We start from the raw sequence: 44670 nt of genomic DNA, 5'->3' as shown, positions 1-44670 counted from the left end.
AAGCTTATGCGGTGCAAAAACTTTTGTATTTGTCATATTTTTTTAGGGTATGTAGAACTTAATCTTTCATACCGGGTTTACTTTTGTAATTCAGGCTCCTTTTCTATGTTTGTTAAAGTCCCGGCTTTTGGAACATCAGCTGCCTTTCTTTTCTCCTGTAGAAATATGCATGATCACTCAGCACTTCTTCCGGAGCAACCTGTGTCTCATTAATTTCTTTTACCATCTTGCACATTTCTTCTGCATCAAGTCCTTTTGATTCAGGCACAACAATTACCTCATGTATACTGCTGGGCAGGACAAAGTAATCTTCCTTAAGCATTTCGCCTATCATATCTAGAATATGAGGATAGAAAACACAGGCGGCGCCACAATATCGAATAAAATTTGTCAGCACATACATGGTGTCTTCCGGCTGCTCTCCTATTTGGCTCAGAAGATTTTCCTTCTCATCCCTCCTTTTTACGGAATCTCCTTCCTCCCCGGCTGCTTCCTCCAACATTTCTTCTATTGCATAATGCATAGTGAAAAACTCTGCCGGCAAAAGCACGGACGCATTCTTAATCGCCGCCGGATAAAGCTGCTCACGATTGATTCCCCACATTTTAAGATGAGCATTGCTGATCTGTACCGTAGCTGTTCCTTCCTCGTCCAACTGCAGCAATATATAAAATACCATAGATAAATCCAGAATCTCCACAGACGGAATATGTTCCAGCATTCTTTTATTTTTTTCGGTGTGAATGAGCCTAAATACCACCCTGTCCTTAATCACGTCATATTCCTGAAGCTGGTGATAGCCCCAAGGTTCTTTTCCTTCTATTGACCCATAGAAATCCAGGATCTCCTGAACCAGCCCTCCAAGCTGTTCTCCTTTCTGAAATCTGTAAAAAAGGCCCTCCAGATAAATGGCCGGTGAAGCGCTTAGCTCCTTTGTCTCAAACAGGATTCCTTTTTTCTCCCTGCCGTTATTCTTCTGGGCAGTGTAAACTTTAGCCTTGACCCCCTCCTTTAATTTTTTATTCAGTTGTCCTTCCACAGCGCACAAAAATTCCTGATATTCCATAATATTCCTCTCTTCATTTGCGCACTCATCATAGCTTGAGAAAATTGACACGAACCGTGCCGGATGACTAAAAATCATTTGATTTGAAAATATTTGGTAAAATGATTATACATAAATCACATCAAAAATACAAGCCCCCGCCTGCAAAATATTGTTGCCAAAAAGGGGGTCTGACCCTTTTGGGCACCGAATTCTGAATTATCAGAAAATGGAGCGCAAAAGGGTCAGACCCCTTTTTACACTATACGCGGGAGAGGTATTCTCCCGTTCTTGTGTCTATCTTCAAAATATCACCTTCATCCACAAATAACGGGACCATAACAACTGCCCCAGTCTCTACTGTAGCCGGCTTTGTGGCTCCCTGTGCCGTATCACCCTTAAATCCGGGCTCAGTCTCTGTGATTGTCAGCTCAACAAACAGTGGAGGTTCTACTGAAAATACATTTCCATTGTGAGAGCAAATTTTAACTGTTTCGTTCTCTTTTACAAACTTAAGTGCATCACCGACAACCTCTTCATCCAGTGCAATCTGGTCATATGTCTCAACATCCATAAAGTTGTACAGGTCACCATCCCGGTAAAGATACTGCATGTCCTTTCTATCAATGTGCGCCTTCGGAAACTTTTCAGTTGGTCTGAAAGTCTTCTCTACAACACCGCCGCTAATTATATTTTTTAACTTTGTTCTCACGAAAGCTGCACCTTTGCCTGGCTTTACATGCTGAAATTCCAAAACCTGATAGATATTGCCGTCAATTTCTACGGTTATACCATTCTTAAATTCTCCTGCTGAGATCATTGTAATCCTCCTTCAATTGTGCAATCCATGCACTTGCCTTTTTTACACTGTTTATAATTCTATAATAATTTTGCAAATTTTTCAACCTTTTTTTACTTTAGATCACACTTCTACTTGTAGAAATGAAGGACGATTTTCTCCAAATAGCGCTTGAGTACAATCTGAATCTCCTCCTTTGGATAAATCGGTCTTACCAGAATATTCCTGATACCGCTCCTTTTCGCACCCCAGATATCCGTAAAAAGCTGATCCCCAACAAAAATCGTGTTGGAACAGTTTGTCCCCATGGCCTCCATTGCCTTTTCATAATTTCCCACAGAAGGCTTATGGGCATTACAAATATAATGAACCTGAATGTCTTTATTAAAGTTTTTGACACGGGGTTCCTGATTATTGGACAGGAGACAGGCAGAAAACCCGATATCCTTTAGCCTGGAGAACAGCTTCTTTGCACGGCTGTCCGCTGGAGCCCCATGGGGAACAAGGGTATTATCGATATCAAATATCACTCCTCTGTATCCTTCTTCATATAGCTTTTCATATGGGATGACATAAGCTGACATCTGATAGTCATCCGGAAAAAATCTTTCAAACATTATTCTGCATCCATTCCCAGCAATTTAGAAATCAGTTCCTCACAAATCTGCAATACAGCCTTATTATCTGTCTGGATTACAATATCTGCTGCCGCCTCATACTTTTCACGCCGCTTCTCCATCAGTTCCGCAATATACTCCACGTTGTTGTTGCCCTGGAGAATCGGACGGTCTTCGCTGTCCTTTACCCGCTCATATACTGTCTTAGGACTTGCTGTGAGCAGAACAACACGGCCATTTTTCTTCATCTCTGCAACATTTTCTTCCCGCAGGGCAGCGCCGCCTCCGCATGAAATAATTACGTTTTTCTGTGACTGCAGTTCAATCAGAAGCTCTGTCTCCTTCGCTCTGAAATAAGATTCTCCATATGTAGCGAAAATATCCGGGATACTCATCTCTTCTCTCTCAGCAATCATCTGATCCATCTCTGCAATCTTCATGGCAAACATGGAGCTGAGATAATCTGAAACAGTTGATTTTCCCGCGCCCATGAACCCGATTAAAATAATATTATGAGAAAACAACTTCCTTGCCTGAACCTGCTTGCTAACATGCCCAATCCGCTCGAATACATCATAAATTTCCTTCTGATATTTATTGCCCTCAAGCTTTTCTTTCAGCTTTCTCTCCTGTTTTTCTTCCTGCAAGGGCTGCAGGATAGGCATGCCATATTTCTCTTTATAGACCATAATCTTCTCTGCAATCACATTGTGCTCCATCAGCGCATCTATAATCTTATCATCGCACAGCGCAAGCTGCTCACGGTACATCTCTAGGTCATTCATCTTACACTTTCCACCTTTTTGTATTTATCTGGTACCTGTGGATCCCAAAGTCATGCTTTTTTATGCAAGCATGAAACGCACGACCTTTTGACCCCTGATACCTACGGATTGCTACGCACTTTGTGCTCCCGCAATCCGAAAAACATTCGAAATTCGCCCTGCTCGGGCTACTTTCTCATATTTTTCGGATCCCAAAGTCATGCTTTTTCATGCAAGCATGAAACGCATGACCTTTTGACCCTGGTATCATATTATAACAATTTTCTGCTGTGGGGGCAAGTGCCGGAATAGTCTTCTTTTCAATCATAATTAATATGTACATCGAAATTCTTAGGCTTTCTCTAATGCTGCCTTTACATCTCCTCTGAAAAGTTCCCATGCCTCTTCGTTTTCCACAAAATATTTCGGACAGTTTTTCCCGGTGACATCATAATGTCTTATAACCTCCTGTTCTGTAAGCCCATACTTCCTGCACAGCCACGCAGTGAGCTGAACCAGGGATTTGTAAGTCTCATCTGTAAATTTGCCGGATTCGTCCGGATGGCAGCTTTCAATGGACACAGTATCATGGTTTCGGCCGTTAGATGCATAGGCCAGTTCCCAGGTGGGTACACACTGTATGATTTCTCCTTCTAGCCCTACCACAAAATGGCTGCTGGCTGAGGTTTCATGACTATCTTTTAATCCATTGAAATAATCCCGGTTCTCCTGAGCGGTACTTCCGGGGTTTGCTGTATAGTGTATAACGATTCCAGTGATTGAATCCGACTTTATTCCAGGTCTGGAATATTCGTTGACATCCAAAAGCTGTACATCAATAGCAGGCTTGGAGGCATCTGCCTCCAAGCCTGTACTTTTTCCTCTGCCGCCTGCAGCACAGGAATATATTCCCATCACGATTGTCACAATTGCCAGAACTATTATTCCGCCATATATCCATAAAGAATCCTTGTGTACTTTTAACCACCTTTTTGTAATCCTGCGTCTTTTCGTAAATTCCCGTTTTCTCATCTGTTTTTGACTTGTATTTTTACTCATCTACGCTGTAATTTGGTGCCTCTTTTGTAATGTGAATATCATGAGGATGGCTCTCCTTCAGTGATGCAGCAGAAATCTTTACAAACTGCCCATTTTGTTTCAAGTCCTCTATATTCTTAGTGCCACAGTATCCCATACCGGATCTAAGACCGCCCATCAGCTGAAACACAGTATCTTCTACAGTTCCTTTATACGGTACACGTCCCTCTACCCCTTCCGGAACCAGCTTTTTTGCCTCCGACTGGAAATATCTATCCTTGCTGCCGTTTTCCATGGCGGCAATAGAACCCATTCCGCGATACACTTTATATTTTCTTCCCTGATACAGTTCAAAAGTTCCCGGACTCTCATCACACCCGGCAAAAATACTTCCCATCATACAGAGATCTGCACCCGCCGCAATCGCCTTTGTCATGTCGCCGGAATATTTAATACCGCCATCTGCAATAACCGGAATGCCGTATTTTTTTGCTGCTTCGTAGCATCTCATAACAGCCGTAATCTGAGGAACACCAATACCTGCTACTACACGTGTTGTGCAGATGGATCCCGGTCCAATTCCTACTTTTACGGCATCCACACCTGCGTCAATGAGAGCCGTTGTGGCCTTTTGGGTTGCCACATTCCCCGCAATGACTTGCAGTTCCGGATATTTTTCCTTAATCATACGCACAGTGTGCAGTACATTTTTAGAATGTCCATGAGCAGAATCCAGCACAACTACATCGACTTTTGCCTTCACAAGCTCACCGGCACGCTCAAGGCAATTTGCTGTAATTCCAATTGCTGCGCCGCAGAGGAGACGTCCCTGGACATCTTTTGCAGATAACGGATACTTAATCTGCTTTTCAATATCCTTGATTGTAATCAAACCTTTCAAGTTGCCTTCATCGTCTATAATAGGAAGTTTTTCCTTTCTGGCATTGGCAAGAATTTTCTTTGCCTCTTCCAGTGTAATACCTTCTTTCGCTGTGACCAGTCCCTCAGAAGTCATACGTTCTTTTATCTTTTTCGTGAGATCTTCTTCAAATTTCAAATCACGGTTTGTAATGATTCCGACCAGTTTTTTTCCTTCTGTAATCGGCACACCTGATATGCGGAACTTGGACATCAGATTATTGGCATCCCCCAGTGTATGCTCCGGTGACAAATAAAAAGGATCTGTAATAACCCCGTTCTCAGAACGCTTTACCTTGTCGACCTCTTCTGCCTGCTCCTCAATTGACATATTTTTATGGATAATGCCTATACCTCCCTGACGAGCCATGGCGATTGCCATGCGGTGTTCTGTCACTGTATCCATCCCCGCACTCATCATCGGAATATTCAGCTTAATCTTTTTTGTCAGATACGTTGACAAATCAACCTGATTCGGAATAACCTCTGAATACGCCGGAACCAGAAGCACATCGTCAAATGTAATACCTTCCCCGATTATTTTTCCCATATTCTTTCTCCTCTCTTTAATAATGTACAAATGTTTTAAACCCTATGGTACAGAAATTAGAGAAACTTGTCAAGCAAAAAGTCCCGATGCAGTGAAATCTACTGCATCAGGACTTTCTATTATGACGGGAAACTTATTACATCATTCCCATTCCACCTGCACCGCCTGCCGGCATTGCTGGTGTGTCTTCTTTTATATTAGAGACTACAGATTCTGTTGTGAGTAATGTGGCTGCTACACTCGTGGCATTCTGCAATGCACTTCTTGTAACCTTTGCCGGATCAAGGATTCCTTCCTTTACCATGTCTACATACTCTTCTTTCATAGCATCGAAACCTATTCCTACTTTGGACTCTTTTACTTTATTAATAATAACCGCACCTTCCAGGCCTGCATTTGATGCAATGTGGTACAGTGGAGACTCCAGAGCCTTCAGAATGATATTAGCTCCTGTCTTTTCATCTCCTGACAATGTCTCTGTCAGCTTTGCAACCTCTTTTGCAGCATGAATGTAGGCAGAACCACCACCTGCAATAATTCCTTCTTCTACAGCCGCTCTCGTTGCATTTAGAGCATCTTCCATGCGGAGTTTTGCTTCTTTCATCTCTGTTTCAGTTGCAGCACCTACACGGATAACAGCTACACCGCCTGCCAGTTTTGCAAGTCTCTCCTGTAACTTTTCTTTATCAAATTCAGATGTTGTCTCTTCGATTCCTTTTTTGATCTGAGAAACCCTGTCTTCGATTGCTTTCTTATCTCCATAACCGTCTACAATCACTGTATTTTCTTTCTGGACTTTGATGGATTTTGCACGGCCAAGCTGCTCCATTGTAGTTTCTTTCAGATCCATTCCCAAATCCTCGGAAATCACCTGTCCGCCTGTCAGGATTGCGATATCCTGCAGCATCTCTTTTCTTCTGTCACCGTAGCCCGGTGCCTTTACAGCTACTACATTGAAAGTACCACGAAGTTTATTGACAATCAGAGTGGTCAGTGCCTCACCCTCAATATCCTCAGCGATAATCAGAAGTCTTGCGCCTGCCTGCACAATCTGTTCTAAGAGAGGAAGAATTTCCTGAATGTTAGAAATCTTCTTGTCTGTAATCAGCACATAGGGCTCTTCCAGATTTGCTTCCATCTTCTCCATATCTGTTGCCATATATGCGGAAATGTAGCCGCGGTCGAACTGCATACCTTCTACCAGTTCCAGTTCTGTCAGCATTGTCTTGGACTCTTCGATTGTGATAACACCGTCATTGGAAACCTTCTCCATAGCATCTGCCACCATTTTCCCAACGGAATCATCACCTGAAGATACAGCTGCAACTCTTGCAATCTGCTCGCTGCCTGTTACCTTGCTGCTCATCTTTGCAATTGCATCTACCGCAGTCTCTGTAGCTTTCTTCATACCTTTGCGGAGAATAACAGGGTTGGCACCTGCTTCCAGATTCTTCATTCCTTCATGAACCATAGCCTGTGCCAAAACTGTTGCCGTTGTTGTTCCGTCGCCTGCTACATCATTTGTCTTGGAAGCTACTTCCTTGATCAGCTGTGCTCCCATGTTTTCAAAACCGTCTTCCAGTTCAATTTCCTTTGCGATTGTCACACCATCATTGGTGATAAGCGGTGAGCCGAAGGATTTGTCAAGCACTACGTTCCTTCCCTTTGGTCCCAATGTAACTCTTACTGTATCAGACAGCTGATTAACACCTTTCTCCAATGCTGCTCTGGCTTCTGTTCCGTATTTAATTTCCTTTGCCATGTCTGTCACTCCTATTCTTCTATTCTACAATTGCTAAAATGTCACTCTGCTTTACAATGATATACTCCACGCTTTCCAACTCTACTTCTGTTCCCGCATATTTGGAGTAGATGACTTTGTCACCGGTTTTCACCTGCATGGTCACTTCTTTTCCATCCACATTTCCACCAGGTCCAACTGCAATAACTTCTGCCTCCTGCGGCTTTTCTTTAGCTTGTCCCGGCAGAACAATGCCTGATTTTGTTGTTTCTTCTGCTTCTAATTGCTTTAACACAATTTTGTCACCCAATGGTACTAATTTCATTGTAATTCCTCCTTGATTTTTGTTTCTTATTAGCACTCTTTTCTTTTGAGTGCTAACTTCATAGATATAAAATAGCACTCTGTTTTCGATTTGTCAACAGAGTTTCTAAATTTTATATTTACTTTATAAAACTCATCCTTTTATAAATCTGCTCCAAATTTTCTCTTTACCGGACGTTTTATTTCTGATACATTATAAAACCCGTTTTCAATTTTAAAAACTATCATATTTCCGTGTTCAGACTGAAAACGCTCTCTGACCGAACCTGTACAGTATAAGAGTTCTTTTTTTGTAGAAACATAGCATTGATATTTTGCATCCAGCGAAATCGCAGTCAAGTCATCTTCCTTTAACTGCAAGTATATGTAGTCATCCTCCAAATCATACTTAAAAACCTGGCAGTGACGCGCCGTATCATCAAAAATTACATCCGCCGATATTACTTTTTCCATTTGTAAGTCTACCGGATTTCCTTCATACATCTTCCTTCACCTCCGCTTATTATCCTAAGAAAGGGTATCAGATATCTGATACCCTCCTGCTTACTTATCCAACTTTGGCATCCCTGCAAACGGCTGCTCTATTTCTGTAAACGTTCTTTTTTAATCTTTTCTAGTTCAGTAAAAACATAGTCATTCAGAACCTTGATGTAGGTCCCTTTCATCCCTGAAGAACGTGACTCAATGACTCCCGCACTCTCAAACTTTCTGAGAGCATTTACAATCACAGATCTGGTAATGCCTACGCGGTCTGCAATCTTACTTGCCACAAGAATTCCTTCCACTCCGTCCAGCTCATCAAAAATATGAATAATCGCTTCCAGTTCTGAGAATGACAGTGTACTGATTGCAGACTGAACGATGTGTTCTTTTCTTGACTCTTCTGCACTCTCTTCATTCACGGAGCGCAGCATCTCAAGTCCGACTACAGCGGTTCCATACTCACTTAATATAATATCATCAATCTCATAAACAGCATCCTGCTTATAAATAAACAATGTGCCAAGACGCTCTCCTGCAATATCAATTGGGGTGATGATGGCCTGATAGCCTTTTACAGCCTCCGGGGAGAATCCAAGTGTCTCCAGATTCACATTTTCTTTTGTAGATAATATATTCAGCAGGCGTTCGTTAAGTATTGCATCGATATGTGCTCCCACAGATTCTGCCAGCAGCTCTTTAATTACATTCACCCAGCTGCATTTACTTATGCCAAGTATCTTTCCCTTTTTACTTACTACAAGAACATTCGATTCCAATATCTCTGTGAGAACGTCACAAATATCATTAAAAACAACTTTACTGGAATTATTGTTATGCAGTAACTTATTGATTTTTCTTGTCTTATCCAATAACTGTACGCTCATTGATTTCCTCCATACCTTATTGTGTATACAACTCGTTCCAAACCCTTTGATATAGACATGTTATCATACAATTTTATAAATATCAATGACATTTTATCAACTTTTTTTCAGGTTTCGGACATATCCGCATTTTTCGTTGGCACATACCAGTTTATTGCCCTTTTCCACCAGGTAGCTTCCACACTCCGGGCACTTTTCTTTTGAGGGCTTCTGCCATGACATGAACTCACATTCCGGGTTATCTTCACACCCATAATATCTTCTGCCTTTTTTCGTTTTGCGGATTACTACTTCTTTTCCGCAAAGCGGGCATGGTACTCCTATTTTTTCCAGATAAGGCTTTGTATTCTTGCACTCCGGGAAGCCTGGGCATGCAAGAAATTTTCCATGAGGGCCATACTTTATAACCATATGGCGGCCACATTCTTCACAGATCACATCCGTAACCTCATCTTCTATCTTTACGCTCTCCAGTTCCTTCTCGGCAATTTCCACCGCCTCGTTCAAATCCGGATAAAAGTTTCGGATGACTTCTTTCCACGGTATCTTTCCCTCCGCCACCATATCCAAAAGGCCTTCCATATTGGCAGTAAAGTTCTCATCTACAATACTTGAAAAAGAGTGCTTCATAATATTATTTACTACTTCTCCGATTTCTGTGATATAAAGATTTTTTGCCTCTTTAGTCACATAACGGCGCCCCAAAATCGTAGAGATTGTGGGTGCATACGTACTCGGCCGTCCAATCCCCAGCTCTTCCAGCGTCTTCACCAGAGTTGCTTCAGTAAAATGTGCGGGAGGCTGAGTAAAATGCTGCTTTGCATCAAACTTGTCTTTGGCAAGCTGGGTATCCATATTCAGCCCGTTTACTAAAACGTTGCTTTCTTCTTTTTCTTCGTCCGCCTCTGTATAAACCGTACGAAAGCCCTCAAATATTATCTTGGAGGTTGCAACCGTAAACCTGTACGCCCCGGCGCCGATCTTTACAGAAACCGTCTCATATTTTGCAGGCTGCATCCTGCTGGCTGTGAATCGTTTCCATATAAGCTGATACAGGCGGAACTGATCTCTGGAAAGGGAGTCTTTCAATGATGCAGGAGTTCTGCTAATATCTGTCGGACGGATTGCCTCATGAGCATCTTGAATCTTTTTCTCGGTCTTTTTGGGACCTGAGCCTTCCGATAGGTACTCTTTCCCATAATTATTTTCAATGTATTGTCTGGCACTCTCGTCTGCTTCCTCTGAAATTCTTGTGGAATCCGTACGCAGGTAGGTAATTACACCCACTGTTCCATTGCCCTTAATGTCTATTCCTTCATAAAGCTGCTGCGCAATGCGCATAGTCTTCTGTGTTCCGAAATTCAAAGCTTTTGCTGCTTCCTGCTGGAGTGTACTTGTTGTAAATGGGAAGGGTGCCCTGCGTATGCGTTCTCCCTTTTTAATATCTGTAATTTTATAATCTTCTTTGTCTATAGCCTTGATAATCTTATCCAGTTCTTCTTGGGAAGCAATGGCTTTTTTCTGCTTATCTGTGCCATAGAATCTGGCCGTAAGGGGACGCTTTTCCCCTTTCACCTTTAATATAACATCTAATGTCCAGTATTCTTCCGGTATAAATGCATCGATTTCGGCTTCTCTGTCAGCCACGAGGCGCAAGGCCACAGACTGTACTCTTCCGGCGCTTAAGCCCCGCTTTACTTTGGCCCAGAGAACAGGACTGATACGGTAACCTACCATTCTGTCCAGAACACGGCGGGCCTGCTGGGCATCCACCAGATTCATATCTATCTCGCGCGGTGTTTTTAAAGAAGACTTCACGGCTTTTTTTGTGATTTCATTGAATGTGATACGGTTCATCTTCTTGTCATCCAGTTTCAAGGCCGCTGCCAGATGCCAGGAAATTGCTTCCCCCTCCCGGTCAGGGTCAGTTGCAAGATAAACTTTATCCGCTTTCTTGGCTTCTTTGCGCAGGTTGGCAAGAATATCTCCCTTCCCACGGATGGTAATATACTTTGGCTCAAAGTCATTCTCTATGTCTATTCCCAGCTGGCTCTTAGGCAAATCACGGACATGCCCATTCGATGCTGCCACCGAATACCTACTCCCCAGGAACTTTTTAATTGTCTTTACCTTTGCCGGCGACTCTACAATAACCAGATAACGTGCCATAAAAACCTCTTTCCTCCACTCAACCAAATGCCTCTGTCTATTTTCCATTACAGCCGAGCCAAAATAAGCTCCGGTCTGTAGCTGCACTGTAACAGCCTTTTAACGGTACTGCCGTCATAAGGTCACATAATAATTCTTTGATATCTCCTTGACGTATCCTTGTAATTCCAGCGATACAAGCTTCTCCAACACTTCTCCCGGCGGCAAATCCGTCTCTTCGGCGAGCTGGCTCAAATTCTTTGGATACGGGCAAAGTCGACTATACACCATATTTTCTCCAGTTTCAAGCACTTTTTTATTTTTGTCAGTATTCTCGCCTGAAGAAATGGGGAGGATTCCCAGTTCGTCCAACAGCCTTTCGGGAGATAAAAGAATGCCGGCCCCCTGCCTTATCAGCTGATTGCATCCCCGGCTCAGGCTGCTATTTACAGGACCCGGAAGGGCATAAATATCTCTTCCCTGTTCCAATGCCATATCCGCCGTAATCAAGGAACCGCTCTTCTCTCCGGCCTCCATGACAAGAACAACATCCGACAGTCCGCTGATAATTCTGTTTCTCCTCGGGAAATTGCAGCCCACGGGAGGCGTTCCCGGGGGAAACTCTGACAGAATCCCCCCCTGCTGCCTCAAAATATCTGTGTACAGCCCGATGTGCTCCCTTGGATAACAAATATCCACACCGCAGCCCAGCACAGCATACGTGCTCCCTTTTCCCATCAGTGCCCCGCGGTGTCCGGCACCATCGATCCCCCTGGCCAGCCCGCTGATAACGGATACATCGCACTGTGCCAGTTTTTCTCCATACTCTAATGCATATTTTTCTCCATAATGTGTGCAGCGTCTTGCTCCCACAATTGCCACAGTCTTTTTTGTCCTCTCCGGTATACTTCCCTTGACATAAAGGGCATACGGAGGCGTGGGGATTTCGCAAAGTTTTTCCGGAAATTCCTCAGAAAACCAGGGGATAAAACGGATAGATTTCTTCTTCAAATCTTTATAAAGCATATCCGGATCCAATGTTTTCTTCGCCTGCATAATTGTATTGACATCTTGTTCGTTTAAGAACTCCATTTTATTTAATTTCATTTCTTCTATATAAAATATGTCCTTCGCAGTTCCCAGGTATTCTCTCAAAAAGTACTTTTTTCTATCATTTACGCGTGCAATCTGTGCAAACCAGTATTCATATTTCATCTGTTCACCTTCCCCAGTATTTTTTGTCTATTGTCCGGTATCCTATAGCCTCTTTAATATGTTTTACGCAAATGCTTTCTGCCTGATCCAGATCAGCAATTGTCCTTGATACTTTCAGTATCTTGTGATATGTCCTTGCAGTGAGCCCGAGAGCTGTAAATGCCTGTTCTATAAGCCGGCTCTCTTCCTTTCCAAGCCTGCAGTATTTATCAAGTTCCTTCACTTGGAGCATGGCATTTGTAGCAATTTTGGTACCCTTATACCGGTCATTTTGGATATCTCTTGCCCTACATACTCTTTCTCTTATTTGGGAAGAATTTTCTCCCTTCTTCTCTCTCGAAAGTGATTCATATGTTACCTTGGGTGCTTCAACACAAATTTCAAGGCGGTCCAAAAAGGCTTGGCTTATTTTTCCCAGGTAATTTTGAATTTGGCCGGAGGTACAGGTACACCGCTCCATGTCTGGATAACATCCGCAGGGACAGGGGTTTAAGGCCGCCACAAGCATGAAATTTGCCGGGAACACGTAATTTCCATGCGTTCTCGATATGCGGATTTTATGTTCTTCCAGAGGCTCCCGCAGCACTTCTAATACTGCTCTCTGGAACTCAGGCAGCTCATCCAGAAAAAGCACCCCCCTGTGAGCCAGGCTGATTTCCCCCGGTGTCGGTATCAGCCCCCCTCCAATCAACGCAGCCCTCGTCGCTGTATGATGTACATTTCTAAACGGCCTTTGCTGAATCAAAGGCGCTTTTGCATCAATCCGTCCCATAATGCTATATATCTTCGTAATCTCCATGCTTTCTTCCATGGTCATAGGCGGCAAAATACCGGGAATCCGCTTTGCTGCCATAGTCTTTCCACTGCCGGGCGGCCCTACGAAAAGAAGGTTATGCCCTCCCGCAACTGCCACTTCCACAGCCCTTTTTATTGTTTTCTGTCCGCAAATGTCACTGTAATCCGGCATCTCTTTTATGCAGGAATTTACTTTATCCTCCGGATAAGGCTCCGGCTCCAATGCAATACTCCCTGACAAAAATCCCAGCACCTCCGCCAAACTTCCTGCCCCTATTACCTGTATTCCTTCCACCAACGCTCCCTCCGCTGCATTTGCTTTTGGTACAATGCAGAGCGGAATCCCGGCATCCCTGGCTGCCAACACAATGGGAAGGATTCCCGGCACCTCCTGAATCCCCCCGTCAAGTCCCAATTCTCCTATAATGAGAGTGTTTCTGACACTTCTTTCCCTGATTTGCCCCAAAGAAGCTAGAATAGACACTGCAATGGGCAAGTCAAAAGCAGCCCCTCTTTTTCTCACAGTAGCGGGTGATAGATTAATCACTGTCTTCTTTGCCGGATAGTCCATGCCTGAATTTTTAATGGCCGTCCTCACCCTTTCCGCTGCTTCCTTCACCTCTGAAGAAAGGTATCCCACCATATGGAACCCGGGCAGCCCGTTGCTCACATCTGCCTCCACATTGACAAACTCTACCTTCAGCCCCTGGATAGAAGCCGATAAAACTGTGCTGAAACTCATTCATGCACCCCTTTCCTGATTTTTTATAACTATTGGCAGGGCAGAATTGAACTTGGCCTCCTGAATAGCTACAATTTTTTTCGGAGGACAAATGTACTTCTGCCTGAGCAGAACTCAAATGAGGTTCATCAAAAATTAGTGAGTACTACATCCAGGCGATGCCCTCTCTGTCCTCATAAATCGTTTGAAAAATATAGCCGAATCGGCTTGATTTGATAGCTCCGGAAAAGATTTACCGGAAGAACGACGGGCATGTTTGCATGAAACAGCATGACCTTTTGCCCTCTGATACCTACGGATTGCTCCGCACTTTGTGCTCCCGCAATCCTAAAAACATTCGAAATCCGCCCTATTCGGGCTACTTTCTCATGTTTTGCGGGTCCCAAAGTCATGCTTTTTCATGCAAGCATGAAACGCATGACCTTTTGACCCTGGTATCATATTATCTCACAAAAACAATAGTGTCAAGTTCCCTCCGGCAAATCTTCCAGCCTGCCTCCATGTCCTTTTTTTCGATGGAAAAGCACAATTTCTGCAATTTCCACATAGACTATATCAAATGTGCTTAGAGGTGCTCTTCTTGAAATCCTTTCCAAATCCCCTCACTCCAGCGGAAGAAAAATATTACATGCAAAAATATACAGAGGGTGACCTTCAGGCAAAACATATCTTAATCGAACGAAATCTGCGGCTCGTTGCACATGTCATTAAAAAATATCAGTACCTGGATGAAGATCCTGAAGACCTGATATCAATCGGAACAATAGGTCTGATTAAAGCTGTCGTAACCTTTAACCCACAAAAAGGAAACCGGCTTGCCGCCTATGCATCCAAGTGTGTAGAAAATGAGATCCTTATGTACTTAAGAGCCAGAAAAAAAACCAATAAGGAGATATCTTTATACGAGCCTATCGGAACTGACCGAGAAGGCAATGAAATTAAATTGTATGACATTATTGAAGCAGATGAAACAGATGTACCTGAAAAAATTTACCTCAAAGAAAATATACAAAAGCTGTACGAAAAAGTGGAAAATGAACTCTCCCCTCGAGAGCGGCTCGTCCTGAAAATGCGATATGGACTGTATAACGGGGAAGAATACACACAGCGGGAAATCGGAAGGCAGCTTGGCATTTCCCGCTCCTATGTTTCCCGTATAGAAAAGAGTGCTGTGGAAAAATTGCGGGAATTTTTCTAAAAAACCCCCGCTATTCTTTCCTCCGCAGTATATCCCCCCACCGGGCTTTTTCGCTTAATTCAATACGCAGCACCTGTTTGGGATGAGGTGCGCTTTCCTGGGATTCTCCATTTTCGTTGACAATCCGGCGCACCTCTGCCTCTATGTTAGAGCCATCCGGCTTCATAATTTCAATCTTTTCGCCTACAGAGAATTTGTTCCGTTGTTCTAGCTGGTACAGACCAGCTTTTTCCCCACCGACTATCCCCAGATACGTATACTCTTTCACATAAGTGTTATTGTCATATATCTGTGTGGTTTCATCCGGTTTTCCAAAGAAAAATCCTGTAGTAAACTGACGGTAGGTACAGTTGGATATTTGCTCCAGATACCATGACATATTTTTCCGGTAAAGCTCCGGATCCTGTTTATAATCGTCAATAGCTTTTCTGTATGTCCTGGCCACTGTTGCCACATAAAGGGCTGTCTTCATGCGGCCCTCCACCTTCAGACTGTCAATACCTGATTCCAGCAATTCCGGAATATGCTCTATCATACAGAGGTCCTTGGAATTGAAAATATAGGTTCCCCTCTCATTTTCATATACCGGCATATATTCGCCGGGCCTGGTCTCCTCCACTACCGAATATTTCCAGCGGCATGGATGTGTGCATGCCCCCCGGTTGGCATCTCTGCCTGTAAAGTAGTTGCTCAGCAGGCATCTGCCGGAATAGGAAATACACATTGCCCCGTGGACAAATGTCTCTATCTCCAGGTCTTCCGGAATATTCGCACGGAGTTCCCTTATTTCTTCCAGGGAAAGTTCTCTGGCGGTTACAACGCGGCTGGCGCCCTGTCGGTACCAGAAATTGTAGGTTCCATAATTGGTGTTGTTTGCCTGTGTACTGATATGCCTTTCAATCTCAGGGCACACCTCCTTTGCAATGTCAAAAACTCCCGGATCGGCAATAATCAGAGCATCTGGTTTGATTTCTTTAAGTTCCTGAAAATACTCATGAACCTCTTCCAGATCCTGATTATGGGCCAGAATATTTGCCGTGACGTATACTTTCACATCGTGTTTATGGGCAAATTCTATCCCCAGCCTCATATCTTCCATAGAGAAGTTCTTTGCCTTGGCCCTGAGCCCAAAGGCCTCCCCGCCGATATATACAGCGTCTGCCCCAAAGTTAACTGCTGTTTTTAGTACCTCCAAACTGCTTGCCGGAATTAAAAGTTCTGGGTGTCTTCCCATTTCATTTCTCCTTTCACGGCCGAATGGCCATACAGGTATGCCCTAGGGTATTTCTACTTCTTTGTACTGACGGCAACACCGTCTCCCAGGGGGAGGATCGATGTTACCAGATCCTCATGGTGCTTCAGCTCATACAAATATTCCCGCATGCGTGCGTGGATGGTACGGTTTCTACGCTCTACCGCAAAGCGGGATTCTATAATATCCCCGTCCTGCAGTACATTATCGGACACAAGGGTTCCTCCGGCTTTCAGCAGCCGCAGAACCTCCGGCATATAGTGAATGTACTGACCCTTTGCCGCATCCATAAAAATAAAATCATAGCTTCCTGTCAGACCTTTAAGCACCTCCAGTGCATCCCCTTCCAGCAGAGTAATCTGATTTTCTCTGCCGGCTCTGCGGAAATTTTCTCTGGCGACAGGGATTCTTTTTTCATATTTTTCAATCGTTGTAATCTTATACCCTTCAGGGGCATATTCACTCATCAATAACGCAGAGAAACCTACGGCAGTCCCCACCTCGAGGATGCGCATAGGTTTTTGTATCATTAAAAGCACTTTTAGAAAGCTTTGCATTTCTTTTCTGATAATCGGAACATTCGTATCCAATGCTTCTCTTTCTATTGCCTCCAATATTTCGCTGTTCTCTGTTTCTAGTGAATTGATGAATGTAGTAATACGTTCATCGACTATCATATTTTACCCTTCTACATCCATAATAATCGGAATTACCATAGGACGTCTCTTGGTCTTTTTCCAAATATAATCATTCAGTGTATCACGAATCACCAGCTTAATCTTATTCCAGTCTGCATGTTTGCCTGACAGACACTTATCCAGAGCATCGGATACTACTTTCCGGGAATCCTCCATCAAACCTTCTGACTCGCGCACATAGACAAAACCTCTGGACACAATATCCGGGCCCGCCAACAGGCGGTTTGTCCCCTTTTCCAGGGTCAAAACTACGATTAAAATTCCATCCTCTGCCAAATGTTGTCTGTCTCTGAGCACAATATTTCCTACATCACCCACTCCAAGACCGTCCACCAGAATAGCTCCTGTGTGCACCTTATCTACAACCTTCGCCTCATCCTGGCTGATCTCCATCACATCTCCTGACTGGATAATGAAGATATTCTCCTTGGGAATTCCAAGTGACTCAGCAATGCCCGCATTGGCTTTCAAATGCCGGTATTCACCGTGAACCGGGATTGCATACTTAGGCTTTACAAGCGAATATATCAATTTCAGTTCTTCCTGGCAGGCATGGCCTGATACATGGACATCCTGGAAAATTACATTTGCTCCTTTTTCCGAAAGCTCATTGATTACACGGGAAACAGATTTTTCATTTCCCGGAATCGGATTGGAGCTGAAAATAATTGTATCATTTGGCTGAATTGTCACCTTGCGGTGTATATCTGCCGCCATGCGTGACAGAGCCGCCATAGACTCTCCCTGGCTTCCTGTGGTGATGAGTACCATCTTCTCCGGAGGATAGTTTCGCATCTGATCGATTTCAATCAGAGTATTCTCCGGCACGTTCAGATAGCCCAGCTCGGATGCCGTAGAAATAATATTTACCATGCTCCGTCCTTCTACCACTACTTTACGCCCGTACTTATAAGCAGAATTTATAATCTGCTGCACCCTGTCCACATTGGATGCAAAGGTAGCAATAATAAGACGGGTGTCCTGATGTTCCGTAAAAATCTGGTCAAAAGCCTTCCCTACAGTCTTCTCAGACGGAGTAAAACCTTTGCGCTCTGCATTTGTACTGTCTGACATTAATGCCAGCACACCTTTCTTTCCAATCTCTGCGAAACGCTGCAGATCAATTGCATCACCAAATACGGGTGTGTAATCCACCTTAAAGTCACCTGTATGCACCACAGTTCCTGCCGGTGAATAAATTGCCAGTGCGGATGCATCCTGAATACTGTGATTCGTCTTAATAAATTCAATTCTGAATTTTCCAAGGTTGATGGATTGTCCGTGACGCACAACTTTTCTCTTTGTGCTCCGCAGCAGATTATGCTCCTTCAGCTTATTCTCAATAATTCCCATAGTCAGCTTTGTTGTATATATCGGAATATTAATTTCCTTTAGCACATAGGGAAGCGCCCCTATATGATCCTCATGTCCATGAGTAATGACAAATCCTTTTACCTTGTCTATATTATCTTTCAAATATGTCACATCCGGTATCACCAGATCGATACCGAGCATGTCGTCCTCCGGGAACGCAAGCCCGCAGTCTACAACAATAATACTGTCCTCAAATTCAAAGGCAGTAATATTCATCCCTATCCGTTCTAAACCGCCGAGAGGGATAATCCTTAATTTTCCTTCATTTTGTTTTTTCAATAATTCTACACCTCCATGTGTTTTATGTACCTGCTTTCGCGCATGAAAAAAACAGCAATCCTCCGTCCATCAATCACGTTCTCTCTTTTGAAAACAAAAACGGATTATTTGCTTTTATTGAGGCAATCTTTACACAGTCCGTAAAATTTCAACTTATGGTCCAGTACATGAAAACCTGTAGCTTCTTCAATATGGCTTTCCAGTTCATCCAGAAGGTCATCCTCAAAAGGAAAAACCGTCCCGCATGCTCTGCATATCAGGTGATGATGGTTGTGTTTCATTTCTCCTTCAAACATATGTCCGATCTCATATCTGACACATCCATCATCCAGGTTAATACTATCCACAAGTTGAATTTCAAGAAGCAGCTGTAAAGTACGATAAACAGTAGCCAGTCCAATCTCGGGATACTTTTCCCTTATCAGCTCATAAATATCTTCGGCTGTCATGTGGCTGCCGCTCTTGTCTGCCAGGACCTGTAAAACAAGTATTCTCTGCTGCGTTACTTTCAGTCCCTTTTCTCTCAGCTTTTCATTCAGCAGCTCCTGTACTTTTTTCTGTTCCATCGCTATACTCCACTTCATTTGCAGCAAGTTAATTTATTGTAAAAATCCTAAGACTTTACATTTCAATATCTACATCTTCCAACAACTCTTCAAAAACATCGGCAACCGCCATAAGTTCTGTGTCGTCGTCGACAATCTCATATACACTTTCCTCGTCACCGGGGAAAGATGTATCCTTCAAAATCATACACTCTGCGTCGTCTTCTTCCGAGTCTGTAACCAGTATGTATACATTCCCGTTAATCTTTGTCTGTTCCAGCACAAAGAATTCTTCAGATTCACCTGTATCTTCAAAGGTAAATTTAATTTTTTCCATAAAAATCCTCTTATTCTTCCGGCTCTTTCCTGCTTTCCTGCTTTAAATACTCAGAATCCAGATAAGCCTGCAGGATAAATACCGCAGCAATCTTGTCAATATACTTCTTGCGGTTCTCCCGTCTCACATTGCCCTCAATCAAAACCCGCTCTGCCTCCACAGTTGTCAGCCGTTCATCCCACATGATGACTTCCAGCCCGGTCCGCCTAATCAGCATATCGCCAAATTCCAGAGATTTCTGTGCGCGCTCTCCAATATCATTATTCATGTGCTTTGGAAAGCCAAGCACAATCTTATCTACATCATATTCAGAAATCAGCTCCTCTATACGCGCCAGAGTGCGCCGAAGCTTATTCTCCTCTTTTCGCTGAATTGTTTCAATTCCCTGGGCAGTAAGACCCAGCGCGTCACTAATTGCCACGCCTACAGTCTTTGTGCCATAATCAAGTCCCATAATCCGCATAAATATTATTCCCACGAATTATGGCTTATATACGCCTTTAATAGTTCTTCTACAAGCTCGTCCCTCTCCACCTTCATCACAAGGCTTCTCGCTCCGTTATAGCTTGTGATATAAGTCGGATCACCGGACATGATATAACCGACAATCTGATTCACCGGATTATATCCTTTCTCCTTCAATGCCTTAAACACGATCTCCAGAATATCCCTGGCGGAAATCTGCGGGCCCGGCTCAACCTGAAAGAATTGGGTGTTGCTTAAATCGCTCATTACTTCTCCTCCGTTTTGTATGTTTTCTTATGTTTGTTATAGTTCGGCCTAAGCATGATTCGGCTTATGGCTGAACTGTAACAAGCAACCCATGTTATCTGCCTATCTTCAATTCTAATATAAACCTATCTAAAATTCAATGAATAATTTGTAAATCATTTTCAATTTGCACTTTTACAATATGATTCTGTAGGTTTTCTTTTGTCTTCACTGCAACTTTCATGTATTCCCGCGTGTGTCCAATCTGCATGGTTTCTCCTCCGATTTCCACGCTTTCTTCCACAAGCACCTCAACTTCCTTTCCAACAAAGTTTTTTTCGTATGCCTGCCGGCCTTCCTCATTGAGGGCAAGAAGAATATCACTTCTCTTGGACTTTATCTGTTCAGGGATCTGTTCCTCCATAACCGCAGCTTTTGTGCCCTGTCTTTTAGAGTACTTAAACACATGGGCCTCATAAAACTCCACTTTTTCAATAAACGCTTTAGACTCTCCAAATTCCTCATTAGTCTCCCCAGGGAACCCGACTATCACATCTGTCGTAAGTGCCGGATTTTCAAAATATTTTCTGAGCAGGGCACATTTTTCATAGTATTCTCCGCTTGTGTACCGGCGGTTCATCCTTTTTAGCACAGCGTCACATCCACTTTGCAGTGACAGATGAAAATGCGGACACATCTTCGGCAGAGCTGAAATAGTACGTGCAAACTCTTCTGTAATAATCCGGGGTTCCAGTGACCCCAGACGGATTCTCCTGATCCCCTCCACATCATGCACCGCCTGTATCAAGGACAACAGATTTTCTTCGCCCTCCTCAAAATCGATACCGTAGGAGCTGAGATGAATTCCTGTGAGAACCACCTCCTGATATCCATTCTGTGCAAGCCGCTTTACTTCCTCAATCACATCCTCCTTAACGCGGCTCCTGACCCGCCCTCTCGCATAAGGGATAATGCAGTAAGAGCAAAACTGGTTACATCCGTCCTGTACCTTGATATAAGCTCTTGTATGCTCTCCCGTTCTTGACAGGTGCAGATTCTCATACTCTTTTGTGTTGTTGATATCAATAAGGGTATCCTTATCATATTCTTCCAAAATCGAAAGTAAATCCTGCTTTTTATTATTTCCTATCACAACATCTATGCACGGATCAGGCACCTCTTGAGTCTGCACATAGCAGCCTGCGGCAACAACAAGTGCCTGAGGGTTCATTTTCCTTGCCCTATGAAGCATCTGTCTGGATTTACGGTCAGCAATGTTAGTCACGGTGCAGGTATTAATAATATAGATATCTGCCCCCTCTTTAAAGGGGACAATCTCATATCCGGCTGTTTCCAACATTTCCTGCATGGCCTCCGTCTCATATGCATTTACTTTGCATCCAAGATTATGCAGTGCTACTTTTTTCATAATAATTCTCCTGTTTTTTAAAGCTTTGTTCCTTGACTTTTAAACTCTCTTCCCGTAAAATATACGTAAGGCAAAATGCCTCGACCAACACACATTAAGGAGGGAATATACAATGAAAACAGTACAGATTTCTTTAAATTCCATCGATAAGGTAAAATCATTTGTAAACGAAATCACAAAATTTGACAATGACTTTGATTTAGTCTCCGGAAGATATGTAATAGACGCCAAATCAATCATGGGTATTTTCAGTCTGGATCTTTCAAAACCAATTGAATTAAACATCCACGCTGAGGATAATGTCACAGACACAATTCTTACCGCATTAGATCCATACATTATCAAATAGGACAGCTTACAAGCAATAAGGCCGCACCAGCGGCCATACTACGGCGCGGAGTCTGGCAAGCCAGGCTCTTCTTTATTTCCGCGAGCAACGAGCCAAGCGGAAATGCTTGTATTTCCATTTGGCGACTGCCGCGAGGGTCAAATACCCCGCAGCTTGCTGCGCTGCAAGTTTGATGCCCCGTCAGCTTGCTACGGGGTCTTTGACTGTTCTACTGTTATAATTTCGGCAGACTCAATGGCAGTCTTAACCAGTTCATCAATCTTCTCTTCCAAATTTCTTTCGGACTTCTCAATTCTTTCCAGGTTTGGCTTTGTCACCGGATGCTTTGCAACAAATATGGTACAGCAGTCCTCAAAGGGCTGGATTGAGGTCTCAAATGTATCTATTTTTTCTGCAATTTCCACAATCTCACGTTTATCAAAGCCTATTAGCGGACGGTAGACCGGAAGTGTACATACCGAATTCGTAGCTGCAAGGCTCTGCATGGTCTGGCTGGCCACCTGTCCGATACTCTCCCCTGTGATGAGCCCCAGGCAGTGATTTTCTTTAGCAAAATACTCGGCTATCTTCATCATATAGCGGCGCATAATAATCGTTAACTCCTCATGCGGACACTTTTCATAAATATAGAGTTGAATATCTGTAAAGTTTACTACGTGAAGCTGAATCGGCCCTGCATATCTGGAAACCAGCTTTGCCAGGTCTACTACTTTCTCCTTAGCGCGTTCACTGGTATACGGCGGCGCGTGGAAATATGTTGCATGAAGCTGCACGCCGCGTTTTGCAATCATGTAGCCTGCAACCGGACTGTCAATACCTCCCGAAAGAAGCAGCATAGCTCTCCCGTTTGTCCCTACCGGCATCCCGCCGGGGCCGGAAATAGTCTCTGAGTACAGATAGATTTCTTCCCGAACCTCCACATTCAGCCGAATCTCAGGATTGTGTACATCCACTTTCATCCCAGGAAATGCATCCAAAATCACGCCACCCAACTCAGAATTAATCTCCATTGAAGTCATGGGATACTGCTTCTTACTTCTTCTGGCTTCCACCTTAAAGGTCAGATTTCCCTCCGGATACATTCCTTCCATGTAGGATACAACATCTTTTGAGAGCTGTTCAAAGCCCCGGTCCTCCACCCGCACAACCGGGCAGATGCCTACAATGCCAAACACCCTCTTAAGGGCTTCCACAGTCTCCTCGTAATCGTACTCACCAGTACATTCCACATACACTCTTCCCTGTGCCTTATGGACATAGAAATCGCCGTCTACGTCTTTTAGCGAAAAACGAATCTGCCGGACAAGAGCATCTTCAAACAGATATCTGTTTTTTCCTTTTATACCGATTTCGCCGTATTTTATTAAAAATGAATGAAATCTCATGTATGGTCTCCTTTTGTATAACTTCTACCTTCTGGTATATTTCCGCAGCATCGGAATACAATTATATAACGTTTCTAACGTATAGTCAATTTCTTCCTTTGTTGTGAGCTCCGACATGCTAAACCGAAGTGTCGCATCCAGATATTCTTTTGCTGCCCCGATGCCCTTCAACACTCCGCTGACCGACGGATGGTTGGAAGAACATGCGGAACCGGAAGAGACATAAATCCCTTTATCTTCCAGTGCATGCAAAAGCACTTCACTGCGGATTCCGGCAACCCCTACACTGATAATATGAGGTGCACTATTCTCGTCTGTCAGGCCATGAACGGTTGTATTCTCAATTTTAGAAATTCCTTCTAGAAAATAAGATTTCAGATCACGCATTAAAGCCACCTTCATATCCATATCCTGGTAAATCATCTCCGCCGCCAGGCCCATGCCCGCAATACCCGGTACATTTTCTGTCCCTGAGCGGATATTCTTCTGCTGCTCTCCTCCAAAAACAATCGGTCGTATCTTTGTTTTTTCATTAATATAAATAAATCCTATACCCTTTGGCCCATGAATCTTATGTCCGCTGACGGAAAGCATATCTATCCCCTGCCTTTTGGGGTAAATATGATATTTTCCAAATCCCTGCACTGCATCTGAATGGAACAAAATGGACGGATTATAGCTTTTTACAATCTGTACAGCCTCATCCACCGGCTGCACAGCCCCCATCTCATTATTGACATACATAATAGAGACGAGGATTGTATCTTGGCACAGTGCTTCCTTTAAAGCATCCAATTTTACTCTTCCGTTTGCATCCACCGGAAGGTAGGTCACCCGGAAGCCTTCCTCCTCTTCCAGATACCGCATTGTGTTCAAAATAGCAGGGTGCTCAATGGCCGTGGTAATCAGATGGCTGCCGGCCCGTCTGTTTGCTCTTGCAGAGCCGATCAGTGCCAGATTGTCGCTTTCTGTTCCGCCCGAGGTAAAAAAGATTTCTTTTGGGTTCACTTTTAATATCTTTGACAACCTATCCTTTGAGTCCTTTATATAGTGCTCCGCCTCCACACCCTTTCTGTGCATAGAGGACGGATTACCGTAGTCCAGGCACATCACTTTATAAACCAAATCCCCGACCTCCGGATAACACCTGGTAGTCGCTGAATTATCCAAATATACTTCCATAATACCAACTTTCCTTTATACTTTCTTACTACTAAATTATGCTCAGGGCGAGACAGTGACACTTTCCAGCTGGTACATTAAAATAGACAACATGGCAAGTCCTGCCGTTTCAGTCCTCAAGATTCGCTTTCCCAAGGTAACCGGATGAGCGCCTGACTGTACCGCCTTTTCCACTTCCTCTTCTTCAAATCCGCCCTCGGGGCCTATAAAAACACCTATATCCTGCCCCGGGCGTACAGCAGAAATGATTTTCCCGGTTTTTTCCATTCCTTCCGCTTTTTCATAAGGTATGAGCACAATATCCATTTTTCGCCCATACTGCAAGGCTTCCCCGAAAGTCATAACCGGCATCACCTCTGGAATCATGCTGCGGCCCGACTGTTTTGCCGCACTTAATACGATCTGGTTCCAGCGTTCTATTTTCTTTCCGGCCTTTTTTGCATCCAGTTTCACAACAGTACGTTTTGTCATAGCAGGGATAATCTGATACACACCAAGCTCCACAGCCTTTTGAATTATCAGTTCCATCTTATCACTTTTAGGCAGACCCTGAAACAGAAATATCCTAGAAGGAAGTTCTGTCCCTCCTTTCCCGGACGATACAATGCTAAGGAGAGCACACTTTTCTTCATACCGGCCGACCTCACAGAGATACTCATTTCCCTGTCCATCACTTATTTTTACCTGTTCTCCCGGCTTCATGCGGAGTACATTTCTCATATGGTTTACGTCTGCCCCCTCCACACATACAACTTTATTCTTAATCTGGCAAGGATCTGCAAAAAAATGATGCATCTTTGTTCTCCTTTTACTATTTACTATCTAATTCTTTCTTGCAGTCACAGACACCCATTCGCCCTGATATGTCACTTCCAAGACCTCCAGTCCTGCCTTCTCTATTGCATCCGCAACTATCTTTTCTTTATCATCAATGATGCCGCTTGTAATGTAAATGCCGCCTGTTCTCATCTGATTTACAATAACCGGTGTCAACTCTATCAGCACATCTGCCAGAATATTTGCCACAACAATATCATACTGGGCATAACCCGCCTTGTCCTGAATTGCTTTATCATCAATAATATTTCCGATCAGCACTTCGTACCTTTCCCGCGAAATCCCATTGACTTCCATATTATCATGAGTAGCATTGATTGCACAGGAATCTAAATCTGTACCCACCAAATAGGCTGCTCCAAATTTCAGTGCCAGCATACCCAAAATCCCACTGCCGCATCCTACATCCAGAATCTTATGTCCGGAAGTTACATATTTTCGGAGCTGACGGATACAAAGTTGAGTCGTCTCGTGCATACCCGTACCGAAAGCAGTCCCCGGATCTATGTGAATCACCAGTTTATCACTGTCCGCAGGTGCCACATCTTCCCAGGAAGGAATAATTAGTATATCGTCTACATAAAACTGGTGAAAATACTGCTTCCAATTATTTACCCAGTCCACATCCTCTGTTTGAGATTCTTCAATCAGGCACTCTCCCACATCCACATAATCAGACATTTCTTCCAACTCTCTTCTAATGTCAGCTAGAGTCTGTCCTATGTCGGCATCCGCTTCTGTATAAAAACTTAAATAAGCTACTCCGTCATCCTCTTCTGTTTCGGGAAGGATATCCACAAACATCTGCTCTTTATCGGATCGAGTAAGGGGAACCTTATCCTCGATTTCCACACCTTCAATGCCCAAGTCCATCAGCATGCTGCTGACAATGTCTTCCGCCTCCGTCGTCGTCTTTAGACGAAATTTATTCCATCTCATTTCACTTTTCCTCCCGAAACAGCCTTAAAATTTACTATATAACTTTTTTGTCTTGTGTCATTTAAAATCATTCCTTATGCATTTAGTAACTTATATGTTTGCTAACTTATATCACGTCCAGTGTATCACCGGCTTTGATCACTCCACCTTTGATCACTTTTGAAAACACACCTTCACGGGGCATAATACAATCACCCATTTTCTGAAATATGGTACATCCGTGATGGCATTCTTTCCCAATCTGAGTCATTTCAAGAATTACGTCATTACACTTAAGACGTGTACCTATGGGAAGTGCCTTGAAATCAATTCCTGCTACTACAAGATTTTCACCGAATGCACCGTCCTCCACCTGGGCCCCTCTTTTGCGGAAATCTTCAATCTTATCATAAGACAGCAGACTCACCTGTCTGTGCCACTTTCCCGCATGGGCATCTCCCTCTATACCAAAGTCTTCTATAAAGACTGCTTCATCTATATTCTGCTTCTGCGTCCCTTTTTCAGGGCTTGTACAGACTGCAATTACTTTTCCCATAATCAACCTCCAATACTTGACATTTGCTTTAGCTCCAAATTATCTTCTGTATTCTCTTCTGCATTTTCTGCGGCAGAAAACCGATGACACCGGGGCTTTTCAAATATTACTTTTTTTATTACATCTTTCAGTTCTTTATCCGCTGCACCGTCCCGCAGCAGTTTTCTCAAATCTTCCCCTGTGGAATATTGTAAACATGGTTTTAAGAATCCTTCCGCCGTCAGACGTACTCTGTTGCATTCTCCGCAAAACTGGTGGGAAACTGCACTGATAAATCCTACCTTCCCGCAAAATTCCGGAAACCCAACGTAAACGGCAGGTCCGTTGCCAAACCTGCCGGATAAAGCTTCTGGCTTCCCATAAGCTTCTTCCAGCTTCTCCAGTACTTCCTGCTGGCTGCTGCCCGGATAGGATTTGCCAAGCCCTATAGGCATCATTTCTATAAAACGGACATCCACATGCTTCTCTGCAGCCAGCCCGGCCAGCGGAATCCATTGTGTTTCATTAATCCCCGGGAGAATGACACAGTTCACCTTCACAGAGATATTTGGATACTTCAAAACTGTCTTCAGCCCGAATAAGGCTTTATCAAGTTCATCCCGCCTTGTGATTGCTTTGTATTGGCTGGAATCCAGCGTATCCAGACTGATGTTCACGGCATCCAGCCCTGCTGCTGCAAGATCTTCTATCTGCTCTGTCAGAAGCACTCCATTTGTCGTCAGTGTCACCTGCTCAACCCCCTCAAGCCCTTTTAGCCTGCACAGAAGCTCGCTTAAGTTTTTTCTCACCAGGGGTTCTCCTCCTGTCAATTTAATCTTCGATATACCTTCACCGGCGCATATCCGGCATATTCTTATAATTTCATCGTAGGTCAGTATCTGATTGTGAGCTACCTGTTTAATTCCGTCTTTGGGCATACAGTATACACAGCGCAGATTGCACCGGTCTGTCACTGACACTCTTAAGTATTCAATTTTTCGATTGTATTGATCTTTCACGACCACACTCTCCTGTCATGCCCTTCATAATCTCCAATCCATGTGGAAGGGACTGTATAATACACTCCAGATTCTCTTTCACTGCCTTTGGACTTCCCGGGAGGTTCACGATCAGTGTCTGGTTCCTGATGACAGACGCCGCCCGGCTCAGCATTGCCCTGGGGGTAATCTGAAGGGAGGCATAGCGCATGGCCTCGGCAATTCCCGGTGCATTCCTGGTGGCAACTGCCAGAGTCGCTTCAGGGGTGCAATCCCTTGGGGAAAATCCAGTCCCTCCTGTAGTCAGGATCAGATCCATATGCTTTTTATCGCAGAGCTCTATTAATTTTTCTTCAATCATCTGCTGTTCATCAGGGAGCAGGACCACCTCTGCCGCTTCATATCCAGCCTCCTCTATCATCTCTAGGATGAGAGGTCCGCTTTTATCCTCTCTCTCCCCAGCATAGCCTTTATCACTCAGCGTTATAATCGCTGTTTTCCATCTTTTTTTCATGGCAATAATCACCACTCTTCCCGCCGGTCTTCCGGCACAGGTAAATTTCCTTGATTTCCATAGACTTGTCCAATGCCTTACACATATCGTATACCGTTAAAAGTGCCGTACTGACCCCCGTCAGGGCCTCCATCTCCACTCCGGTCTTTCCTGTTACCCTTACTGTACAGTAACACTGTATTGCATATTCTCCCGGCAGCATATCAAAAGTCACTCTGCACTTTGTAATGGGAAGAATGTGGCACATAGGAATCAGCTCCGCTGTCCTCTTTGCACCCATAATCCCCGCTGTGGCGGCAACTCCCAGCACATCACCTTTTCCCACGGTGCCCCCACATATGGCATCATAAACCTCTTTATTTACAACAATCCTGCCTGTAGCCGTGGCCGTACGAACAGTGTCCGCCTTCTCGGTCACATCCACCATGACAGCCTTTCCGTTTTCATCAAAATGCGTTAGTCCCATAAATGACTTCCCCCTTGTTATATGTCAATATAACTTGCTCTCTTATTCTAGCACACAGGAACTCTTTTTGTAAATCCGAAAAGCTTTCTTGAATATATTTTCAGCATTTGATTTTTGTTTCTATTCCTCTCCTTGTCTCTCGTATAATCACTTTTCTGAGCATCCAAATACACAGTATGTTAGGCAGTGCCATAAGGGCGTTGAACAAGTCCGACACTGTCCAGACAGCATCCAGTGACATGACTGCTCCAAAGTATACCGCTGCTATGTATGCAATCCTATATGGAAGGATTTTTTCTTTTCCCCAGAGATACTGTGCCGCACATTCCCCGTAATAGCTCCACCCTATAATAGATGCATATGCGAAAAGCACCAGTGATATGGATAACAGCAGGCTTCCGTTCACAGGCAGTCCGGCGAAAGCCAGAAAACAGAGCTGATCGTCCGCTGCTTTTGCATACATCTCCGGTTCCCGAAGCATACTGCTTACAATGGCAATCCCGGTAATCGCACACATTACAACAGTGTCCCAGAAGGGGCCTGTCATGGAAATCAATCCCTGCTTCACCGGAGATTCTATTCTGGAAGCGGCTGCAGTCATAGGGATAGAGCCCAAGCCCGCCTCATTCGTAAAAAGTCCCTTCGAAATTCCCGTCCGCATTCCCACCATCACAGCAGTTCCTGCAAGTCCGCCGACAACCGATTTTGAAGTAAAAGCAGAACGTACAATGACTGCAAACGTCGCTCCAAGATAAGCTCTATTTATCCAGATCAAAAGCAGGCAGCCCCCAAAGTAAAAAAGGCTCATGAGCGGAACCAGATATGTACACACCTTAGAAATTTGCTTTGCCCCTCCAAGTATTACAGCCCCCACCAGAAATGCCGCCACAATTCCGATTATGGAAGAAGATGCCGGATACTGCACCTGAACTGCCGCACGTATAGAATGAGCCTGGACACTGCTGCCCATTCCCAGGGATGCGAGAATAGTACTCACTGCAAATATCACTGCCGCACTTTTTTGATGGAGCACCTTTTCCATAACATACATAGGTCCGCCCGTATAAGAACCATCCGTACCCTTCACTTTATATTTTGCAGACAAAAAACATTCCGCATAGCAGGTTGCGATGCCAAGTACCCCTGTCATCCAGCACCAGAACACCGCTCCCGGGCCTCCGATTGCTATCGCCGCTGAAATGCCTATAATATTCCCGGTCCCTATAGTTGCAGCCAACGCCGTGGCCAGGGCCGAAAAAGGTGAAATACCATTGTCCCCCAGTTCTTTTTTCGAAAGGCTGAGTCGGATTCCTTTAGGAATCCTTCGTTGGATAAAACCAAGCCGGATAGTAAAATATAAATGGGTACCCAGAAGAATTACCAACATCGGAAATCCCCATAAGTACCCAGTAACTGATTTTATAATTTGTAAGAATGATCCCATATTTAACTCCGTAAATAAATATCAATAATATATATATGATAATCTTTCTTACTTTATCATTATATTACTCAAAAGCTTTAGCTTGCCGCTTTCTCAAACTGTGAATTATACAATTCTGCATAGAATCCGTTTTTCCGGATGAGTTCTTCATGATTTCCCTGTTCTACGATATCCCCGTCCTTCATAACAAGTATCAGGTCGGCATCCCGTATGGTAGAGAGCCGGTGCGCGATTACAAAGCTAGTTCTTCCCTTCATCAGAGTATCCATGGCTTTCTGTATCTGTACTTCAGTCCTGGTGTCTACAGAACTTGTGGCTTCATCCAGTATCAGTATCTTCGGATCAGCCAGGATAGCTCTTGCGATAGTCAGCAGCTGCTTCTGGCCCTGAGATATATTGTTTGCTTCTTCATTCAATTCCATATCGTATCCACCGGGAAGTGTCTGGACAAAGCGGTGAACATGGGCTGCCTTTGCTGCCTCAATGATTTCATCCTCTGTTGCATCCAGTTTTCCATAACGTATATTGTCTCTTATGGTTCCGTGGAACAACCATGTGTCCTGAAGCACCATTCCAAACATCTGGCGCAGTTCCCCCCTGTTAAAGTCTCTTATATCATGTCCGTCTACAAGTATGGCTCCGGCATTAACATCATAAAAACGCATCAATAATTTTATCATTGTTGTTTTTCCGGCTCCTGTGGGCCCTACAATAGCAATCTTCCGGCCTTCCTGCACCTTTGTCGAGAAATCATTGATAATGATTTTGTCTTCATTGTATCCAAAATGCACATGGTCGAATTCTACATTGCCCTGGAGGCCTTCTACAGACACTGGATTTTCTACCGTCTGGTCTTCTTCCTTTTCTTCCAGGAATTCAAACACACGCTCGGATGCCGCTGCCGTGGACTGCAACAGGTTTGATACCTGTGCCAGCTGCTGAATTGGTTGGGTGAATCTCCTTACATATTGAGTAAAGGACTGGATGTCCCCGACCTCAATTGTTTTCTTAGCTGCAAGATAACCTCCCAGAATAACCACCACAACATACCCAAGGTTCCCTATAAATTGCATAATAGGCATCATGATACCGGATATAAACTGAGATTTCCATGCAGAATCATATAGCTTGTTATTCGTTTCTTCAAATTCTTCCAATACATCTTTTTCTTTATTAAAGGCCTTGACGATACTGTGCCCTCCATAGACTTCTTCCACCTGACCGTTTACCTCTCCCAGATATTCCTGTTGTCCGCGGAAATACTTCTGGGAATGTTTCATAACCACGGAAATAAACACTACGGAAAGAGGAAGGATAAGGAGTGTCACAACTGTCATCAGTGGGCTGATTGTCAGCATCATCACAAACACACCTATGATAGAGGTAGTGGATGTAATCAGCTGCGTTGCACTCTGATTCAGGCTCTGTCCCAATGTATCAATATCATTTGTCACACGTGAAAGCACTTCACCATGTGTCCTTTTATCAAAATAATTCATGGGAATCCTGTTGATTTTCTCGGAAATTTCCTTCCTCAGCCGGTATGTCATCCTTTGTGATATTCCTGTCATCAAATACCCCTGTACGAACGAACATAAGGCGCTGACAAGATAGAGACTCAGAGTATAAATGAGGATCCGTCCGATTTTTCCAAAATTCATGCCATCTCCGCCGGATACTTTGCTCACCAGACCATTAAAAATTTCTGTTGTTGCCTTTCCAAGAATTTTAGGACCGACAATATCAAAGACTGTTCCTCCAATAGCAAATATGACAACAAAAATCAACTGAATTTTGTATTTTCCCATGTAGGCGACCAGTTTTTTCAAAGTCCCGGTGAAATCCTTTGCCTTCTCTCCCGGAGCCATTTGCCCCATAGGACCGCCCATTCTTCTTTTGGGCGCTTTTGTCTCTCTACTCATGGCTGCCGTCCCCCTTTCCTGCATGGTCTGTACAGACATCTTCCATCCCCGCTTTTATTTCCTCTTCTGAAAGCTGAGATTCTGCAATCTGCCGATATACTCCACAATTTTTCAGTAGTTCCTGATGTGTCCCTATTCCGGCAATTTCACCGTCATCCAGAACAATAATCTGCTCCGCATGCAAAATAGTGCTGATACGCTGTGCAACAATCAACACAGTGCTATCTGCAGTCTTCTCCTTCAGAGCTTTCCGCAGGGCAATATCTGTTTTATAGTCCAATGCAGAAAAACTGTCGTCGAAAATAAAGACATCGGGATGTTTTGCAATGGCCCTTGCAATAGATAAGCGCTGTTTCTGTCCTCCGGATACATTGTTTCCGCCCTGGGAAATTGGGCTTTCGTATTTTTTGGGTTTCCCTTCGATAAACTCTACAGCCTGTGCTATCTCGGCCGCTTCTATCATCTCGCTTTCATTCCCCTGTGGGTTGCCGTACATAATGTTTGAAGCTACGTTTCCGGAAAATAGGACTCCCTTTTGCGGGACATACCCTAATTTATCGCGCAAATCATGCTGCGTTACATGGCGGATATCAACTCCATCCAGTGTGATGCTGCCTTCTGTCACATCATAAAATCTGGGAATCAAATTTACCAGCGTTGATTTGCCGCTTCCTGTACTGCCGATAATTGCCGTTGTCTGACCCGGCTCCGCCTCAAAATCAATATTGTGGAGCACATCCTCATTTGCCCCCGGATAGCGGAAACATACATGGTTAAACCTGAGAACTCCTTTCGTTTTTTCCGGTAATTCTTTATGAGTTTCAGGGTCACGGATTATTGTCTCGCTTTTCAGCACTTCCTCAATACGGTTTGCTGATACTGCCGCTCTGGGAAGCATAACAGAAATCATACTTAAGATCAGGAAACTGAAAATAATCTGCATGGTGTACTGGATAAACGCCATCATGTCTCCAACCTGCATCTCGCCGTCATTGATTCCATGTGCTCCTGTCCAAACAATCAACACAGCAATTCCGTTCATAACCAGCATCATAATCGGCATCATAAAAGTCATCGCGCGGTTTACAAACAACTGGGTTCTTGTCAGGTTTCTATTTGCTGTGTCAAAACGCTCTTCTTCATGTTTTTCCGTTGAGAAAGCACGGATAACCGGAAGGCCCGTCAAAATCTCTCTCGTTACCAGATTCAATTTATCTACTAAATTCTGTAATATCTTAAACTTGGGCATTGCCACTGCAAAGAGAAATATAACTACCAGAGAAATTAGCACAACCGCAAGCCCGATAATCCATGACATGGAAACATTGGTATGGAACACCTTATAAATACCGCCTATAGCCATAATCGGCGCATACAGTACCATACGCAGCAGCATAACCGTCAGAAGCTGGACCTGTTGAATATCGTTCGTACTCCTTGTAATCAGTGATGCTGTAGAGAACTTATCAAATTCATTGTTTGAGAACCCTACAACTTTCTTAAATACTCTGCTCCTCATCCTGCGTCCCGTAGAGGCTCCCACCCGGGATGCCATAAAACCAACCAGAATATTGGCAATCATTCCAAGAAGCGCCAGACTTATCATCTTGCCCCCTGTTGACAGCAGATAGTGATTCTGCAGCTTATCTGTGTCCATGTTCAGATTCTTATATGCATCCTTAATGTATACAGTTGCTGCCTGGTCTATCATCGCATCCGGCATATCAGACAGTTTGTCTTCTATCTGCTCTACCACTTCCGTACGCTGTCCATCGGGAATCATTTCAAATAACTCATACATATCCGCAGCGTCAACTTTTTTCAGCTGGTCATCTATCTGAGCCTGGGCTTGTTTCTCAGCCTCCGCCTGTTTCTTGGCAAGTTCGGGGCTTACCGCCAGGGCAGCTTTCTGCTCATCGGTCATCTGGGCTGCAGCCTCATCCACCTTTTTCTGTGCCTGCTCAGTAATAGATGTCTTTATATTCTTCTTCATGGAGTCTTCCAGCTTCGCCGTCATATCACTTCCGGACTCAATTCCGGTCACAAACAACATTGGTTTTCCAAGAATATCGGATAATTCGGAAACTTTATCTTCATCTTCCGCCACTTTATTTTTCAAAACATACACAGAGCCATCATAGTCATAACCTGTGTCTGTCAGTTCATATGCATCTTTTACTATATCAGCATCCTTACTTTCAACAAACAGCAGGAGCTTATCCATATCTTCCCGGGCCAACGCATCCGGTATTGATTCATCGATGCCTCCCTGCTGAATTCCCACATTTACAATGTCAGAAGTATAGCCGGGAAGCGATAAATCGCAATATGCCTGTATAATGAGCACTGCCAGGATCGCAATCATAGCTTTCCAGTTCTCCCCAATATACTTAAATAAATTCTTCATAGTATATCCCTTTCTGTATTAATATTCTGTCTAATATCCTATGTTGGAGAGCCGCCTGCCACTTTCAGATTCTCCTCCACCTGTAAGAGCAGCCTGCGAAATAGCATTATCTCCTCCTGGCTCATGTCTCTGAACAGGATTTCATCCATTTTCATCGCTACTTCTTTTGTATACTTGACGCACTCTCTCCCCTTTTCCGTCAGGCTGAGGCGCATGATTCTCTGATCCTTGTCATCCAATCTGCGTTTAATAAACCCCATCTTCTCCATCTTCTGGATAGCCGTAGTGATAGATGGCGGTGTAACATTCATTAAAGCTGCCATCTCCCGCTGAGACATTTGCCCTTTATGATCTAACATAAACAGAATCCCAGCCTGACCTGGTTTTAAATCATACTGCTCAAATAGAATTCTTACCTTATCCATACTCATGTGCATAATCCGGCTCATGAGCCCTATAGTGGGAACACGATTAATATCGCAATCCATTATTTCCTCCTTCCACAACCTCTGAATTTCAAAGTCTCTAAGCATTTCGCCAAAGCAAACTAATTAGATGTCTAACGGATATATTAGTAGTATTATATAAATATGTCAACACTATTTTTTATTTTTCACATTTTTTTAACAATACTGCCATTATTTTAATTAGTTTGGTAAACTAATCTCATGCGAGTGCAGAGATAAGAAATTTCATTAAAAAGGAGAGTCCGGCTCACCAGGCTCTCACAAGTGTGCAGTCTCATTGACTTTCAGCAAACTACAGTCATTACTGCATGAACGGGCTTTTTCTTTCGCTTTCCAGCCAGGAAACCAGCTTTCCCCAGGTTTCAATGGTTTTCTGGAACTGCATGGCATGCAGCTTAACATTTTGATGGTAACAGTCCAACTCTCTTGAAATATCCATAAAGTCTTCACACCTCAGATAAGAAGTAATCTTCGGCAGTGTTGCGGCCAGCTGAAGACGCATATCTTCAATCTGACTTTCATATGTATCGCGCTGTGTAAGGTAAAGTAACAGCGGTTTATAGCGAACCCAGCCTACACAGGCCCTCCGAAAACGCTCAATTACAAAATCCATATCTGTGCAGACCGGTCTGAGGCGAATGGGCAGCACGCCGTCCATTAGCTGGTCATATGCAGCAAATCCGTCATGGAAGGTATAGCAGGGAATTCTAAGAGCTTTACTGTCTCCCAGCAGGGTGCTTAAAAAAGTATCCTCCCCCCGTGCTCCAGGGGGATTGTAGAATGGATGTACCCGGGTACTGTCTTTTAAGTTGATGCACAGATTAGAACCCGAAATAAATCTGCACTGATTGACCAAAGGAATCTCTTCATACCCTCTGCCCGTCAATATCGACGGTTCTGCATAAGTGACACCGCCCTGGCGCATCAAAGCCTCCAGCGACTCCCAATTAATAATGTCATTGCTGATTGCCTCAATAAAAACCCGAAAATCTTCTTTTGTTAATTGATTATTAAATTCAATAGAAGGGATTGGGGAAATGTAACCGCAATGATATCCGTTGGTAATGTTTGCTCCGGTATCCAGCATATATCTGAGATGAGAGCGCAGAACATGCTGACCACTCCAGACTGCCCAGTCACGGGTATTCGTAACTGCCATAGGATATTCATCATCATCCAGAAACAACAGGTAATCCATTTGCTTCTTCATGGCCCAATAAAGCACCATATTTCGCTGCCCCGCATATCCTCCCCGGAAGAACAGCTGTGCTTCTTCCGGGGATAGAGCCCCCGTACTTACCAGGTTGCGGATTTCACTGCTCATTGTTGTTTTTCCCAGAAAATATGTACCGTCAAAATCCTTCAGCAAGCGCTGCGGAATGTTGGTATAGTCTGTCACCTTGGTGTTAGCATACTTTAAGTCATAAGCTACAAACAAGTTCAGACTGATGTTCTCATTTTGTGCCACTCCGCCTTCACGCCAGCTCAGTATATTCGTTTTCAAAACCTTCCGAAAGGTTTTCCGTCCTGTTGCAAATCCAATTCCTACTTTTATCGTTTCTTCATTTGGCAATTTACCCACTCCTTTTCCGAAACTTTGTTTGTTACCAGTGAATAATATACACTATTTCCTGCATACTATTATTTTAATTAATAATTTTTATTATATCAACCATTTGTTTGTGTGTCAAATTATGGATATTCTTTGTCATTAAACTTAACGTTTTTCATCAAATTCATAATATTTTTTGTGTTTTTTCTTTACTAGTCTGTCAATTATAGTATAATAGAACATATGAAACCACATCAAGTTGACAAATTTTAATTCTAAACTTTACAACAATGAAGGAGGCCGCGCTATGGCGAATGATTTAGAAAAGAAACTAGAACAGGTAAAAGGAAGGCTGAAAGAAGCAGCAGGAAAAATCACAGACTCTGAGACTTTGGAGCTGAAAGGAAAGGTAGAACAGATTGCATCAAAACTATCTGAAACAGCTTCCGATACAGGAAAGGAAATAAAGCAAAAAACAGCAGCAGAATTAAATGATCTGCTGGAAACCTTGGAACAGAAACTAGACAAAGCGAAAAATAAAGATAATAAATAGTGAGGTGATTCCTTTATGGGCATTCTAAGTTGGATTATCATTGGGGCCCTGGCAGGCTGGATTGCCAGTATGCTGACCGGCAATAATAGGAAGATGGGTGCTTTCGCCAACATAATAGTCGGCATTATCGGCGGCTTGCTGGGAGGCTTTATCATGGGCATTTTCGGAGGTACCGGAGTAACCGGCTTCAATATATGGAGCCTACTCGTTTCCGTTTTGGGAGCAGTCATCCTGCTTGCCATTATCAATGCAATAAACAGAAGAAAATGAGGGCTTTTGCAAATTCATTGATTTTTAGTCAAGGAGCGCAGCTCCATAGATGATTCCTCATCTATTTTGCAACGCCCCCAGTACAAGTATAGCCTGCCGCCTGCACTTATTGGGATGTGGACGGCAGGAGCTTGCTGAGGATACAGGCGAATGCCGCCAATTTATTTCCAAATCCTCTTCGCATCCTGATTTTCTGTCAGACATTGGTCAAACAATTTTTCCAGTTTTTCAGTGTAGTCATCCGCCGGATCTTTATATTTCAAAACTTTTACAACAGACAACTCAAAGTCATTTTCCCCATATTGAGTCCAAAGCTCCTGCAAATTCTTATTCGGGTGCCTGCCGGAAGATAATTTGAAGCTATTGCTGTTGAAACTTGCTTTCGTATCTTTGGAAATGCCAAGAAAAGATTCGCCTGTTGATTTGCACCGGTAGGAAATAATCCCCATCTCCGGCCGCCTCAACTTATACTCTTCTTTAAGTAATTTTTTTCTGCCTGTGTCCATTCTTCTCACCTCATGAATTATTTATTCCCGCGAGCAACGAGCCACGCGGAAATGCTTGCATTTCCATTTGGCGACTGCCGCGAGGATCAGTATACATGATATAGTTATGGAAAGCAATCCACGCACCGTAGACTCAATCGAAAATGGAAATATCAAGTTTTATTTGCAAACTCTCTGGTTGCTTTCTTGATTTCTTCTGTATGGCCGGTCATTAAATGCCCACCTGTTGCAAAGGGAACAAATTTATGCTCTGGGAAGCGGTGCAGCACTTTCTCAGCATCCTTAAAACTTGCCAGCTTATCGTCCTCAGCATGAAAGATAAGTACAGGCACCTGTAAAGATTCAATTTGATAGCTGTCATAGTTTCTGGCCATATCCAGATTAGTAACAGACGCATCCAGTACCACACCGTACTTTCTGTCACTAATTGGAAGCATGCTGTAAATTGTCGATGGGTTCATTCCCATGATTGGTCCGAACAGAGGACTCAGCAGAAACATTGCATAATCATTACACAAAAACCTAGGCGGACCTGCATATTTCCCATATTTCTCCGGTTTTTCAGCAAAAGGCATTGCGGAGCAATATAAAATCAACCCTTTTGTCCGTTCCGGATAATCCAGTGCAAAGCGAATTGCAGGGCTTCCTCCGGCGGATGTTGCCAGCACAAATACTTTTTCAATTTCCAGATTATCCAGCAATTCTGCAAATGCAGCTGCCTGCTCGGCAGGCGTACCCTCCCCTAAAACATCACTTCCCAGATATCCGAACCTCGATGGTGCCAGTATTCTGTAGTCAGACCGGAAAGGCCTGCAAGTATCAAAGGCCTGGTCATACCCTCCGAAAATGCCATGCACAGACAGGATAACCTCACCCTGCCCTTTATCCACATAAGTCATTTTTCCATAACTAAGCACAGCCGTTTTTGCTCCATAGGAGGCAATCCTTTTCCTGCCTCTGACAACTGAAAGTGAACATCTTATCCCCTGTATCAACAAATACAGAATAAAAACAACGATTATTATAAATACCCACATATATCTATACCAAACCTTTCCTGTCAAATACCGTTAAAACAACAGTTGCCAAAATCATTACAGTTCCGTCATTGTCTTGACTTCACTTCACTTCACTGTATTATAGTAAATGTTTTAATATGATGGTGGTCAGAAATGCAATTGTCGCACTTGTCAACGTACCAACGAGATATTTTTCTGCAAAATCTTTATCCTCAAGTTGTTTATAACGGGCGATACTTTTTGCAGTCAATACAAATCCTATTGCTCCCAACTGTCCGCATAAAACTAAGGACGAAATCATAACTCTTTCAAGCTTCCCGATGATCCGGCCTATTTGAGGGTCGTTATTATCACCAATATTGCTGTCTTGAGCATTAATATATAAGAACAGTTTTTTTATGAAAACAGCAGCCGGATCCCATATTATAACAAAAATCAAAAAATAAATAATCAAATTCTCAAATAGATTCCACTGCATCAAGTTCCTGAAGATAAAGCTAATATGTGTATTTAAGCTAAATATGAAACTTACTGAGACAATAATCAAAATATGTAATATTTGATCCACAATGAAAGATGTGAATTTATATGTTCTATTTGTATATTTCCTGTCCAGTGACGTCCTGAGCCAGTCGATCAGAAAGTGAGCCATTGTAATAATTATATAGGTTGGGACGGCATAATTAAACTTCACAAAAGGAAAAACGGCCATAAAAAATATTCCTGCATAAATTAGCGAATGACTTGCAAGGAGTCTAAAGTTATTTATCTTCTTCTGAGCCAATCCCACAGGCTGAAAAGTAAAATCAGCAAGGAAATGTGCTATAAGTAAAATATATATAATCATATCCGCCCTCTCATAAATATTTATCCATAAGCAGTAATGCTGCTATAGTAGAATTTCGTGCTTCATATATATTTGCTGTTTTAAAGGTCTTCTCAATACTTTGTCTGCTTATATTCAAAATCTCAGACAGCTGTGTCGTCATTCCTCGCTTTTTCCCGGCAGCTACATAAAAATCTTCTTGATTATTTGCCGCCTCTATTGGAAAGGGCTCTAAGTTTGCAGATTGGGCCATGACAAAGGGATATTTCTTAAATGCCCTTCTCTTTTTGTAATTCGTGTAATAATTAAGCTTGTCCTTTGATGTGACAAGTTCAAAAATCAAATTAATTTTGCTGTCATCAACAACCTGCTGAAAGTTAATTGGATAGAGCAGCTCCAGCATCAGCATGAGTTCATTTTGATATTCACTGTGTTTACTTGTTAAAACAAAAGGTGTATTAATCGGGGTGTTTAAAAATACATCATTCTTTGTTTCGGAATAAAGGAGCGCCGGGTATCCCTGGGCATTCTTTGCATGTTCAATAGCATGGCGCGCATTGTGATACACGGGACCATCCTGAGCTGTAGTGCTTGCATGTTCAATTTTAACGTTCCACACACCTACACCAATACCAGCTCTGGTTTCAACAGGAAAAACAATCATACGGAACATTCTAAAATAGAGGTATGCTGCCTCCGGAGAGCTGAATAATCCCTGCATCTCATCCCCGGCACTAAATTCAACCTCCCGGATAACCGCAAGGGAGAATACAATATTTAAATATTGAATAACAGAGAGGATATAGTTTTGTATTGAATTCCGATCCTCCACCGAGTATGCCCGAGATTTTTTCAAATCCATAATCAACGCAGCGTAATTTTTCATGTTGTCACCTCCTAATATATAAGTATAGGGTTTCAGTACCAAAAAGCCAGTTGGGACTTAATCCTCTCCTAGATATTATAACACATAAACGCATGAGTGCAACCCATATAAGTTGCAATATCAAAATGCAATCCGATTAGGCTGCTCTTTTACTAGCTTTTTAGGCTTTTATGTTTTTACGTTGTCTGTTATATCGTTATGCCAGTAGAAGATTTCCGACCCGGAAACGAGTGTACTGAAAAAATTCTTGCTTGACTTTTATCTAATCAGATGTTATAGTATAAAAGTATTTTAAATAAAGTTTTGATTTCACATATTTTTTGTAAGTCATTATTATATTGATGATTTACAAAAGATATGTGATTTTTTATTTTATGAAATATAATAAAATTTAGGAGGTATCTTTCATGAATAAAGGTACAGTAAAATGGTTTAACGCACAAAAGGGATTTGGATTTATCACTAATGAAGCGGATGGGGAGGATGTATTCGTACATTTTTCAGGTCTTGCCATGGACGGCTTTAAATCCTTAGAAGATGGTCAATCAGTTACATTTGACATCACAAAAGGAAATCGCGGTTTACAGGCTGTAAACGTATGTGTTGCATAATCTTTTCCACTATAGTATCTAAAACAAAAAACATTTAGATACTAAAAATCTGTATATTAATTAGTCAAAGCTATGATTAATACAACAGCCGGGCCGGCAGGGTTTATCTATATATTCCTTGGCGGCTCAATCTATATTATAATAACTTAGAGTTCGAAGAGATATAGTTATTGAACTTCCCTCATTTCGCCGGAAAATCACTTATTTCTTCCCTCAACTGCGAGAAAGCGATCATTAGCAAGCTTCCCACTGTATTTGAAAGTCTATTCCATCAATTTTAGAAGGTGTGTGATGATTACCTATTATAAAGCATATCCTATCAATATTTTTGTCATAGCCTATCCTTTGAAGTATTTCTCCAGCCACTGCCGGCCCCTCTTTTTCTTGATAGACACCGTCAATTGAACCATATTTTTTTTGTGCTTCAACAGCACCAATATCATGCAGTATAGCAATAATACTGATGAACTCCTTTTCTTCCTCCCCGATATTTTCTCCTTTCATTATATCTTCTGCATTTTGCAAAACTTTGAGAGTATGCTCTATGCCAAAGGGAATTTCTTTAAATACCTTTTGACCCCTACATCTTTAAATCTTTATGTAGCATTTTAGATGTAATTCTCATATCACGCCTTGTTATCCATATGCGTTTGAAATGACTATATCATTATACCACTAGAAAGTGGTGTTCGTATGAAACCTGTTCCAGTTCCTGCAGCGCTTTTATGTAATAAGCTCTTCATAAGAAATCCTTCCCAAGGTAAACTTTTCCAGTGCCATGTATGTTTTTTCCGCTGCAGTATTCACCCTATTATGGCATTTATCCACTAATTCTTTTTCATTTATTAACGGCTCATATATATGCTCTTTTTTATGATATGCTTCATAGTATCTTATGCCAAATATTCTCTGTGACATAGCATTGATATGGATACCGTCTGGGTTAGATGTAAGTCCTTTAGCAGTAACATAATAGTAATTATCTTTACCTCGTGCATATTTTTGAATTTCTTGGTTAATGAGTTGATGTTCCACGCACCCTGCACCAAATGCTGCCTTACCCAAATAATCGCCCAAACCACCTATAATAAATGGAATATCAGGCACAGATAATTTTCTTCTTAATTCATTAAAGATTCTTTGTATTTTTTCATAATATTCTTTGTATTTTCCATCCTGGCTGTCACTTTCCCCTTGATGCCATAGTATTCCCGCCAATTCGCTATCTTCCATTGCAAATTTAGCTTCATTTATTGCGTGACGAAATAATGTTCCATCTACCGACCATTCATCAATGGAGCTGCCGCCTTCTGCACATGGAATAAGACCAATTTTTTCTTCCTCATTATCCTTACACCAAGCCTCTGCAAATGATGCCGCAAGCCCTATGCCTGCAATTGATCTGTCAAAATGAATTGGTTCAGTCATCATTTGCCATCTGCCATTTCGCAACATCATAATTCTTTCATTATAAATTGGCGGCACTTCATGTATAAATCCACGGCCTGCCATATTTGATTGACCAATTAATAAAAATGACTTCATTTTCTCTCCTATCTACTAAATATTGATATCCATTACAGGGACTAAGTCAGCCTGCTTAAATTCAGGATTTTCCTTTAATATTTTGTCTCTGGTCCTTTCATCCAGATAAGTTCTCAATTCCTTTAAATTCGGATCATTAAAGAACTCTTGACCATAGTACAGGTTAAAACCATAGTCAAAGTCATCCGGGTTCTTCCCCTGGTTGTGCTGCAGGATTGTCTCCGCCTTATCCAGCGCTTTGACCAGTCTCGCTTCCGGTGTTTTGCAGTCATTGTACTCCTTCCAGATTTCCATTAGACGATTCCTCTTTTCTTCAGGAAGCAGGGAAAAGATTTTCTTGGCAGCTCTGAGTTCGATCTCATACTTTTGAACTTTATCAACCTGCCTGATTGCCGGAATGTCACCTTCATAAATTTCCCCGATATCGTGAATCAGACACATGGTGAGTACCCGTTCCATATTTAAATTTGAATATTCATCTGCCACGACACAGGCCAAGAGTGCCAGCCTCCAGGAATGTTCAGCCGTACTTTCCGTTTTTCCCTCACTTGTTTTCGCAGTACGGGTCACCGTTTTTAAGCGCTCCGCCTCTTCAATAAAGTCCGTTATCTTCCCAATATCCATCTTTTCATCCTCAAAATAATTAACAAATCTTTTTGTCTTCATCCCTTGCTTCCAAAACAGCGTTGCCAAAATAGTCCTTTTCAAACTCATACCAACGTAACTGTGGATTTTGGAGCTTATGTAGGAATGACCTCTTAACAGTATAGTTGAAAAAGCAAAGACATACAAGCCAAAACAAAGCATAACCTACAAAACACTTCAAGAATATATTTTTAAAAACACAGCTTCAAAGTTCAAACAGCATATATTGCTGAAATCAGTGCCGAAGTCAAGAACATTTTTGCCCATGCTCCCAAAGGACAGATTCTAAACTTTTTACAAGTATTTAGGAAATCATCAAAATATCTATTGACCACATCCGAGCTCCATGTTACTATTTAGGCAGAAATCTAAATAGACGTTTATCGAAATAGTGGAGGTAAATACATGGGAATGTCTGAAACGCTGAAAGCCATTTCCGATCCGGTACGAAGAAAGATTCTTGAGCTATTGAAAAGCGAACGATTGTCTGCTGGAGAAATAGGCTCACATTTCGAATTGACAGGAGCAACAATATCTCATCATCTTTCTGTGTTGAAAAAAGCCGGCTTGGTTACGGAAACAAGGGAAAAGAACTTCATTTATTATGAACTGAATGTTTCTGTATTCGAGGATGTTCTCGTCTGGATCTATCAACTTGGAGGTAAAAACGATGAAAAAAATTGATGCGAAATTGATTGCTCTTACAACGATAATCTGTATGCTGCCAATGGTGGCAGGAATTGCATTGTACAAAGATCTGCCGGATGTAATGACTACACATTGGACATTCGGAGAAAAAGCCGACGGTTGGATGCCTAAGTCTGCTGCCGTTTTTCTGATGCCCGTTTTAATGGGTAGTGTCATAAATTTTGTGTCTTTGGTAATAAATGGATCCAATCTGGAAAGAATTAAATATGAATATTCTTATCAGAGAGGAGCCTATTATT

48 protein-coding genes and 1 pseudogene are annotated in these 44670 nt (G+C 42.8%); 7 read left to right on the top strand and 42 right to left on the bottom strand.

Annotation, left to right across the window (positions count from 1 at the left end):
• Window positions 1-112: 112 nt before the first annotated feature.
• The 14 genes from EDD59_RS14475 to EDD59_RS18330 form a co-directional block, all read right to left on the bottom strand.
• A complete protein-coding gene (locus EDD59_RS14475) occupies window positions 113-1066 on the bottom strand; it encodes a DUF5688 family protein (RefSeq protein WP_132383124.1) in 954 nt (317 codons plus the stop codon).
• A 241-nt stretch (window positions 1067-1307) separates the two neighbouring features.
• On the bottom strand, window positions 1308-1865 hold the full coding sequence (gene efp, locus EDD59_RS14470) for an elongation factor P (RefSeq protein WP_132383122.1): 558 nt from the start codon (window positions 1863-1865) through the stop codon (window positions 1308-1310).
• A gap of 110 nt (window positions 1866-1975) precedes the next feature.
• Window positions 1976-2461, bottom strand: a complete 486-nt coding sequence (locus tag EDD59_RS14465; RefSeq protein WP_132383120.1) for a YqeG family HAD IIIA-type phosphatase — start codon at window positions 2459-2461, stop codon at window positions 1976-1978.
• Entirely contained in the window at window positions 2461-3246 is a 786-nt protein-coding gene (locus EDD59_RS14460) for a shikimate kinase (protein WP_132383118.1), read from the bottom strand. The genes EDD59_RS14465 and EDD59_RS14460 overlap by 1 nt, the downstream gene beginning before the upstream one ends.
• A gap of 330 nt (window positions 3247-3576) precedes the next feature.
• A complete protein-coding gene (locus EDD59_RS14455; RefSeq protein WP_243117444.1) occupies window positions 3577-4284 on the bottom strand; it encodes a peptidoglycan recognition protein family protein in 708 nt (235 codons plus the stop codon).
• On the bottom strand, window positions 4277-5731 hold the full coding sequence (gene guaB, locus EDD59_RS14450; RefSeq protein WP_132383116.1) for an IMP dehydrogenase: 1455 nt from the start codon (window positions 5729-5731) through the stop codon (window positions 4277-4279). Before guaB ends, EDD59_RS14455 begins: the two co-directional genes overlap by 8 nt.
• A gap of 136 nt (window positions 5732-5867) precedes the next feature.
• The gene (gene groL, locus EDD59_RS14445; protein ID WP_132383114.1) at window positions 5868-7493 is read right to left on the bottom strand and encodes a chaperonin GroEL; all 1626 of its coding nucleotides are present in this window, start codon (window positions 7491-7493) and stop codon (window positions 5868-5870) included.
• 19 nt (window positions 7494-7512) lie between these two features.
• Window positions 7513-7797 (bottom strand): co-chaperone GroES, encoded by a 285-nt coding sequence (locus tag EDD59_RS14440; RefSeq protein ID WP_132383112.1) that lies wholly within the window; start codon window positions 7795-7797, stop codon window positions 7513-7515.
• Between the two features lie 140 nt (window positions 7798-7937).
• Entirely contained in the window at window positions 7938-8279 is a 342-nt protein-coding gene (locus EDD59_RS14435; RefSeq protein ID WP_132383110.1) for a hypothetical protein, read from the bottom strand.
• A gap of 98 nt (window positions 8280-8377) precedes the next feature.
• Window positions 8378-9163, bottom strand: coding sequence for a GTP-sensing pleiotropic transcriptional regulator CodY (codY, locus tag EDD59_RS14430; RefSeq protein ID WP_132383108.1), 786 nt, complete (start codon window positions 9161-9163; stop codon window positions 8378-8380).
• 96 nt (window positions 9164-9259) lie between these two features.
• Entirely contained in the window at window positions 9260-11332 is a 2073-nt protein-coding gene (topA, locus tag EDD59_RS14425) for a type I DNA topoisomerase (protein ID WP_132383128.1), read from the bottom strand.
• 114 nt (window positions 11333-11446) lie between these two features.
• Window positions 11447-12526, bottom strand: a complete 1080-nt coding sequence (gene dprA / locus EDD59_RS14420; protein WP_132383106.1) for a DNA-processing protein DprA — start codon at window positions 12524-12526, stop codon at window positions 11447-11449.
• Window positions 12527-12530: 4 nt separating this feature from the next.
• Window positions 12531-14063, bottom strand: a complete 1533-nt coding sequence (locus EDD59_RS14415) for a YifB family Mg chelatase-like AAA ATPase (protein ID WP_132383104.1) — start codon at window positions 14061-14063, stop codon at window positions 12531-12533.
• A 464-nt stretch (window positions 14064-14527) separates the two neighbouring features.
• Window positions 14528-14659, bottom strand: coding sequence for a hypothetical protein (locus tag EDD59_RS18330; RefSeq protein ID WP_279233368.1), 132 nt, complete (start codon window positions 14657-14659; stop codon window positions 14528-14530).
• Here EDD59_RS18330 and sigK point away from each other — a divergent pair.
• Window positions 14644-15261, top strand: a complete 618-nt coding sequence (gene sigK, locus EDD59_RS14410) for an RNA polymerase sporulation sigma factor SigK (protein ID WP_132383102.1) — start codon at window positions 14644-14646, stop codon at window positions 15259-15261. The genes EDD59_RS18330 and sigK overlap by 16 nt on opposite strands.
• Before the next feature lie 10 nt (window positions 15262-15271).
• Here sigK and EDD59_RS14405 read toward each other — a convergent pair whose 3' ends face one another.
• From EDD59_RS14405 to mtaB, 8 genes are all read right to left on the bottom strand, one after another.
• A complete protein-coding gene (locus EDD59_RS14405; protein ID WP_132383100.1) occupies window positions 15272-16495 on the bottom strand; it encodes a peptidase U32 family protein in 1224 nt (407 codons plus the stop codon).
• Window positions 16496-16548: 53 nt separating this feature from the next.
• Complete coding sequence (locus EDD59_RS14400) at window positions 16549-17190, bottom strand: O-methyltransferase (RefSeq protein WP_132383098.1); 642 nt, start codon at window positions 17188-17190, stop codon at window positions 16549-16551.
• A gap of 3 nt (window positions 17191-17193) precedes the next feature.
• Window positions 17194-18864, bottom strand: a complete 1671-nt coding sequence (locus tag EDD59_RS14395; RefSeq protein WP_132383096.1) for a ribonuclease J — start codon at window positions 18862-18864, stop codon at window positions 17194-17196.
• Between the two features lie 104 nt (window positions 18865-18968).
• Window positions 18969-19430, bottom strand: coding sequence for a Fur family transcriptional regulator (locus EDD59_RS14390; protein WP_132383094.1), 462 nt, complete (start codon window positions 19428-19430; stop codon window positions 18969-18971).
• 55 nt (window positions 19431-19485) lie between these two features.
• Window positions 19486-19746 (bottom strand): DUF1292 domain-containing protein, encoded by a 261-nt coding sequence (locus EDD59_RS14385; protein WP_132383092.1) that lies wholly within the window; start codon window positions 19744-19746, stop codon window positions 19486-19488.
• A 10-nt stretch (window positions 19747-19756) separates the two neighbouring features.
• Entirely contained in the window at window positions 19757-20209 is a 453-nt protein-coding gene (gene ruvX, locus EDD59_RS14380) for a Holliday junction resolvase RuvX (RefSeq protein ID WP_132383090.1), read from the bottom strand.
• Window positions 20210-20214: 5 nt separating this feature from the next.
• Window positions 20215-20478, bottom strand: a complete 264-nt coding sequence (locus tag EDD59_RS14375) for an IreB family regulatory phosphoprotein (RefSeq protein ID WP_132383088.1) — start codon at window positions 20476-20478, stop codon at window positions 20215-20217.
• A gap of 136 nt (window positions 20479-20614) precedes the next feature.
• Entirely contained in the window at window positions 20615-21886 is a 1272-nt protein-coding gene (gene mtaB, locus EDD59_RS14370) for a tRNA (N(6)-L-threonylcarbamoyladenosine(37)-C(2))-methylthiotransferase MtaB (RefSeq protein ID WP_132383086.1), read from the bottom strand.
• Window positions 21887-21998: 112 nt separating this feature from the next.
• Between mtaB and EDD59_RS14365 the strand changes: the two genes are divergently transcribed.
• A complete protein-coding gene (locus tag EDD59_RS14365; RefSeq protein ID WP_132383084.1) occupies window positions 21999-22235 on the top strand; it encodes an HPr family phosphocarrier protein in 237 nt (78 codons plus the stop codon).
• A 188-nt stretch (window positions 22236-22423) separates the two neighbouring features.
• Here EDD59_RS14365 and thiI read toward each other — a convergent pair whose 3' ends face one another.
• The 13 genes from thiI to EDD59_RS14300 form a co-directional block, all read right to left on the bottom strand.
• Window positions 22424-23620 carry a tRNA uracil 4-sulfurtransferase ThiI gene (gene thiI / locus EDD59_RS14360; RefSeq protein ID WP_132383082.1) on the bottom strand — a complete coding sequence of 399 codons (1197 nt, stop codon included), beginning with the start codon at window positions 23618-23620 and terminating at the stop codon, window positions 22424-22426.
• A gap of 24 nt (window positions 23621-23644) precedes the next feature.
• Entirely contained in the window at window positions 23645-24802 is a 1158-nt protein-coding gene (locus EDD59_RS14355; protein ID WP_132383080.1) for a cysteine desulfurase family protein, read from the bottom strand.
• Window positions 24803-24844: 42 nt separating this feature from the next.
• On the bottom strand, window positions 24845-25597 hold the full coding sequence (locus EDD59_RS14350) for a 16S rRNA (uracil(1498)-N(3))-methyltransferase (RefSeq protein WP_132383078.1): 753 nt from the start codon (window positions 25595-25597) through the stop codon (window positions 24845-24847).
• A gap of 27 nt (window positions 25598-25624) precedes the next feature.
• Window positions 25625-26578 (bottom strand): 50S ribosomal protein L11 methyltransferase, encoded by a 954-nt coding sequence (gene prmA / locus EDD59_RS14345; protein ID WP_132383076.1) that lies wholly within the window; start codon window positions 26576-26578, stop codon window positions 25625-25627.
• A gap of 106 nt (window positions 26579-26684) precedes the next feature.
• The gene (locus EDD59_RS14340) at window positions 26685-27113 is read right to left on the bottom strand and encodes an MOSC domain-containing protein (RefSeq protein WP_132383074.1); all 429 of its coding nucleotides are present in this window, start codon (window positions 27111-27113) and stop codon (window positions 26685-26687) included.
• A 2-nt stretch (window positions 27114-27115) separates the two neighbouring features.
• Complete coding sequence (gene moaA, locus EDD59_RS14335) at window positions 27116-28111, bottom strand: GTP 3',8-cyclase MoaA (RefSeq protein ID WP_132383072.1); 996 nt, start codon at window positions 28109-28111, stop codon at window positions 27116-27118.
• Window positions 28083-28604, bottom strand: a complete 522-nt coding sequence (mog, locus tag EDD59_RS14330) for a molybdopterin adenylyltransferase (protein WP_132383070.1) — start codon at window positions 28602-28604, stop codon at window positions 28083-28085. The genes moaA and mog overlap by 29 nt, the downstream gene beginning before the upstream one ends.
• Window positions 28564-29070, bottom strand: coding sequence for a cyclic pyranopterin monophosphate synthase MoaC (gene moaC / locus EDD59_RS14325; protein WP_132383068.1), 507 nt, complete (start codon window positions 29068-29070; stop codon window positions 28564-28566). The genes mog and moaC overlap by 41 nt, the downstream gene beginning before the upstream one ends.
• A gap of 100 nt (window positions 29071-29170) precedes the next feature.
• Complete coding sequence (locus EDD59_RS14320; RefSeq protein ID WP_132383066.1) at window positions 29171-30514, bottom strand: alanine/glycine:cation symporter family protein; 1344 nt, start codon at window positions 30512-30514, stop codon at window positions 29171-29173.
• A gap of 77 nt (window positions 30515-30591) precedes the next feature.
• The gene (locus EDD59_RS14315) at window positions 30592-32436 is read right to left on the bottom strand and encodes an ABC transporter ATP-binding protein (RefSeq protein ID WP_132383064.1); all 1845 of its coding nucleotides are present in this window, start codon (window positions 32434-32436) and stop codon (window positions 30592-30594) included.
• Entirely contained in the window at window positions 32429-34843 is a 2415-nt protein-coding gene (locus EDD59_RS14310) for an ABC transporter transmembrane domain-containing protein (protein ID WP_132383062.1), read from the bottom strand. The genes EDD59_RS14315 and EDD59_RS14310 overlap by 8 nt, the downstream gene beginning before the upstream one ends.
• 38 nt (window positions 34844-34881) lie before the next feature.
• Window positions 34882-35331 (bottom strand): MarR family winged helix-turn-helix transcriptional regulator, encoded by a 450-nt coding sequence (locus tag EDD59_RS14305; RefSeq protein WP_132383060.1) that lies wholly within the window; start codon window positions 35329-35331, stop codon window positions 34882-34884.
• A 280-nt stretch (window positions 35332-35611) separates the two neighbouring features.
• Window positions 35612-36883 (bottom strand): hypothetical protein, encoded by a 1272-nt coding sequence (locus EDD59_RS14300; protein ID WP_132383058.1) that lies wholly within the window; start codon window positions 36881-36883, stop codon window positions 35612-35614.
• A 286-nt stretch (window positions 36884-37169) separates the two neighbouring features.
• Between EDD59_RS14300 and EDD59_RS14295 the strand changes: the two genes are divergently transcribed.
• Together EDD59_RS14295 and EDD59_RS14290 are read left to right on the top strand one after the other, a co-directional pair.
• Window positions 37170-37415, top strand: a complete 246-nt coding sequence (locus EDD59_RS14295) for a CsbD family protein (protein ID WP_132383056.1) — start codon at window positions 37170-37172, stop codon at window positions 37413-37415.
• Between the two features lie 15 nt (window positions 37416-37430).
• On the top strand, window positions 37431-37685 hold the full coding sequence (locus EDD59_RS14290) for a GlsB/YeaQ/YmgE family stress response membrane protein (protein WP_132383054.1): 255 nt from the start codon (window positions 37431-37433) through the stop codon (window positions 37683-37685).
• Between the two features lie 161 nt (window positions 37686-37846).
• On the opposite strand, the gene EDD59_RS14285 is transcribed toward EDD59_RS14290, so the two are convergent.
• The 4 genes from EDD59_RS14285 to EDD59_RS14270 all read right to left on the bottom strand — a co-directional run bounded on the left by EDD59_RS14285 (window position 37847) and on the right by EDD59_RS14270 (window position 40922).
• Window positions 37847-38191 carry a GIY-YIG nuclease family protein gene (locus EDD59_RS14285; RefSeq protein WP_132383052.1) on the bottom strand — a complete coding sequence of 115 codons (345 nt, stop codon included), beginning with the start codon at window positions 38189-38191 and terminating at the stop codon, window positions 37847-37849.
• Window positions 38192-38343: 152 nt separating this feature from the next.
• Window positions 38344-39108: an alpha/beta fold hydrolase gene (locus tag EDD59_RS14280; protein ID WP_207670414.1), complete on the bottom strand. Its 765-nt coding sequence runs from the start codon at window positions 39106-39108 to the stop codon at window positions 38344-38346.
• 220 nt (window positions 39109-39328) lie between these two features.
• Entirely contained in the window at window positions 39329-40057 is a 729-nt protein-coding gene (locus tag EDD59_RS14275; RefSeq protein WP_132383048.1) for a DUF3307 domain-containing protein, read from the bottom strand.
• Window positions 40058-40067: 10 nt separating this feature from the next.
• Complete coding sequence (locus EDD59_RS14270) at window positions 40068-40922, bottom strand: SatD family protein (protein ID WP_132383046.1); 855 nt, start codon at window positions 40920-40922, stop codon at window positions 40068-40070.
• Window positions 40923-41329: 407 nt separating this feature from the next.
• On the opposite strand from EDD59_RS14270, the gene EDD59_RS14265 reads away from it, so the two are divergent.
• Complete coding sequence (locus EDD59_RS14265; RefSeq protein ID WP_132383044.1) at window positions 41330-41533, top strand: cold-shock protein; 204 nt, start codon at window positions 41330-41332, stop codon at window positions 41531-41533.
• A gap of 240 nt (window positions 41534-41773) precedes the next feature.
• Here EDD59_RS14265 and EDD59_RS14260 read toward each other — a convergent pair.
• From EDD59_RS14260 to EDD59_RS14250, 3 genes and pseudogenes are all read right to left on the bottom strand, one after another.
• A pseudogene (locus EDD59_RS14260) lies at window positions 41774-42091 on the bottom strand (HD domain-containing protein); the annotation flags it as partial.
• Between the two features lie 165 nt (window positions 42092-42256).
• Window positions 42257-43078: a sialate O-acetylesterase gene (locus EDD59_RS14255; protein WP_132383042.1), complete on the bottom strand. Its 822-nt coding sequence runs from the start codon at window positions 43076-43078 to the stop codon at window positions 42257-42259.
• 15 nt (window positions 43079-43093) lie between these two features.
• Window positions 43094-43744, bottom strand: a complete 651-nt coding sequence (locus EDD59_RS14250; protein WP_243117442.1) for an HD domain-containing protein — start codon at window positions 43742-43744, stop codon at window positions 43094-43096.
• A gap of 384 nt (window positions 43745-44128) precedes the next feature.
• On the opposite strand from EDD59_RS14250, the gene EDD59_RS14245 reads away from it, so the two are divergent.
• The gene (locus EDD59_RS14245) at window positions 44129-44407 is read left to right on the top strand and encodes an autorepressor SdpR family transcription factor (protein ID WP_132383040.1); all 279 of its coding nucleotides are present in this window, start codon (window positions 44129-44131) and stop codon (window positions 44405-44407) included.
• Window positions 44394-44670, top strand: a 277-nt coding sequence (locus tag EDD59_RS14240) for a DUF1648 domain-containing protein (protein ID WP_165920951.1), incomplete at its 3' end; no start/stop codon positions are given. The genes EDD59_RS14245 and EDD59_RS14240, both read left to right, overlap by 14 nt.

This window comes from Muricomes intestini, assembly GCF_004346165.1.
Classification (GTDB): domain Bacteria; phylum Bacillota; class Clostridia; order Lachnospirales; family Lachnospiraceae; genus Muricomes; species Muricomes intestini.
The sequence above is the reverse complement of the archived record's forward strand: the minus strand, read 5'-3'. Positions and strand labels throughout refer to the sequence as shown.

Bases quoted from the DNA above. Each gene is read 5' to 3' on its own strand.
- EDD59_RS14475 (WP_132383124.1), bottom strand. From the start codon at position 1,066: ATGGAATATCAGGAATTTTTGTGCGCTGTGGAAGGACAACTGAATAAA.
- efp (WP_132383122.1), bottom strand. From the start codon at position 1,865: ATGATCTCAGCAGGAGAATTTAAGAATGGTATAACCGTAGAAATTGAC.
- EDD59_RS14465 (WP_132383120.1), bottom strand. From the start codon at position 2,461: ATGTTTGAAAGATTTTTTCCGGATGACTATCAGATGTCAGCTTATGTC.
- EDD59_RS14460 (WP_132383118.1), bottom strand. From the start codon at position 3,246: ATGAATGACCTAGAGATGTACCGTGAGCAGCTTGCGCTGTGCGATGAT.
- EDD59_RS14455 (WP_243117444.1), bottom strand. From the start codon at position 4,284: ATGAGTAAAAATACAAGTCAAAAACAGATGAGAAAACGGGAATTTACG.
- guaB (WP_132383116.1), bottom strand. From the start codon at position 5,731: ATGGGAAAAATAATCGGGGAAGGTATTACATTTGACGATGTGCTTCTG.
- groL (WP_132383114.1), bottom strand. From the start codon at position 7,493: ATGGCAAAGGAAATTAAATACGGAACAGAAGCCAGAGCAGCATTGGAG.
- EDD59_RS14440 (WP_132383112.1), bottom strand. From the start codon at position 7,797: ATGAAATTAGTACCATTGGGTGACAAAATTGTGTTAAAGCAATTAGAA.
- EDD59_RS14435 (WP_132383110.1), bottom strand. From the start codon at position 8,279: ATGTATGAAGGAAATCCGGTAGACTTACAAATGGAAAAAGTAATATCG.
- codY (WP_132383108.1), bottom strand. From the start codon at position 9,163: ATGAGCGTACAGTTATTGGATAAGACAAGAAAAATCAATAAGTTACTG.
- topA (WP_132383128.1), bottom strand. From the start codon at position 11,332: ATGGCACGTTATCTGGTTATTGTAGAGTCGCCGGCAAAGGTAAAGACA.
- dprA (WP_132383106.1), bottom strand. From the start codon at position 12,526: ATGAAATATGAATACTGGTTTGCACAGATTGCACGCGTAAATGATAGA.
- EDD59_RS14415 (WP_132383104.1), bottom strand. From the start codon at position 14,063: ATGAGTTTCAGCACAGTTTTATCGGCTTCTATCCAGGGGCTGAAGGTA.
- EDD59_RS14405 (WP_132383100.1), bottom strand. From the start codon at position 16,495: ATGGGAAGACACCCAGAACTTTTAATTCCGGCAAGCAGTTTGGAGGTA.
- EDD59_RS14400 (WP_132383098.1), bottom strand. From the start codon at position 17,190: ATGATAGTCGATGAACGTATTACTACATTCATCAATTCACTAGAAACA.
- EDD59_RS14390 (WP_132383094.1), bottom strand. From the start codon at position 19,430: ATGGAACAGAAAAAAGTACAGGAGCTGCTGAATGAAAAGCTGAGAGAA.
- EDD59_RS14385 (WP_132383092.1), bottom strand. From the start codon at position 19,746: ATGGAAAAAATTAAATTTACCTTTGAAGATACAGGTGAATCTGAAGAA.
- ruvX (WP_132383090.1), bottom strand. From the start codon at position 20,209: ATGCGGATTATGGGACTTGATTATGGCACAAAGACTGTAGGCGTGGCA.
- EDD59_RS14375 (WP_132383088.1), bottom strand. From the start codon at position 20,478: ATGAGCGATTTAAGCAACACCCAATTCTTTCAGGTTGAGCCGGGCCCG.
- mtaB (WP_132383086.1), bottom strand. From the start codon at position 21,886: ATGAAAAAAGTAGCACTGCATAATCTTGGATGCAAAGTAAATGCATAT.
- EDD59_RS14365 (WP_132383084.1), top strand. From the start codon at position 21,999: ATGAAAACAGTACAGATTTCTTTAAATTCCATCGATAAGGTAAAATCA.
- thiI (WP_132383082.1), bottom strand. From the start codon at position 23,620: ATGAGATTTCATTCATTTTTAATAAAATACGGCGAAATCGGTATAAAA.
- EDD59_RS14355 (WP_132383080.1), bottom strand. From the start codon at position 24,802: ATGGAAGTATATTTGGATAATTCAGCGACTACCAGGTGTTATCCGGAG.
- EDD59_RS14350 (WP_132383078.1), bottom strand. From the start codon at position 25,597: ATGCATCATTTTTTTGCAGATCCTTGCCAGATTAAGAATAAAGTTGTA.
- prmA (WP_132383076.1), bottom strand. From the start codon at position 26,578: ATGAGATGGAATAAATTTCGTCTAAAGACGACGACGGAGGCGGAAGAC.
- EDD59_RS14340 (WP_132383074.1), bottom strand. From the start codon at position 27,113: ATGGGAAAAGTAATTGCAGTCTGTACAAGCCCTGAAAAAGGGACGCAG.
- mog (WP_132383070.1), bottom strand. From the start codon at position 28,604: ATGAAAAAAAGATGGAAAACAGCGATTATAACGCTGAGTGATAAAGGC.
- moaC (WP_132383068.1), bottom strand. From the start codon at position 29,070: ATGGGACTAACGCATTTTGATGAAAACGGAAAGGCTGTCATGGTGGAT.
- EDD59_RS14320 (WP_132383066.1), bottom strand. From the start codon at position 30,514: ATGGGATCATTCTTACAAATTATAAAATCAGTTACTGGGTACTTATGG.
- EDD59_RS14315 (WP_132383064.1), bottom strand. From the start codon at position 32,436: ATGAGTAGAGAGACAAAAGCGCCCAAAAGAAGAATGGGCGGTCCTATG.
- EDD59_RS14310 (WP_132383062.1), bottom strand. From the start codon at position 34,843: ATGAAGAATTTATTTAAGTATATTGGGGAGAACTGGAAAGCTATGATT.
- EDD59_RS14305 (WP_132383060.1), bottom strand. From the start codon at position 35,331: ATGGATTGCGATATTAATCGTGTTCCCACTATAGGGCTCATGAGCCGG.
- EDD59_RS14295 (WP_132383056.1), top strand. From the start codon at position 37,170: ATGGCGAATGATTTAGAAAAGAAACTAGAACAGGTAAAAGGAAGGCTG.
- EDD59_RS14290 (WP_132383054.1), top strand. From the start codon at position 37,431: ATGGGCATTCTAAGTTGGATTATCATTGGGGCCCTGGCAGGCTGGATT.
- EDD59_RS14285 (WP_132383052.1), bottom strand. From the start codon at position 38,191: ATGGACACAGGCAGAAAAAAATTACTTAAAGAAGAGTATAAGTTGAGG.
- EDD59_RS14275 (WP_132383048.1), bottom strand. From the start codon at position 40,057: ATGATTATATATATTTTACTTATAGCACATTTCCTTGCTGATTTTACT.
- EDD59_RS14270 (WP_132383046.1), bottom strand. From the start codon at position 40,922: ATGAAAAATTACGCTGCGTTGATTATGGATTTGAAAAAATCTCGGGCA.
- EDD59_RS14265 (WP_132383044.1), top strand. From the start codon at position 41,330: ATGAATAAAGGTACAGTAAAATGGTTTAACGCACAAAAGGGATTTGGA.
- EDD59_RS14255 (WP_132383042.1), bottom strand. From the start codon at position 43,078: ATGAAGTCATTTTTATTAATTGGTCAATCAAATATGGCAGGCCGTGGA.
- EDD59_RS14250 (WP_243117442.1), bottom strand. From the start codon at position 43,744: ATGAAGACAAAAAGATTTGTTAATTATTTTGAGGATGAAAAGATGGAT.
- EDD59_RS14245 (WP_132383040.1), top strand. From the start codon at position 44,129: ATGGGAATGTCTGAAACGCTGAAAGCCATTTCCGATCCGGTACGAAGA.